General features: G+C 41.1%; 48 protein-coding genes and 3 pseudogenes (1 of these 51 running past the window's edge). 20 read left to right on the top strand and 31 right to left on the bottom strand.

The features are described 5' to 3' along the window. The 6 genes from ACGF5R_RS14520 to radC all read right to left on the bottom strand — a co-directional run. Positions 1-889: the 5' portion of a glycosyltransferase family 4 protein gene (locus ACGF5R_RS14520; RefSeq protein WP_387691404.1), read on the bottom strand. It extends 230 nt beyond the left edge of the window; 889 of the gene's 1,119 nt are visible here — the first part of the coding sequence; the start codon lies at positions 887-889; its stop codon lies off the left edge, out of view. Continuing rightward, a complete protein-coding gene (locus tag ACGF5R_RS14515) occupies positions 870-1,880 on the bottom strand; it encodes a glycosyltransferase family 9 protein (protein ID WP_387691402.1) in 1,011 nt (336 codons plus the stop codon). The genes ACGF5R_RS14520 and ACGF5R_RS14515 overlap by 20 nt, the downstream gene beginning before the upstream one ends. A 188-nt stretch (positions 1,881-2,068) precedes the next feature. Continuing rightward, positions 2,069-3,190 carry a glycosyltransferase family 4 protein gene (locus ACGF5R_RS14510; protein ID WP_112877828.1) on the bottom strand — a complete coding sequence of 374 codons (1,122 nt, stop codon included), beginning with the start codon at positions 3,188-3,190 and terminating at the stop codon, positions 2,069-2,071. 297 nt (positions 3,191-3,487) lie between these two features. Next, on the bottom strand, positions 3,488-3,655 hold the full coding sequence (gene rpmG / locus ACGF5R_RS14505) for a 50S ribosomal protein L33 (RefSeq protein ID WP_010847629.1): 168 nt from the start codon (positions 3,653-3,655) through the stop codon (positions 3,488-3,490). A gap of 11 nt (positions 3,656-3,666) precedes the next feature. Beyond that, the gene (gene rpmB, locus ACGF5R_RS14500) at positions 3,667-3,903 is read right to left on the bottom strand and encodes a 50S ribosomal protein L28 (RefSeq protein ID WP_011148921.1); all 237 of its coding nucleotides are present in this window, start codon (positions 3,901-3,903) and stop codon (positions 3,667-3,669) included. Between the two features lie 239 nt (positions 3,904-4,142). Then, complete coding sequence (gene radC / locus ACGF5R_RS14495) at positions 4,143-4,835, bottom strand: DNA repair protein RadC (RefSeq protein ID WP_112877829.1); 693 nt, start codon at positions 4,833-4,835, stop codon at positions 4,143-4,145. A gap of 196 nt (positions 4,836-5,031) precedes the next feature. Between radC and coaBC the strand changes: the two genes are divergently transcribed. The 3 genes from coaBC to slmA all read left to right on the top strand — a co-directional run bounded on the left by coaBC (position 5,032) and on the right by slmA (position 7,402). Beyond that, the gene (gene coaBC, locus ACGF5R_RS14490) at positions 5,032-6,249 is read left to right on the top strand and encodes a bifunctional phosphopantothenoylcysteine decarboxylase/phosphopantothenate--cysteine ligase CoaBC (RefSeq protein ID WP_387691399.1); all 1,218 of its coding nucleotides are present in this window, start codon (positions 5,032-5,034) and stop codon (positions 6,247-6,249) included. After that, a complete protein-coding gene (dut, locus tag ACGF5R_RS14485; protein WP_112877831.1) occupies positions 6,227-6,685 on the top strand; it encodes a dUTP diphosphatase in 459 nt (152 codons plus the stop codon). Before coaBC ends, dut begins: the two co-directional genes overlap by 23 nt. Positions 6,686-6,802: 117 nt before the next feature. Beyond that, a complete protein-coding gene (gene slmA, locus ACGF5R_RS14480; RefSeq protein ID WP_112877832.1) occupies positions 6,803-7,402 on the top strand; it encodes a nucleoid occlusion factor SlmA in 600 nt (199 codons plus the stop codon). Positions 7,403-7,461: 59 nt separating this feature from the next. On the opposite strand, the gene pyrE is transcribed toward slmA, so the two are convergent. Both pyrE and rph read right to left on the bottom strand, forming a co-directional pair. Then, a complete protein-coding gene (pyrE, locus tag ACGF5R_RS14475; RefSeq protein WP_112877833.1) occupies positions 7,462-8,103 on the bottom strand; it encodes an orotate phosphoribosyltransferase in 642 nt (213 codons plus the stop codon). A gap of 84 nt (positions 8,104-8,187) precedes the next feature. Next, entirely contained in the window at positions 8,188-8,901 is a 714-nt protein-coding gene (rph, locus tag ACGF5R_RS14470; protein ID WP_112877834.1) for a ribonuclease PH, read from the bottom strand. A 126-nt stretch (positions 8,902-9,027) separates the two neighbouring features. Between rph and ACGF5R_RS14465 the strand changes: the two genes are divergently transcribed. Next, the gene (locus tag ACGF5R_RS14465; RefSeq protein WP_112877835.1) at positions 9,028-9,891 is read left to right on the top strand and encodes a YicC/YloC family endoribonuclease; all 864 of its coding nucleotides are present in this window, start codon (positions 9,028-9,030) and stop codon (positions 9,889-9,891) included. A 435-nt stretch (positions 9,892-10,326) separates the two neighbouring features. On the opposite strand, the gene ACGF5R_RS14460 is transcribed toward ACGF5R_RS14465, so the two are convergent. The 5 genes from ACGF5R_RS14460 to ACGF5R_RS14440 form a co-directional block, all read right to left on the bottom strand. Next, entirely contained in the window at positions 10,327-11,067 is a 741-nt protein-coding gene (locus ACGF5R_RS14460) for a hypothetical protein (RefSeq protein WP_112877836.1), read from the bottom strand. Continuing rightward, on the bottom strand, positions 11,064-14,045 hold the full coding sequence (locus ACGF5R_RS14455; RefSeq protein ID WP_112877837.1) for an N-6 DNA methylase: 2,982 nt from the start codon (positions 14,043-14,045) through the stop codon (positions 11,064-11,066). The genes ACGF5R_RS14460 and ACGF5R_RS14455 overlap by 4 nt, the downstream gene beginning before the upstream one ends. A 465-nt stretch (positions 14,046-14,510) precedes the next feature. After that, the gene (fic, locus tag ACGF5R_RS14450; protein WP_112877838.1) at positions 14,511-15,623 is read right to left on the bottom strand and encodes a protein adenylyltransferase Fic; all 1,113 of its coding nucleotides are present in this window, start codon (positions 15,621-15,623) and stop codon (positions 14,511-14,513) included. Positions 15,624-15,833: 210 nt separating this feature from the next. Beyond that, a complete protein-coding gene (locus ACGF5R_RS14445; RefSeq protein ID WP_112877839.1) occupies positions 15,834-17,051 on the bottom strand; it encodes an MFS transporter in 1,218 nt (405 codons plus the stop codon). Between the two features lie 47 nt (positions 17,052-17,098). Continuing rightward, the gene (locus tag ACGF5R_RS14440) at positions 17,099-18,019 is read right to left on the bottom strand and encodes a carbohydrate kinase family protein (protein ID WP_387691397.1); all 921 of its coding nucleotides are present in this window, start codon (positions 18,017-18,019) and stop codon (positions 17,099-17,101) included. Between the two features lie 925 nt (positions 18,020-18,944). Here ACGF5R_RS14440 and ACGF5R_RS14435 point away from each other — a divergent pair. Next, entirely contained in the window at positions 18,945-19,712 is a 768-nt protein-coding gene (locus tag ACGF5R_RS14435) for a transferase (protein ID WP_387691395.1), read from the top strand. A gap of 107 nt (positions 19,713-19,819) precedes the next feature. On the opposite strand, the gene fdhD is transcribed toward ACGF5R_RS14435, so the two are convergent. Continuing rightward, positions 19,820-20,650, bottom strand: a complete 831-nt coding sequence (fdhD, locus tag ACGF5R_RS14430) for a formate dehydrogenase accessory sulfurtransferase FdhD (RefSeq protein ID WP_387691393.1) — start codon at positions 20,648-20,650, stop codon at positions 19,820-19,822. Between the two features lie 181 nt (positions 20,651-20,831). On the opposite strand from fdhD, the gene fdnG reads away from it, so the two are divergent. Genes fdnG through fdoI form a run of 3 tightly spaced genes read left to right on the top strand, consistent with a single transcriptional unit; the run spans position 20,832 to position 25,457 of the window. Further along, entirely contained in the window at positions 20,832-23,879 is a 3,048-nt protein-coding gene (fdnG, locus tag ACGF5R_RS14425) for a formate dehydrogenase-N subunit alpha (RefSeq protein WP_387691391.1), read from the top strand. A 10-nt stretch (positions 23,880-23,889) separates the two neighbouring features. Then, on the top strand, positions 23,890-24,819 hold the full coding sequence (fdxH, locus tag ACGF5R_RS14420) for a formate dehydrogenase subunit beta (RefSeq protein ID WP_387691388.1): 930 nt from the start codon (positions 23,890-23,892) through the stop codon (positions 24,817-24,819). Next, positions 24,816-25,457, top strand: a complete 642-nt coding sequence (gene fdoI / locus ACGF5R_RS14415) for a formate dehydrogenase cytochrome b556 subunit (RefSeq protein ID WP_112877846.1) — start codon at positions 24,816-24,818, stop codon at positions 25,455-25,457. The genes fdxH and fdoI overlap by 4 nt, the downstream gene beginning before the upstream one ends. 281 nt (positions 25,458-25,738) lie before the next feature. Here the strand turns inward: fdoI and ACGF5R_RS14410 are convergent, their stop codons facing one another. From ACGF5R_RS14410 to ACGF5R_RS14390, 5 genes are all read right to left on the bottom strand, one after another. Then, positions 25,739-26,695, bottom strand: coding sequence for a methyltransferase (locus ACGF5R_RS14410; protein ID WP_112877847.1), 957 nt, complete (start codon positions 26,693-26,695; stop codon positions 25,739-25,741). A 612-nt stretch (positions 26,696-27,307) separates the two neighbouring features. Further along, positions 27,308-28,261 (bottom strand): methyltransferase, encoded by a 954-nt coding sequence (locus ACGF5R_RS14405; protein WP_262980319.1) that lies wholly within the window; start codon positions 28,259-28,261, stop codon positions 27,308-27,310. 616 nt (positions 28,262-28,877) lie between these two features. After that, on the bottom strand, positions 28,878-29,831 hold the full coding sequence (locus ACGF5R_RS14400) for a methyltransferase (RefSeq protein WP_112877849.1): 954 nt from the start codon (positions 29,829-29,831) through the stop codon (positions 28,878-28,880). Positions 29,832-30,407: 576 nt separating this feature from the next. Next, complete coding sequence (locus ACGF5R_RS14395) at positions 30,408-31,361, bottom strand: methyltransferase (protein WP_262980320.1); 954 nt, start codon at positions 31,359-31,361, stop codon at positions 30,408-30,410. A gap of 618 nt (positions 31,362-31,979) precedes the next feature. Then, positions 31,980-32,933, bottom strand: a complete 954-nt coding sequence (locus ACGF5R_RS14390; protein ID WP_112879265.1) for a methyltransferase — start codon at positions 32,931-32,933, stop codon at positions 31,980-31,982. A gap of 644 nt (positions 32,934-33,577) precedes the next feature. Here ACGF5R_RS14390 and fdhE point away from each other — a divergent pair. The 4 genes from fdhE to ACGF5R_RS14370 all read left to right on the top strand — a co-directional run bounded on the left by fdhE (position 33,578) and on the right by ACGF5R_RS14370 (position 39,707). Next, positions 33,578-34,507 (top strand): formate dehydrogenase accessory protein FdhE, encoded by a 930-nt coding sequence (fdhE, locus tag ACGF5R_RS14385; RefSeq protein WP_387691386.1) that lies wholly within the window; start codon positions 33,578-33,580, stop codon positions 34,505-34,507. A 21-nt stretch (positions 34,508-34,528) separates the two neighbouring features. After that, a complete protein-coding gene (gene selA / locus ACGF5R_RS14380; RefSeq protein WP_387691385.1) occupies positions 34,529-35,920 on the top strand; it encodes an L-seryl-tRNA(Sec) selenium transferase in 1,392 nt (463 codons plus the stop codon). A gap of 33 nt (positions 35,921-35,953) precedes the next feature. Then, positions 35,954-37,813 carry a selenocysteine-specific translation elongation factor gene (selB, locus tag ACGF5R_RS14375; RefSeq protein WP_387691384.1) on the top strand — a complete coding sequence of 620 codons (1,860 nt, stop codon included), beginning with the start codon at positions 35,954-35,956 and terminating at the stop codon, positions 37,811-37,813. Between the two features lie 244 nt (positions 37,814-38,057). Further along, positions 38,058-39,707 (top strand): sulfatase-like hydrolase/transferase, encoded by a 1,650-nt coding sequence (locus ACGF5R_RS14370; protein WP_387691382.1) that lies wholly within the window; start codon positions 38,058-38,060, stop codon positions 39,705-39,707. Between the two features lie 71 nt (positions 39,708-39,778). Here the strand turns inward: ACGF5R_RS14370 and ACGF5R_RS14365 are convergent, their stop codons facing one another. From ACGF5R_RS14365 to ACGF5R_RS14355, 3 genes and pseudogenes are all read right to left on the bottom strand, one after another. After that, complete coding sequence (locus tag ACGF5R_RS14365) at positions 39,779-41,098, bottom strand: type II toxin-antitoxin system HipA family toxin (RefSeq protein ID WP_262980325.1); 1,320 nt, start codon at positions 41,096-41,098, stop codon at positions 39,779-39,781. Then, entirely contained in the window at positions 41,098-41,379 is a 282-nt protein-coding gene (locus tag ACGF5R_RS14360; RefSeq protein ID WP_112879271.1) for a helix-turn-helix domain-containing protein, read from the bottom strand. The genes ACGF5R_RS14365 and ACGF5R_RS14360 overlap by 1 nt, the downstream gene beginning before the upstream one ends. A 93-nt stretch (positions 41,380-41,472) precedes the next feature. Further along, positions 41,473-41,826: pseudogene (locus tag ACGF5R_RS14355) on the bottom strand (hypothetical protein); the annotation flags it as partial. A 35-nt stretch (positions 41,827-41,861) separates the two neighbouring features. On the opposite strand from ACGF5R_RS14355, the gene ACGF5R_RS14350 reads away from it, so the two are divergent. Continuing rightward, positions 41,862-42,026, top strand: coding sequence for a replication initiation protein (locus ACGF5R_RS14350; protein WP_240000863.1), 165 nt, complete (start codon positions 41,862-41,864; stop codon positions 42,024-42,026). 272 nt (positions 42,027-42,298) lie between these two features. Here the strand turns inward: ACGF5R_RS14350 and ACGF5R_RS14345 are convergent, their stop codons facing one another. The 3 genes from ACGF5R_RS14345 to ACGF5R_RS14335 all read right to left on the bottom strand — a co-directional run bounded on the left by ACGF5R_RS14345 (position 42,299) and on the right by ACGF5R_RS14335 (position 43,692). Continuing rightward, the gene (locus ACGF5R_RS14345; RefSeq protein ID WP_240000862.1) at positions 42,299-42,532 is read right to left on the bottom strand and encodes a DUF1240 domain-containing protein; all 234 of its coding nucleotides are present in this window, start codon (positions 42,530-42,532) and stop codon (positions 42,299-42,301) included. A gap of 151 nt (positions 42,533-42,683) precedes the next feature. Continuing rightward, positions 42,684-43,133 (bottom strand): hypothetical protein, encoded by a 450-nt coding sequence (locus ACGF5R_RS14340; RefSeq protein WP_387691379.1) that lies wholly within the window; start codon positions 43,131-43,133, stop codon positions 42,684-42,686. Between the two features lie 151 nt (positions 43,134-43,284). Further along, positions 43,285-43,692, bottom strand: a complete 408-nt coding sequence (locus ACGF5R_RS14335) for a hypothetical protein (protein WP_240000860.1) — start codon at positions 43,690-43,692, stop codon at positions 43,285-43,287. 474 nt (positions 43,693-44,166) lie between these two features. On the opposite strand from ACGF5R_RS14335, the pseudogene ACGF5R_RS14330 reads away from it, so the two are divergent. Both ACGF5R_RS14330 and ACGF5R_RS14325 read left to right on the top strand, forming a co-directional pair. Beyond that, a pseudogene (locus ACGF5R_RS14330) lies at positions 44,167-45,554 on the top strand (TrlF family ATPase); the annotation flags it as partial. Further along, positions 45,505-45,858 carry an ATP-binding protein gene (locus ACGF5R_RS14325; RefSeq protein WP_387691377.1) on the top strand — a complete coding sequence of 118 codons (354 nt, stop codon included), beginning with the start codon at positions 45,505-45,507 and terminating at the stop codon, positions 45,856-45,858. The pseudogene ACGF5R_RS14330 and the gene ACGF5R_RS14325, both read left to right, overlap by 50 nt. Positions 45,859-46,033: 175 nt before the next feature. On the opposite strand, the gene mnmE is transcribed toward ACGF5R_RS14325, so the two are convergent. From mnmE to rpmH, 5 genes are all read right to left on the bottom strand, one after another. Continuing rightward, a complete protein-coding gene (mnmE, locus tag ACGF5R_RS14320) occupies positions 46,034-47,398 on the bottom strand; it encodes a tRNA uridine-5-carboxymethylaminomethyl(34) synthesis GTPase MnmE (protein WP_112879273.1) in 1,365 nt (454 codons plus the stop codon). A gap of 241 nt (positions 47,399-47,639) precedes the next feature. Continuing rightward, positions 47,640-49,280, bottom strand: coding sequence for a membrane protein insertase YidC (gene yidC, locus ACGF5R_RS14315; protein WP_112879274.1), 1,641 nt, complete (start codon positions 49,278-49,280; stop codon positions 47,640-47,642). A gap of 2 nt (positions 49,281-49,282) precedes the next feature. After that, positions 49,283-49,543 (bottom strand): membrane protein insertion efficiency factor YidD, encoded by a 261-nt coding sequence (yidD, locus tag ACGF5R_RS14310; protein WP_112879275.1) that lies wholly within the window; start codon positions 49,541-49,543, stop codon positions 49,283-49,285. Further along, positions 49,507-49,866 (bottom strand): ribonuclease P protein component, encoded by a 360-nt coding sequence (gene rnpA, locus ACGF5R_RS14305; protein ID WP_112879276.1) that lies wholly within the window; start codon positions 49,864-49,866, stop codon positions 49,507-49,509. Before rnpA ends, yidD begins: the two co-directional genes overlap by 37 nt. 16 nt (positions 49,867-49,882) lie before the next feature. After that, complete coding sequence (gene rpmH, locus ACGF5R_RS14300; protein ID WP_004093983.1) at positions 49,883-50,023, bottom strand: 50S ribosomal protein L34; 141 nt, start codon at positions 50,021-50,023, stop codon at positions 49,883-49,885. 690 nt (positions 50,024-50,713) lie between these two features. On the opposite strand from rpmH, the gene dnaA reads away from it, so the two are divergent. The 5 genes from dnaA to ACGF5R_RS14275 all read left to right on the top strand — a co-directional run bounded on the left by dnaA (position 50,714) and on the right by ACGF5R_RS14275 (position 57,375). Continuing rightward, entirely contained in the window at positions 50,714-52,102 is a 1,389-nt protein-coding gene (gene dnaA, locus ACGF5R_RS14295; protein WP_112879277.1) for a chromosomal replication initiator protein DnaA, read from the top strand. A gap of 4 nt (positions 52,103-52,106) precedes the next feature. Further along, positions 52,107-53,207, top strand: coding sequence for a DNA polymerase III subunit beta (gene dnaN, locus ACGF5R_RS14290; RefSeq protein ID WP_112879278.1), 1,101 nt, complete (start codon positions 52,107-52,109; stop codon positions 53,205-53,207). A 21-nt stretch (positions 53,208-53,228) separates the two neighbouring features. Beyond that, positions 53,229-54,320 carry a DNA replication/repair protein RecF gene (gene recF / locus ACGF5R_RS14285; protein ID WP_112879279.1) on the top strand — a complete coding sequence of 364 codons (1,092 nt, stop codon included), beginning with the start codon at positions 53,229-53,231 and terminating at the stop codon, positions 54,318-54,320. Between the two features lie 19 nt (positions 54,321-54,339). Further along, positions 54,340-56,754: a DNA topoisomerase (ATP-hydrolyzing) subunit B gene (gyrB, locus tag ACGF5R_RS14280; protein WP_262980878.1), complete on the top strand. Its 2,415-nt coding sequence runs from the start codon at positions 54,340-54,342 to the stop codon at positions 56,752-56,754. Between the two features lie 141 nt (positions 56,755-56,895). Beyond that, complete coding sequence (locus ACGF5R_RS14275) at positions 56,896-57,375, top strand: Hcp family type VI secretion system effector (RefSeq protein WP_088372713.1); 480 nt, start codon at positions 56,896-56,898, stop codon at positions 57,373-57,375. A 16-nt stretch (positions 57,376-57,391) separates the two neighbouring features. Here ACGF5R_RS14275 and ACGF5R_RS14270 read toward each other — a convergent pair. Continuing rightward, positions 57,392-57,565: pseudogene (locus ACGF5R_RS14270) on the bottom strand (IS982 family transposase); the annotation flags it as partial. Positions 57,566-57,671: the final 106 nt, after the last annotated feature.

The following is a 57,671-nucleotide window of genomic DNA, read 5'->3' as shown; positions in this document are numbered from 1 at the left end:
AACTAGCAATCACCGGTCTGCCACACGCCATCGCTTCCGCAATTGTGATACCAAACGCTTCATCACCAATACTGGGGAAAATCCCGGCATCACCAGCAGCATAATATTCAGGCAACTGATCATGTCCTACCGGTGGATGGAAAATTATCTGTTTTTCCAGCCGTAATAGCGCAACCCGCTTTTCTAAGCGTTTCAGATCTTCACCTGACCCGATGATCAGCAATTTAACATCTTTATCCTGTAGCTGAGCCATTGCATCAATAGCAACATGCATGCCTTTCCAGCCAACCAACCTGCCGGCAAAGGTCAGCAAAAATGTTTTATCACTGATCCCAAGACGAGTTCTGACAGAAGAGTCTATCGGCCTGAATTTATTAATATCAACACCATTGTAAATCACCTTCGGGAATTGTTTAAAATGGTGCTGAATCTGCCAGGCATTAAAATGGCTGCATGCCACCCAAGCTGAAATTCGCTTACTCAGCTTTCTGTCACCCTTGAAAAAACTGGTGCCGCCGCTCATATAGCAAAATTTAGTACGGCTCTCTTTTGGCATCATTCGAGGCCAGAAAAAATCAAATGGCTTAGTCAGAATAACCCAGTCAAAATCCTCAGTAACAACTGTATCGCGAGCATGGCGAGCAAATGAGTAACGTTCAATAATACGTTGAAAACGTCGACCAATGTTAATGACTTTCTCCCTGGGAATAAATGGAAAAGTGTGAACCTGGATTGCTCTCCCATTGAGTTCTGGTTGAACATCACCCTTTCCACCAAAAATATGGATCTCATGACCGGCATCAGCCAACGCTTTCGCAAGTTCCCAGACTGCCGTCTGAATACCACCGTAAGACATAGTTACCGTGACATCAACCAAACCTATTTTCATCTTTTCTTCCTGACAACTTAGTTTCTAGTAACTTTTGCGTTGCCTGCCAGACTTGTTCAACAGATATTGCAGACATCGAGTCTTTGCGTGTGGCTTGCATATAGTGAACCGGATGTTCAATAACCACCAAATGCGAATGCTGTTGAGGTGCCAAAAAGCGGCCTGGGTGGAAACTATGATACATAGCAACCATCGCGCCGGCTAAGTGTGTCGGCCCTGTATCAACACCAATGTACAAATCAAGTTGACTCATTATTGCTGCATTCTGTCGCATTGTCAGTCTACCAACCAATGAAGTACACTTTTCAGCCCCTAACCTTTTTGCCAGTGACTGTGCAGCAATTTTACCGTCAACACTGCCTAATAACATAATATGTGACTGGGGATAACGGCTACAAATGTGTTGCGCTAATTGGTAAAAATGTTCAATCGGCCAATCACGATAAGCTTTTGCCGGGAAACTTTGTAACTGAAAACCAATCAGGAGCTTGTTCTCTAAATGATATTGCCGTATAAAACCATCAGCAAAGTGTAACTCCTTTTCACTCACACAATAATTCAACCGCCAGTCATTGACCTCAACATCTACCGCGCTAGCAAGCATGGCCCGTTCCTGTTGAGCTGGCATCAACACCTTTGGCTTTTCCACAGCCAGCCAATCAGATCGCAACGCGGACTTATCTGAAAATGAAACCGTTAAGCGTGATTTACGTTTCGCATACTGCAATAAAGGTTTATCGTCACTATATACTAAAGCCAGATCATAATGTTTACGGGTAAACCAACCACACCATTTTGCCTTACCTTTCGAAAAAGCAGTCAATTTATTGATATCACTTGTATTTTCAAGGATCTGTTTAGTCCTTTTATGAGCCATAACATCAATATTCGCACCAGGCCATTTCTGCTTTAAAGCACGGATCACCGGCGTTACCAGTAAGGTATCACCGAAACGTGCTATAACAATGACCAGAATATTCTTGATCTGCATAAGACAATTATCTAATTAATCTGCCATAAGATTCAACAAAATATACAAAAAAACCATTTTGTATACGATTGACCACAACAAGGTGATTTAACTAATAATCAACTTTAAAGTAATTTAATATCAATAAGTTGAACATTACCTAAAACCATAAGCCAAAGAATAAGGACCAGAATAAATCCTAAATAATGTTAACGTTTTTTACCTTTAATGCTGTGAAAAAAGATATTTTCCATTTTATCCAACATATTATCCATGCCAAATAAAGCCATTGCACGCTCTAATGAAGAATGACTGAATTGCAAACGCAATTCATTATTATGAATCAACAACTCTAAACTTTTCGTCAATAACTCTGTATTTCTGGGTTCCACGATATAACCCGTTTCACCATCAACTACCGCTTCGGTAATTGCACCAACGGAGGTTGATACAACAGGTATCCCACACGCCATTGCTTGCATAATGCCTTGTGGCACGCCTTCATTACCAAAAGAAGGTAATGCAAATAAATCCATCGCATTCAAACAATCAGGAACATCCTGACGGTTACCTAAAAAAATGACACTGTTTGACAAACCTTCTCGCTTTACTAAAGGTTCCAATGATTTACGTTGTGGACCATCACCAACAAACAACAGTTGCCAATCAGGATATTTCTGGTGCAGAACTTTCCAGCTTTCCAACAGATAGCGATGCCCTTTCCAGGTTCTCATGGTCGCAACAACACCTAATGTCGGTCTATCTTGAATCCCAATCCGTTGACGGCAAACTTTCTTATCTTCCGGTCGGAAACGATCTAAATCGATGCCGGTAGGCACTGATGTCATATGCTGTAATGGATAACGATTATTGGCATGCAGATGTTGGCGTAGTTTCTCACCTGTAGTCGCAATATGCCGGCACGCTTTCAGATACAACCAACGAGTTGATATTGAATTAGAAACATGAGTAGAAACATGCCTGGTTCTAACCATTGGCGGCATATGCCTTAACGTTGCACAAGCCACAGCAACCAACCATGCATCCGTCGAGCTATGTGTATTAATAACGTCAAATTGACGGCCTTCTTTTTTCAACCAACGACGCATAGCAAGAAAGCAGGACAGCCGCTTTTTTTCAATCGGCAGGGCTACGGCCGGCACACCATAAGATTTTGCTTCACGGTAGATATTAGAACTAGGACAACAGACAATAACCACCTTGTGTCCACGTTTTATCATTCCTTGGGATTCCGTCAGGATTCGGATCTCCTGACCACCCCAACCACAAGATGATTCTGTATGTAAAATATTTAATTTTTCTTTAGTCATTTCGGTTTCATATCCAGCCTACCGGAAGGCGTTAGTATAGCGAAACAGTATCTTACGTCTACGAATAACAGGATATATACCCGTCATCTTTCAAGTTGCCTCTTTGTTGGCTGCACTCGCTCACCCCGGTCACATAGTTACCTATGCTCCCGGGGATTCACTCCCTTGCCGTCGCGATGCATCTTGAAATCAATAGGGTATATATGAAATGTAGAGAAGAATCAGTGAATATCTGTTAAAACTCTTCAGACAACAAAAAACCCGGCCTAGGCCGGGTTTTTATCAAATCAACCAAAATTATTTAATCTTGGCTTCTTTATACATAACATGCTGACGAACAACTGGATCAAATTTTTTCATTTCCAGTTTCTCAGGCATAGTACGCTTGTTCTTCGTAGTGGTATAGAAGTGACCAGTACCAGCCGAAGAAACTAGCTTAATTTTATCGCGAATACCTTTAGCCATTTTTCAGCTCCTTAGTACTTCTCACCGCGGGTACGAAGCTCAGCCAAAACTGCATCGATACCCTTCTTATCAATCACACGCATACCTTTAACAGATACACGCAGAGTCACAAAACGCTTCTCGGACTCAACCCAGAAACGGTGGGAATGCAGGTTAGGCAGAAAACGACGCTTAGTCGCATTCAATGCATGAGAGCGGTTGTTACCACTCATCGGGCGTTTGCCAGTAACTTGGCAGACTCGGGACATGTCTATTCTCCAAAAATCAAATCAGCTCGAGCTTTGTATTGGGTATGGCCGCCTCGTCAGGCTTAGGAGCCCATCTCAGCAAATTCCACTGAAAAGACTCACATTTACTCAGAAAATGTGCTGAGATAGGCTCTTCTCGCCAAACCAAAGATCCTCAAAGGTGGCGTAGTATACGCCCTCAATCGCTGACGCTCAAGTCCCGCACAACCAAAGATCCATAAGGATCTTGAAAAAGTTAGCTAAATCCATCCTCGCTCAGCAAATGAAACACAACATTGCCGGCCAATAACCAGATGATCCAGCACTTTTACACCAACCAAATTACAGGCATCAATCACTTTATCTGTAACAATCTTATCTGCCAAACTTGGCTCCGCATGACCTGATGGATGATTATGGGCCAAAATAATGGATGAAGCATTCACCTTTATCGCCGATCGGACAATTTCACGAGGATGAACTTCAACTTTATTGATTGTGCCTTTAAACATTTCCTCATGACAGATGACTCTATTTTGATTATTGAGAAACAACACAACAAATATTTCCCTATCACGCCCTGATAATAGGTTTTGCAAATACTCTTGAGTCACACTTGGACTACTCATAATATCTTCATGTACGAACTGGCTGGAAAAAAAACGCTTTGCCAATTCTGCAATAGCCTGTAATTGTGCATATTTGGCTAATCCCATCCCTTTATGAGCACAAAAAGTGTCATAGTCAGCAGAGAGTAAATGGTACAGAGACCCAAATTCTTTTAGTAGAAATTCAGCCATTCGTAAAACAGGCAATCCTCTGGTTCCGGTACGTAAAAAAATAGCCAGTAACTCAGCATCTGTCAGAGAAACCGAGCCATAAGCCAACAATTTTTCTCTGGGAGCTAAATTTGAATATATTTCTCCTGTATTTTCAGCGATATCAACTTCCATATATTCATCTCCCTGCCCTATTTCACCTGATACAAACAGTATTCCATGCCTTAAACATCAGGGCGAATATCATATTCAGGAGCTGCGTAGCCGCTCGCAAATTTATCCTTTTTTACAATCAAAGTTCAGACTCTGCTCAACTCTGTAATCTCTTGTGATAAAATCTTGGCCCTTGCAACTTAATATTCGGACAATCATGATGGCAGGACTTTCCGGCAAACAGATTGTGCTCGGTATCAGCGGAGGAATAGCCGCTTACAAAACGCCCGAGCTAGTACGCCGCCTGCGTGATCGCGGCGCTCAAGTACGTGTAGTGATGACACCAGCAGCAGAAGCGTTTATTACACCAATGACGTTGCAGGCGGTTTCTGGTTATCCCGTTTCCGATGACTTGTTAGATCCGGCAGCAGAAGCTGCTATGGGGCATATTGAACTTGGTAAATGGGCTGATCTGATTATTCTCGCCCCTGCTACCGCTGATTTACTGGCGCGCCTAGTAGTCGGTATGGCAAATGATCTCGTAACAACGGTCTGTTTGGCCTCCCCAGCCCCAATTGCCGCCGTACCCGCAATGAATCAACAAATGTTTCTAGCTCAGGTAACACAACATAATCTCAAGCGCCTTGAAGAACGGGGCGTTCTCCTGTGGGGACCGGATAACGGCAGCCAAGCTTGTGGTGACGTTGGTCCCGGCAGGATGCTAAATCCTACGGAGATTGTCGAACTCGCTGAACAACATTTTCAAGCAAGCCAAGATTTAGTTCACCTAAAACTTGCTATTACCGCCGGACCAACCCGTGAAGCGCTGGATCCCGTCCGCTTTATCAGTAATCACAGCTCCGGCAAAATGGGGTTTGCTATCGCCCAAGCTGCGGCAACACGTGGTGCAGAAGTCACCCTGATCACTGGCCCCGTTAATTTACCGACACCCCCGGGAGTCAAACGAATCGACGTCACCAGCGCTCTGGAAATGAACGAACAAGTACAGGCAATAGCGGGTTCACAGAATATCTTCATTGGTTGTGCTGCGGTTGCAGACTATCGCGCTAAACAGATTGCCTCAGAAAAAATTAAAAAACAGGGTGATGAGATCACTTTTACCCTGATCAAAAACCCGGATATTGTTGCCAATGTAGCAGCAATACAAGAAAACCGCCCTTTTGTGGTTGGATTTGCGGCTGAAACCCAGAATGTGGAAGAATACGCACGAAAAAAACTGAACCAAAAACATTTGGATCTGATTTGTGCAAATGATGTATCCCTAACTGGCCACGGCTTTAACAGTGATACTAATGCATTACATTTATTCTGGCATGAGGGAGAAATCCGCTTACCTCATAGTAATAAGTTATTACTTAGCCACCATTTATTAGACGAGATAGTCAGACGCTATGATGAAAAAAATCGACGTTAAAATTCTTGACCCACGTATCGGGAAGGAATTTCCTTTGCCAACTTACGCCACGCCAGGCTCCGCAGGTTTAGATTTACGCGCTTGCCTTGACAACGCGATAGAACTAGCTCCAGGCCAAACAGAACTGCTTCCAACCGGGCTTGCTATTCATATTGGTGATGAACAACTGGCAGCCGTTATTCTGCCCCGTTCAGGCCTTGGACATAAACATGGTGTCGTTCTGGGTAATCTGGTGGGTTTGATCGATTCTGATTACCAAGGTCAGCTAATGGTTTCCGTCTGGAATCGTGGTGATAAAGCTTTCACTATCCAACCAGGCGAACGTATCGCTCAGATGGTTTTTGTACCCGTCGTTCAGGCTCAATTTAATCTGGTAGAAGATTTTGAAGCCAGCGAAAGAGGCGGCGGTGGTTTTGGTCATTCCGGTCGCCAATAAATCTCTGTAAAACCTAATACCATTTAACCCATTATCATATTCTTTGCTCAAAATGCCATTGAGCAAAGAATTACTGATTTATTTGTTTTGCTGTTCTTAACAAAGGTCTTGTCTGACATGGCAGAAAACGAAAATACAAAGAAAAGAAACAGACGCGAGGAGATCTTGCAGGCGCTGGCGCATATGTTGCAATCCAGTGATGGTAGCCATCGAATCACTACCGCTAAACTAGCCGCCAACGTAGGCGTTTCCGAAGCTGCCCTATACCGGCATTTTCCTAGTAAAACCCGGATGTTTGACAGCTTGATAGAGTTCATTGAAGATTCATTAATTTCACGGATTAACCTGATTCTGCAAGATGAAAAAGATACCATAACTCGTATTCGCCTGATATTGATCCTGATTTTGGGTTTTTCAGAAAAAAACCCAGGTCTGACCCGCATCATGACAGGTCATGCCCTGATGTTTGAACAAAACCGGCTGCAAGGGCGCATAAATCAATTATTTGAACGAATTGAAGTACAGATCCGTCAAGTTTTAAAAGAGAAAAAATTACGTGATGGACAAGGTTTCAGTTATGATGAGTCGTTATTAGCTTCTCAGTTACTCGCATTTTGTGAAGGGATGCTTTCACGTTTTGTACGCTCTGAGTTCCACTATCGTCCAACCCAAGAATTTGAAGCACGCTGGCCATTATTACTGGCTCAGCTACAATAAGTTATTCTACTACTCACCCCGCCCGTTATTGGGCGAGGGCTTTTTTTGAAGCTTATCTATCAGATACCGTACTGCACACGATAGGCTTTTACTGCATCCAGATGAGCTTTCATCTCTGGCTGACCACTCAAATAATTAATCAAATCATTCAAGGTAATAATAGAAGACACTTTGCAACCATAATCCCTTTCAACTTCCTGAATTGCCGAGATTTCACCGTTCCCACGTTCCTGACGATCAAGACAAATCATCACTCCGGCAAGCGTCGCACTATGTTGCTTGATAATCTCCATCGATTCACGGATAGCTGTACCTGCGGTAATAACATCATCAACCAGAACAACATTGCCTTTAAGTGGGCTACCAACCAAAGTACCGCCTTCGCCATGATCTTTAGCTTCCTTACGGTTAAAACAATATGGCATATCAATATTATGATGATCTGCCAGTGCCACCGCCGTTGTCGTTGCAATTGGAATACCCTTGTAAGCAGGTCCGAATAACAAATCGCACTGAATACCGCTATCCAACAATGCTGCTGCATAAAAACGCCCGATTAACGCCAAATCACGCCCAGTATTAAACAGCCCGGCATTAAAAAAATACGGGCTTTTACGTCCTGATTTCAGGGTAAATTCCCCAAATTTCAGTACCTGTTTTTTTAGCGCAAGCTCGATAAATTCGCGCTGATAGGCTTTCATTGGTGTCTCTCCTCTTTTTGAGTCATAGTTATCGCCATACAACAGGCATAAAAAAGGCGACTATCACGTCGCCTGATCAATTTATTATTTTAATGCATTTCTCTGCGCGTCAAAAATATCCTCTAATCCTCCCTTGGCAAGGGCCAATAAGGATAACAACTCATCATGACTAAATGGTTCGCCTTCCGCAGTGCCTTGCACTTCAATCATCCGGCCATCTTCCATCATCACGACGTTCATATCAGTTTCAGCGGCGGAATCTTCCACATATTCCAGATCACAACGACCTTCACCATCCACAATGCCAACAGAGACCGCGGCAACCATTGATTTCAGAGGACTCTCTTTCAGCTTGCCTGCTTCAACCATTTTATTCAACGCATCAGCTAGCGCGACACAAGCACCAGTAATAGAAGCTGTACGGGTACCGCCATCAGCCTGAATAACATCACAATCCAGTGTAATGGTGTATTCACCCAGTTTTTTCAGATCAACAGCGGCGCGTAGCGAACGGGCAATTAAACGCTGGATTTCCATCGTACGGCCGCCCTGTTTGCCTTTAGCTGCTTCACGGGCATTTCGGGTATGAGTAGAACGCGGTAACATGCCATATTCAGCCGTCACCCAGCCCTGCCCCTGACCTTTCAAGAAACGAGGAACTCCTTCTTCAACGGAGGCATTACATAACACTTTAGTATCCCCAAACTCTACTAGAACCGAACCTTCCGCGTGCTTAGTATAATGACGGGTTATAGTGATAGGACGCACTTGTTCTGCCGCTCTTCCTGTTGGGCGCATAGTGTTATCTCCGTTGTTAAATCATTATTGGGGGCGCATTATACGGCCTAACAGGGCTAATTCCTATCCTGCATCTACAACGAGCGTTATAATCTCTTAATCTTTTGTTTAAATTGGGAACGAATCATGATCCGTAGTATGACTGCTTTTGCACGGCGAGATATCAAAAGTGAATGGGGAAATGCGGCTTGGGAACTGCGCTCCGTTAATCAGCGTTATTTAGAAACTTATATCCGCCTACCAGAACAATTCAGAAGCTTGGAACCGGTGATCCGTGAACGAATTCGTTCCCGTCTGACTCGCGGAAAAGTTGAGTGTAACTTACGTTTTGAACTGGACTCACGCTCTCAAGGCGAACTTATCCTGAATGAAACCTTAGCAAAACAGCTAGTCAATGCGGCGAACTGGGTCAAACAACAGAGCAACGAAGGTGAAATCGATCCTGTTGATATTCTGCGTTGGCCTGGCGTTATGGCAGCAGAAGAGCAAGACTTAGATGCTATCAGCACTCAATTGTTGCAAGAACTGGATACAGCACTGGATGCCTTTATTCAAAGCCGTGAAGCCGAAGGCAATGCACTCAAAATTATGATTGAACAACGTTTGGACGTGGTGACCGAAGAAGTCAGTAAAGTTCGCCAACAAATGCCTGAAATCATGCAATGGCAGCGGGAACGCCTGCAAACCAAATTAGAAGAAGCACAAGTACAGCTCGAAAATAACCGTCTTGAGCAAGAGTTAGTTTTACTGGCCCAACGTCTTGATGTGGCAGAAGAGTTGGATCGCCTCGATGCCCACGTCAAAGAAACCCGTAATATTCTAAAGAAAAAAGAAGCGGTCGGCCGCCGCCTGGATTTTATGATGCAGGAATTCAACCGCGAATCTAATACACTTGCCTCCAAATCTATCAACACCGATATCACTAACTCCGCCATTGAATTGAAGGTGCTAATCGAGCAGATGAGGGAGCAGATTCAGAATATTGAGTGATATTTCAGACGATCTCACATTGTCTCACCATTAGTAGAACCCTCTCAAACAGCCCGTAAAATCGGGCTGTTCTTTTATCATAATGTCTCATCACGTATCACTAAAGCGCATGTTTTCTAACATAGGAACATGTCTACCCTGATGGGAGTGTAGTTCAAGCAAAACCATATCCAATACTTTAACGAGGTATGGCTATCTTCTCATGCAGCACGATACTTTGAGCAACGAGATCAACAAGCATTGCAGTTTGTAAAAACACTTCTTCTACCAACTCCGTAATAATAAAAATTGCAGTGACTCCTAAAAAGTAATCACTGCAATTTTTACATATTAACCGACGGGTTAATACTGGAATAATATAAAGGACTCTTTAACGAAACTATGGATAAATAACCGCAATAATGGCTTGAATGCTTTTTAAATTCAGCAAAATACTTATGGCATTTTTGGTACGATTAAGTCCCACATATGCCAAATACTGATTTCACCGGGATCACCGCCATTTAAATATTTCCATTGCCGTTTATGTGTGCTCACAGCTGTTATTGGCGTAAATATATTAGACGTCTTTAAATACTTTCCATTAGACTCATTACTTTGAAGTTCTTTTTCTTTAGCTAATTGTGTTTCAAGTGATGATATTTCGCGAAACTTCGGCTTTTGGTAAGCCAACATAATTCCGGCCTGCATAGTCCATCCGTAGTCACCACCAACAAAACGCGACATCCCCTCAGTTGTATACAGATACATTGGTTTTGCCATACATACAACCTTACTCTCGATATAAATTCCAACGAGCCTACGGGTTATCGAAAGAGGATTATTGGAAAGACGTATAATGAGATCTGGCTGCTTATTAAGAAGCTTTCCATTGTAATTAGGAACATTTTCTCCCCGACAAACGGTTTCGAAAGTATCACCAGAGAAACCAGGAACTATCGGTATTTCCATTTCTAACATCTGCAATAGCAGATTACAAATGGCATCAGTATAAACATCCTCTTCAGGAGCTCCCGGACTTATACTGACAAGATGCTTTGCAGGGTTTGCATTAATTTCCGCCCAAACATACTTTATAGCTTGTGCAACTACACGAATAATATTCGGTGGGACTTGCACGGGAAAACCATTTTGTGTAGTCACGTATGGTAAAGGATTTCCGACGAGCCCTGTCATTTGTATCCCCTATTCAACACTGGATGACCACGTTTAATCAAATCAAGAGCTAATGTTCTTGCTGATGTACTTGACCAATATCGCCGTTGATTGAGAATTCCTAAATATAACGAGTCTTTAAACGGAATTTCAACTAATGAAGCATCCAAGAAATCTCCCATTCCTATTGTAGTCATTAGGTGTTCAGAACTTGGGATTTCACTCTTTTCTTGTTCGCCAAGTCGTATAAAAACCCATGGAGAAAAAACACCAACGTCCAATATTTCAATACATAATGGTGTATCGCTCATATCAAATGGCAGCAGTGTCGTTTGTAAAATCTGCTTGAATCGCTCAATAATCTTTTTATCCACAGCTTTTACGGCATTAGTGCGAATAGCTTTATATGGCAGGCCTAAAGAAAGCCTATCGTTAATAAGGTTAACATCTCCAACTCTTAGGTGATATAGTTTTCGAATAAAAGTTTCTACTAAATTCTCAACATCATCACTGCTTGTAAGGAACGCTTCCTTAATTAAAACTAATTGATTTTTAAGTTCTTCACTCAATTCATTCAACGGGCAAAATGGAAACATTTCTGCCTCAACCTTCTGTAGAGTGCTTCTCTCACAACCCATTTTACTACTCGTCATTAATGTGAAATACAAAAACAATCGACTATTAAACAAAGTAGATAAATATACTGCTAGTAATTCTGGCTCAGGTGATTTCTTACAACTATATCCGATATAAGAACGATTATAAGCTACATTTTGAAATGTAAGGATTGCCATTGGGCAATTATCTTTAGAACTAGGCGACTCTCTCAATAATACTAAAGGAGCATCATAGTTTTCTTGCTCGCGCAATCTATGAACACGTTGAAATTGAAAATCTGAAAAAGTATCAACTGGGGCGATATACCAATTGGCATCCTGCGGCTTCGGCATATTTTTCATACCATAAAGAAAAGCAGAATCAACTCCGGGGACGTCAACTTGTTTGGTTTGATAACCATGAGTAGCAGGTATATTTAGATCTTTTAGATAATCTGCAATACTTTTTGGATATAGATTTTCAATTCGTTCTATTAACTCAATATCTAAAGCATTTCCCTTAGCCAAGGTCTTAAATAAATGACTAGTCTTCTCAATCATCGCCACATCTGATGTCCATGCATCTTTGCTGTCAACACGAATACGGCCAACTCGATTCAGTGCAGGATCTTCAACAGGTGTGACAGCATGAAATTGGCTCCCTTTATGTGCGCGTTTATTACGAGCAACCAGCAAACAGAAATGTGCCGACATATTCGGCCATACAAAAGTATTACGCAGTTCCATTCCATTCAGGATATAGTTCACTTCTATCCCTTGAAAAAGGCTAACACGAGCCGCATGACCAATTGAAGAAATTTTCGTAAGGAGACGGCCATGAAGTGCGAATGCAAGAATTCCATTAGGTTTTGCTAACCGAGTAGATGCCCAAACAAATGGAAGATCAGGTACACCATCAGGGTTGGGTACCGCTTCCAGTCCACGTTCAGTCATATGCGTAGCAACTATCGAATTAAGAACATCACGACGTATTGAATTTTTAGTTGCAGTCCAAGGTGGATTTCCTATAACTAAATCAAATTTTCCCTCATAAGATTCAAGTGATTCTGGTGAAAGGCTACCAAGATTTAATTCAGGATGATATTTGTCCCATTTTTCGGCGGCTATAAGAACCGCATCCTGTAAAGGAGTAAAAACTAAATCTTTTAATTTTTCGGCTTCAGGATCAAGTTCTAATGCAGTTAAATATATCGCTAATGCTGTTAGTTGTCTTGCAGCAGGGTTAATATCAAAACCAACTAATTGATTATTGAGAATATTGCGAATAACACGCGTATTAGGTTGTACCCCCGTAGCTTGCCAATTCTCCTTAACTAAGCGTCTAAACGCTGATAAAAGGAAAACTCCCCCCCCGGAAGCTGGATCAAGAACGCGCGACTTATACGCATCAGTTCCAAGCGACTTAAAAGCATGATTTATTAAGTTTTCAGCAATGTAGTGTGGTGTATAATAGACACTATCTCTCTTTGCGGCACGTTTATCGAAACGGTGAGAAAATACCTCATATACTTGACTTAATAACCCCACGGGCAAATAAGAAAAATGTAAGTCCCCCCAAGAAAACTGAGTTTGATAAACTCCCTTACCAAGTGGCCGATCCCCATGCATAATGGCGGTCAGATCATTAAGAACCGCAGTACGAGAGTCTAAACACTGGAAATACTCGATAGAGCCTTTATCTGGGAGTTCTAAAAGATCACCATTGAAAGTTTTGTCTAACCAACGACAAGCCGCAAATGCAGATTTTGCTGTACTGAAACAGTCCTGAATCTTATCTACATCTGGTAATGGACTAACTTCAGGAATAATTCCTCGATCCCCTAGGAACCGCATAAATAGCGCCCGACCAACAAGAGCCAAAACCTCGCTTGGGTCTATGCCTTTGGCGTGAACAAGATGGTCTGTAACTGAGTTGAGCAATTCGAGCATGAGTTCATGTGCGCCGAAGTTAACTCCACTTTTAGAGTTAACTAGAACATCACCTGTCATCAATCGAGCAAGGATACCAGGTTCTAGCTGGTTAACCTCAAATAACGGCGGCTGATCATTGCGTATGTTAGACAAAGCATAGACTTGAACAATACCGGGTCTAACAACAGCTGCATAAGGAGCGTCAGCCCGAAGGCCCAGAAAACGTATAGAATCTTGCAATTCTCTTTCAGACACGCTGCTCGTCTTTTGATCATCAATGATATAAATGAATGGCTGCTCATCGTGCAAAACGACTGCGTTAGGCACAAATTTATGTTGCTCACCAGCGCGCACTAAGCCAATAAAATCCAAATGCTCTGGAGATAATAAAGTTGGTCTAAGCTCTAATACCTTATCCTCAGGTACACTCAAGGCAGCAGCAACATTTATTGCAGTGATTGATGCTCCCATAAATGTCTGACGCTCCGATTCAAATTTAACCTTGACAATGTATAGCTTTATCCTAAACCATTGGATTCTAGAACGACAGGTTTATTTAGTGAAAATTACGCTTAGGGTCAAAAGAACGCTACAGGGTCTCTCTTAAGCTCGTGAATGTAAACACTTAGAAAAGGCTCTACCTTACTTTGCCGTGTACTTATACGCGTACATAACAGAATACAAAAAACAATAAAATCAATATATACCCTATGGATTTCAAGATGCATCGCGACGGCAAGGGAGTGAATCCCCGGGAGCATAGCTAACGATGTGACCGGGGTGAGCGCATGCAGCCAACTAAAGAGGCAACTTGAAAGATAACGGGTATATAAACATCATATTCAACATTCAGATTCATCAGGCGATCTCTGATCGTCTCACCCAGATAAAGCCATTGTAAATAATGGCTTCAGACCGCTGACAAACCCTCCTCTATCAGCCACTTACATAATGCGTAAAACCATTGTTGTCTTGTGTCATCAAACGTATCAACTTTGGATGGATAAATAATTTCTCTTTACCAACAACTTTCTCTTGTAATACCCCAATGTCGACCAACTGTTTTAAATAGACCGAAGCAGTTTGACGTTTAGCAATATCACACTCAACCAAATTACTAATACGGCAGTAAGGTTGTTCAAATATCACCTGTACCAGCTCATGACTGTAAATTTTAGGCAGACTTTGCTTTATATACTCACTGGTATGTTCAATTAGTTCTCTTACCGCTACAATTTTATCCGTAGTCCATTTAGCCGTTTGCTCTACTGCGGTTAACATATAGATAATCCACTCTTCCCATTTGCCAACAGCGGTAACTTGGGAAAGTAGCCGATAATAATCACTCTTATGTTGTACAATGTAGCGACTTAAATAAAGAATTGGCAATGTCAAAAGCTGCTGTTCAATAAGATAAAGAATATTAATGATACGGCCGGTACGTCCATTGCCATCAGTAAATGGATGAATAGCCTCAAACTGGTAGTGAGCAATAGCCATCTTGATTAATGGGTCGATTCCATCTTCTGCATGAAGAAATTGCTCCCAATTGCTGAGTAAATCACGTATCTGAGATTCTCCTTCTGGCGGCGTATAAATAATCTCACCCGTTGCCTGATTACTCAGCGTTGTACCAGAAACTTTGCGAATATTCATATCAACAGCTTTTAGTCGACTACAAACTTCAATAACTGTATTCGTGCATAGTGGCCGCCGAGTTAATTGTATGAACCCTTCATAAAGTGCAGTACGGTAGCGTAGTGCTTCTTTCGTTGCAGGATCAGCCAGACTGTCTTCTTGTGCATATTGGAACAGTTTGTCTGAAGTAGTAACAATATTTTCGATTTCTGAGCTGTCTTTTGCTTCCAGCAGTGGCAACAAGTTAATGAGTAAGCCCTGATTAGGCAACAATTCACCAGCTTGCTTAAGCTCTGCCAGTGCAGCTCTGGCAGGTATACAGGCTTTTAATACTGCAATGGACTCCATCACCTTTATGGTTGGTGGCAATAAGGGAATAGCATTAAAAGGCGCATCGGGCTGCCATGTCATGTTTATATTTCCTATTTTTTTCGACACGTTGCGAGTATATGTTGACGACATCGACACGTAAAGGATTCATGTTGATAAAATCGAAAAATTTCGACATGTAAAGGCTTCATGTCGATAGAATCGACATACGGAAATCATAGCGAATAACACAGCATGAATGGAGCAACCAGTCTACAAGAACGAGTCGAACGACTGGTTGCTTAAGCCTGATTAAACTGCGCTGCTACTTTCTCGGCTGCCTTCTCCGTTAAACATAAAAAACAGCGCACCCGTCAGTAATATCAATCCACCAGATATCATTAAAAGAGATTGAATACTAATATAGTCAGCAATTGGGCCAAACAGCACCATACCTAATGGCAGAGAGCAAGACAAAGCGATCTGAACTAAACTAAATACCCTGCCCATCATCTCAGGTTCGACTCTTTCCTGAAAAACCGCTGTTATCGGTGCGTTAAAACAAGGTGTTACCACACCTAAAAAGACATTCAGTACTAAATAAAGTGGGAACCAATAGGCATTACCAAGAGCGATCATAAATATGCCAAAAAACGCGCAAGCTATCGCCGTTATACGCATTTTATTTTTATATTCACTCCAGAAAGAAATCAGTAATCCACCTAAAACCGCGCCAGCACTAAATGTCATTTCATTAATGGCTAAACGCCACGGCTCTTCCCCAAATGTCCTATTAACTAATAAAGGTGTCAAAAATGCAGCCGGACTAATCAAAAAGCAGACACAAATCAAAAAAATCAAAAGATTTCTGATTAATTTATTCTCTTGCAGATAACGGAAACCCGCTAAGATTGCCTGAAATTTATTATCCGGTATGGAATCAGAAGCAATTTTAGGAATAGGAATAAACGCAACAATGCTGATGCCGATAATAGCAGTCGTTACGTCTACTAAAAAAATATTTTCCATTGAAGTTTGAGAATATAAAAAGCCACTGATAGCAGGAGATGCCAACATCATCAGTGAAGTCAAAGAAGTATGAATACCATTGACCCGCAGCAATTTCTCTTTCGGCACAAGTTGCGGAATAATAGCATTAACAGCCGGCATCTGGATGCCCGTCCCGAACGAGCGGACAATCAGTGCGACAAATAACAACTCAATGCTCTTAAATCCGAACATAAAAGAGATTGCCAAACCAAGCGTTACTAATGCAATTAACGCATCAGAGGCAATACTGAGCAGCTTACGGCTATAAGTATCCGCCCAAACACCGGCAAATAAAGAGATCAACACCTGAGGAAGAAATGCACAGAGTACCGAAATAGCCAGCATTTCTCCCGATGAAGTACTCAGGGTGATATACCAAACGATAGAGAACTGGACAATGGAAGAACCTAGCAAAGAAATTGTTTGAGCTGATAAAAATAAAGCCGTTTTGCGTTTCCAACCTGGAAGTAATGCACTCATTTTAACTACGCCCCTTAAAACCTAAGAGGCGCAGAGTCTGAAAATAATTATTCAAACACAAACTCCTCTAGTTCTTTTATTGTTGGTGCACCAGCAGCACCAGAACGGTTGACGACAATAGCAGCAACACGATTGCCAAGTTCAACAGCATCTCTCAGCAACATTCCCTGAGATAATCCCGCAAGCATACCACTACTATGGGCATCACCAGCGCCAATGGTATCTACCACTTTCACTTTATAAGCAGCAACATATTCTGGGTCACTATCAGGCAGACATATCCATGTGCCCTGCGAACCTAACCGGCAGATAATAGTGATTTTTCTTTCGCTGGAATAACGGCTAACTTGGGCGACAGGATCACCTTCTCCGCACAATATAGCAACTTCATCACGATTAAGTGTCAGAATGGTCCGGTCAGCAGGTAATGCATTAAGAAAAGCGGAATCTATTTCTGGTAACCGTGGGCCAAAATCCAGTAATAACGTTTGCCCGGATGGTGACGCCAGTAACCAATTACACAAAATCGCCGTCGATTTACTCGCCATAACATAACCACTAGAGTAGATATATCCCCTTTCCGGCAAAACAATAGAAGAGAGCATTGCCGTACTCCAGTCCACTTCACAACCACTCACGGAGACAAAACTTCTTTCACCGTCCGGTTCAACCATTGCCAAACACCAACCATTATCAAGAGATGAATGGGTCAATGTGACCTCAAGCCCAAGGTCTTGCATCTCTTTGGTGATCTGCTCCCCCCAGCATCCGTTACCAACCGGTATACCATTAATCACAGGGATTTGTAGGCGAACCAAAGCCCGAGCAACATTAAAACCAGAACCACCAATCTGCCGATCAATTTCTTTAGCTTCCTGATCTGCTCCACTACGGGGAAGCCTCGGTAAACTAAGAATAATATCTCCCGCCGCCGCACCAATTACAGTAATCGGTAGTAAACCCGCCATCAGGCTCTCCTCTTACCGGCCTAAATATCAGCCATAGTCATATCAAAATTGAAAAAGAAACAGATAAATCGCTTAGGAATGAAAACTTGCAGCAATGATTGCCGAATTTACATATATAAGAAACACTTATACTTTAACATTAATCGGGTTCAATAAAAGTTAACCTGTATCAATTATGTGATACCAACGTGATTGATCTCCAATTTATCGGTCATAGAGCAATAACAATCCCTGTGTGAAATAGTGACACATAACCATTATTATCAAGATATATGAAAATTCATGGAAAAAATTGATTAATTCATAAAATTTACCTCATGATGAGAGCCAAAATGAATGAAAAAGTAAAGCGTCCCAATAATTATAAGAAGTTATTTAATCGATGAAAGTATTAGCACTTTTCCAGCCGGCCGTATTTAAATACGAAATGCGTTCAAAAGTAACATTTTTATCTGATTACTGCCCAAGCACACTTTTATGATAAACAACGGTAAATAAAATAGCCCTATTGGGACAAACAGTGAATCGATTTTATTGTATTTTCAACGGCATGTTATCAGTGTAAGATAAAAATTTATAATTTTATATTCTTAATCCATAAATCAAGTTTATCATAACAAATAAAAATTTAAGTTAAGAAATTAATCATAAATATAAAATTTATTTAATTGGTTATTAATGACGATTACTTAAACATAATATTTATACCCTATGGATTTCAAGATGCATCGCGACGGCAAGGGAGTGAATCCCCGGGAGCATAGCAAACTATGTGACTGGGGTGAGCGAGTGCAGCCAACAAAGAGGCAACTTGAAAGATAACGGGTATATATCCATAGATATTATTACTGTTCTATATAACTGTAATTATTAATTAATGAAGCATTTATCAATCTTACAAATTACCTTTACAGGAAATCCTACTTTGAAAAAACACATCATTATTCAATCGGCAAAACAACGGCCTGATTTGAAAGGTGCAGCTGATGCGCTTCTTTACAATAACTGGCCTTTATTTATGCTGAATTCTTCAGCGGATGATGGATACTGGGATGAATTATTCGAGCCAGATTTCAGCCAATTCCAACAATTTGCTATTTTGCAACAAGGGAAAGAGCAAAAATTAATTGGTACTGCTAATTCGATGCCTTTCCCTTGGGAAGGCGATTCATTAAAGCAATTGCCGGATAATGCTTGGGATGAAGTTTTTCGCAGAGGTATGATTGCTCGAGGAAAAGCAGTAACAAAAATGTTGTCAGCACTGTCGGTAACGATATCTCCTGAATTTCGCGGCAAGAATTTACCGGCATTACTTATTGGTAGCTTAAAGCTGGCGGCTATTGATGCGGGGCTGGAAGGGCTAGTTGTTCCTGTCAGGCCGACGTTGAAACAAAATTACCCATTGCAGGATTTTGTACAATACTGTGGATGGAAGAATGACAACAATGAACCTTTTGATCCTTGGATTCGGACACACTGGCGCCTAGGAGCAAAGATTATTCGACCGGCTATGCACTCAATGTATATAAATGCCACGCTCGATAAATGGCAAGAATGGACAGGAATGAAATTTCCGCAAAGTGGGCAGTATATTATTCCTGGAGGTTTAGTACCGCTAGAAGTGGATATACAACAACAAATGGGTTATTACATTGAACCCAACCTATGGATGTTTCACAACTTGCATGCGTGATTTAGTATTATTGAGGCAATCGCTGTTGATTTAAGATGAAAATAAACTTTTCATCTTAATCACAGGGGGAATATGGGAACTCTTGATACTACATATTTCTGGCTCATTTAACTTATTAATCTCTCAGCATGGGTATAAATCGTCGCTTTTCCGGGTTTACAAAAACCAACCAAGGTTAAATGACATCGGTCAGCGATTTCTACCGCCAATGAAGTTGCTGCTGAAACAGCCAATAAAATCTCAACACCACAGATGGCTGACTTTTGTACCATCTCATAACTGGCACGGCTGGATACCAAAACAGCGCCTTGCTGCCAGCCTGTTTTTGCCTTCATGCCTAGCATCTTGTCCAGTGCAACGTGCCGACCTATATCCTCACATCCGCCCAATAATTTGCCTTCCGAATTGATCCAACTTGCTGCATGAGTGCAACCTGTCAATGCACCGATATCTTGGACACTAGTCAGTTGAGAGAGAGCATGATCAAGCTGGCTCAATGAAAAGGTTTGAGTGAAAGGCAACGGGGTGATCGGGCGAAAAATATCAGAAAGTTGTTCTGTTCCGCAGATGCCGCAACCTGTTCGTCCCGCCAGATTACGTCTGCGCTCTTTCAAACCCGTAAAACGGCGGCTAGAAAGTTCTATTTGCAACTCAATTCCACCGCTACAATGAGCGATAATATCAATACCACGAATCTCGTGTTGAGATTCAATGATGCCTTCGGAAAGTGAAAACCCAATAGCAAAATATTCGAGATCTTTGGGACTTGCCATCATCACAACATGCGAAATACCGTTATAAACTAAAGCAACAGGAACTTCTTCTGCAATCCAATCAGCTTTTAATATGTCAGGACAGTGTTTTTGTTGCACGTTCGTTCTTTTTGCGCCCTCAATCACACCAAATGGTAACAACTTCCCTGGTTTTACGTTATACATTAGATGAATTCCTAATAGTGTTACGGCACAATAATTGTACGGAAAAAAGAGTCTATACTATTTGTCAGGCAATAAATCTGATCCCGCTACGGAAAGTGGTTTTAATAAGAAAGAACACATTTGAAATTTTTCCCATGATGGAATGGGTATTGTTTAAAACAATGTGAGTGAGGAGATTTCCATGCAAGTCAGCAGAAGGCAGTTCTTTAAGATCTGCGCTGGCAGTATGGCAGGTACGACGGTAGCAGCATTGGGCTTTTCACCAACCGCAGCCCTTGCACAAACACGTAATTATAAATTGTTGCGTGCACGTGAAACCCGAAATACCTGTACATACTGTTCTGTCGGCTGTGGGCTGTTGATGTACAGCCTTGGCGATGGCGCAAAAAATGCGAAAGCAACTATTTTCCATATTGAAGGTGATCCTGATCACCCGGTAAACCGTGGTGCACTCTGTCCTAAAGGGGCTGGCTTGGTTGATTTTATTCATAGCGAAAGCCGTCTGAAATACCCAGAATATCGTGCAGCAGGTTCTGACAAATGGCAACGTATTACTTGGGATGAGGCATTTGATCGCATCGCTAAGTTAATGAAAGCAGACCGTGACGCCAATTTCATTAAAACCAATCAAGAGGGTGTGACAGTCAATCGTTGGCTGACGACCGGCATGCTGTGTGCATCTGCTTCCAGTAACGAAACAGGTTATCTGTCGCAAAAATTTAGTCGCGCTCTCGGCATGCTCGCCGTAGACAACCAAGCACGTGTCTGACACGGACCAACGGTAGCAAGTCTTGCTCCAACATTTGGTCGCGGTGCGATGACCAACCACTGGGTTGATATTAAGAACGCGAATCTGATCGTCGTTATGGGTGGTAACGCTGCCGAAGCGCATCCCGTGGGATTCCGTTGGGCAATGGAAGCCAAAATCCATAATAACGCTAAGTTAATTGTGATTGATCCGCGTTTTACCCGTACAGCATCTGTAGCGGATTTCTATACTCCAATCCGTTCTGGTACTGATATTGCTTTCTTGTCAGGTGTCATTTTATACCTACTGACCAACGATAAGATTAATCATGAATATGTTGAGGAGTATACCAACGCCAGTCTGATCGTGCGTGAAGATTACTCGTTCGATGATGGTCTGTTCAGTGGTTACGATGCAGAAAAACGTCAATACGACAAAACCAGTTGGAACTATGCACTGGATGAAAACGGCTTTGCTCAACGTGATATCTCACTTAAACATCCACGTTGTGTATGGAATTTATTAAAAGAGCATGTTAGTCGTTACACGCCCGATGTCGTCAGTAATATTTGCGGTACGCCAAAAGAGGATTTCCTGAAAGTCTGTGAATATATTGCAGAAACTTGTGTTAAGGATAAGACCGCTTCTTTCCTGTACGCACTGGGTTGGACTCAACACTCAGTGGGTGCACAGAACATCCGGACTATGGCAATAATCCAGCTACTGTTGGGCAATATGGGGATGGCAGGTGGCGGGGTTAATGCATTGCGTGGTCACTCGAATATTCAGGGATTAACTGATTTGGGGTTATTGTCGCAAAGCTTGCCGGGATATCTGACGCTCCCCTCAGAGAAGCAGGCTGATTTACAAACTTATCTCCAAGCAAATACGCCAAAACCAATGCGGCCGGGTCAAGTTAACTATTGGGGTAACTACCCAAAATTCTTTATCAGTCTGATGAAGAGTTTCTACGGAGATAATGCCCGTAAAGATAACGACTGGGGTTTTAACTGGCTGCCGAAGTGGGACAAAGGTTATGATGTTCTGCAATTTTTTGACATGATGTCGAAAGGTGAAGTGAATGGCTATATTTGTCAGGGCTTTAACCCGGTAGCTTCTTTCCCGAATAAAAATAAAGTCGTTGATGCACTGTCGAAACTGAAATTCCTGATCACTATCGATCCACTTAATACTGAAACTTCAACTTTCTGGCAGAACCACGGTGAATTTAACGAAGTCGATTCATCCAAAATTCAGACCGAAGTTTTCCGCCTGCCGTGTTGCTGTTTTGCAGAGGAAAACGGTTCAATTGTTAACTCTGGTCGCTGGTTGCAGTGGCACTGGAAAGGGGCTGATGCGCCGGGAGAAGCCATCGGTGATGGCGAGATCCTTTCCGGAATCTTCAAACGTATGCGGGATATGTACCGCGCTGAAGGTGGTGCATCACCAGAGCCGGTGCTGAACATGACTTGGGATTATTTCAACCCGCACAGCCCCACATCAGAAGAGGTGGCTCAAGAGAGTAATGGCCGGGCACTAGTTGATCTGATTGATATTGATGGCAACGTCATCGTGAAACAAGGTCAGCAATTAACCTCTTTTGCGCAGCTACGTGATGATGGCACGACCGCCAGTGGTTGTTGGATCTTTGCTGGAAGCTGGACGCCGGAAGGTAACCAAATGGCCCGTCGTGATAACGCTGATCCATCAGGATTGGGTAATACACTAGGTTGGGCATGGGCATGGCCGTTAAACCGTCGTATTTTGTACAATCGCGCATCGGCTGATCCGCAGGGTAAACCGTGGGACCCGAAACGTCAGTTACTGACGTGGGATGGTATTAAGTGGGGTGGTGTCGATACTGCTGACTACAGCGTGGCTGCGCCGGAAACGGATGTTGGTCCCTTTATCATGCAACCGGAAGGTATGGCGCGTCTGTTTGCTATTGATAAGATGGCTGAAGGACCATTCCCTGAACACTATGAACCTTTTGAAACACCATTGGGGACCAATCCGTTGCATCCGAATGTGGTATCCAACCCGGCAGCCCGAGTGTTCAAAAGCGACTTTGAAGCAATGGGTAAGGCAGATAAATTCCCTTATGTAGGAACGACTTACCGCTTGACAGAGCATTTCCACTATTGGACAAAACATGCATTGTTGAACTCGATTATCCAACCTGAACAGTTTGTGGAAATCGGTGAAAAACTGGCGGAAAAGAAAGGCATCAAACACGGTGATACCGTCAAGGTTAGCTCTAATCGTGGTTACATCAAAGCGAAAGCGGTTGTCACCAAACGTATTCGTACCCTGAATGTACACGGTCGTGAAGTAGATACTATCGGTATTCCGATTCATTGGGGCTTTGAAGGGGCTGCGAAGAAAGGCTTTATTGCCAATACGTTGACACCATTTGTTGGTGATGCGAACACACAAACGCCTGAGTTCAAAGCGTTCCTGGTTAATATAGAAAAGGTGTAAGGGAGAAATCATGTCATTGCAAACTCAAGACATCATTCGTCGATCTGCCACAAATTCTTTTACTCCTGCACCACGGGTGCGGGATGACCAAGAGGGCGTTGCAAAACTGATTGATGTGACAACCTGTATCGGTTGTAAAGCTTGTCAGGTGGCCTGTTCTGAGTGGAACGATATCCGTGACGAGATCGGTTATAACGTTGGTGTTTATGATAACCCGGCGGATTTAACCGCTAAATCATGGACCGTGATGCGCTTCTCAGAAGTTGAAGAGAACGGCAAACTGGAATGGCTGATTCGTAAAGATGGTTGTATGCACTGTGCTGATCCGGGTTGCTTGAAAGCTTGTCCAGCCGAAGGGGCGATTATCCAGTATGCAAATGGGATTGTTGATTTTCAGTCAGAACACTGTATCGGCTGTGGCTACTGTATCGCGGGTTGTCCGTTCAATGTGCCACGGATCAACAAAGAAGATAACCGGGTATATAAGTGCACTCTGTGTGTTGACCGCGTTAACGTTGGTCAAGAGCCTGCCTGCGTGAAAACCTGTCCGACCGGCGCAATCCATTTTGGCAGTAAAAAAGCCATGAAGGATTTGGCGGCTGAACGGGTGAGTGAGTTGAAAGGCCGCGGTTATGAGAATGCAGGTCTGTACGATCCTGATGGTGTTGGGGGTACCCATGTGATGTATGTACTGCACCATGCTAACAAGCCACAGCTATATCATGGCCTACCGGACAATCCCGCTATTAGCCCGACCGTCACCTTCTGGAAAGGTATCTGGAAACCGCTGGCCGCGGTGGGATTTGCTGCCACATTCGCTGCCAGCCTCTTCCATTATGTGGGAATTGGTCCGAACCGGGTAACGGAAGAAGACGAGGAAAATGCGCGTCGTGATACCGAGCTTTCACAGAAATCAGCCAATGGGGAGGAGCAGCGATGAAAGGCAGGAAAGATATTATTATCCGCCACTCACCGGTTGAGCGAGTAAACCACTGGGCGGTGGTGCTCTGTTTTCTATTTACCGCCATTAGTGGATTAGGATTCTTTTTCCCCTCTTTTAACTGGCTGATGAATATCTTCGGTACGCCGCAATTGTCACGGATTTTGCATCCATTTGTCGGTTCAGCGATGTTTATTTTATTTATCTTTATGTTTTTCAGGTATTTTAAACATAACTTTATCGACAAAGATGACATTATATGGCTAAAAAACATCCACAAGATTGTAAAAAATGAGGAAGCAGGTGATATTGGTCAGTATAACTTAGGTCAAAAAGGGATTTATTGGTCTATCAGTATTTTCCTGATATTACTCGCTGTCAGTGGTGTTATTATTTGGCGCCCCTATTTTGCTGATCTCTTCTCTATTCCGATAATTCGAATTGCGCTTCTAATTCATTCAATGTCAGCTATTGGTTTAATCTTGACGATTATGATTCACGCTTATGCGGCATTCTGGGTGAAAGGAACTCTTCGGGCAATGATTGAAGGTTGGGTAACCCGTGGATGGGCGAAGAAACATCACCCACGTTGGTATCGTGAAGTAATGAAACAGGAACAACAAGAAGAGAAACGTTAATGCGTTTCGAATATAATCATCAAAGCAGGATAATCATATCCTGCTTATTGTTGATTAAGTACGAATAATGCAAAAAATGATTAAATATTAGGTTTAATATTTTTATTTAATTTATTATTTTATCATCAATCTTTAAATTAAATTCACTTTCTATTTTAATCTATATATCTCTTTAATCTAAAAAAGCATCAAAAAAATTTGATGCTTTATTTTATATATCCACTCCTCAAAAACACAATATGATATAATCATCTTTGGGAATAATCTGTAGTTCCTACAATTTATTTTATCCGTAGTTTGATAAATGAATATGGTGAATATGATTGATCTATAACTTTAGTCTCTTGAACGATAAGTCCAGCTTGGTTAGCCAGATATTCGAATTCAGCAAAACTACGTTCTTTCCCTAAAAATAACATATCCATTAATATATCGAAAGATCTAGAAAATTCTGGCTCTTTCACCATATTTATCAATAATAGAGATGAATTTTTATCCATTGCTTTGCGGAAATTCTCCAAAATAAGTATTGAATCACTATCGGACCAATTATGGAGAATATTTTTTAAAATATACAAATCATAACCCGATGGAATTGAATCTAGAAAATTTCCATTGATAAAATCTATATTATCAGAAACTGGAAGTTCATTATATCTATCCAATACAGCGTAATGTTTTCCTTTTACCTTTTCACTTATTCTTGCTAAAAGCTTCCCTTCTCCCCCTCCAACATCTAATATTCTATTGTGCTGATTAAAATCATAAATACCAAGTAACTTCTCAACGATTAAATTTGAGAGTCTTGTCATTAAAGCATCAAAATTTGATTTGAGAAACTTGTTACCATCCAAATATTCAAAGAATGGCTTGCCATGTGCCATTTCAAATGCCGATTTGCCATCATCTTCAAATAGGGATTTTCCATACATTAACCAAGCGTTACTGTAATATGAGCAAATTTCAAGCTTTATCATGAATGACTCAAAACTTTCAGGATCGGCAAAAACATGACACTCATCAGAAAGCCTGAATTTATTATCGTTACTAACCAATACTCCCATTTCAACTAAGAAATCACATAATCGACTAAACCGAGCATAATTAACACCAGATTTACGGGAAAGCTCGCTTATATCGACATAAACTCCATCTTTAAAGTGAGTAGATAATCCGGTATCAACAAAAGCATGAATTGCAGCTGATCTTCTATTTGATGCAATCAGTTCAGTTAGCATTGAGCCATCCTTTATATCTGTATATTATGAAAAAATTAAGTATTTTATCCAAAATCCAAGAAATAGCATGATGATAGATTGGATATCGCAACAACCTATTTAAAACAAAATGTAATTATTAACTTTGTTACCTTTTCATGTAAAGATACAATTCACTTTGCTTCCGTATTGTTAAAAGCAAGCTACCAGATTATATTAAATTGGATAAAAAGAAATGACAAAGATCACAATTATCTCTTCTCAGAATTATTGATAATTAAATATAAAAAAATCACGTAGTATATATATTACTATTTACATTCATTTATAGAAGAAGTAATTATAAAACCTGAAAAACTATAAGGTATTTTTTAAACGTACTATTTCAGCAACAGGAAAAAAACGTCAATGAGTTCCTCTTCAAAGATCATCAATGAAAGGTAGTCATATCCTACCCATTGTTAATTAACAGCCTATCCCAATAGTCCTATTGGGATAGGCACTAAGTTTAATTCAATAATATAAGCTAGAAATATGGCATCAGATATTTTGATGCCATACTTGTTATACCTGTTTTCAGAGACACAATATCCATATAACTATTTTTTGTGAAGTTCCATAATTATCTGTAATTTATTTTACACCTAACTCTATAATTGAATATTTTTCATTTATATCTTTGATATCTTTAACGACAAACCCTGCTTGGTGAGCCAAATCTTCTAATTCATTCAAATAACGCTCTTTTCCTAATAATAGTACATCCATTAATATATCCGTAGAGTCAATTATTTCTAATTTTAATTTTTTCACCGTGCCTATCAACAAAACAGTTGCATTATCATCCATAGCTTTTCGGCAATTCTCTAAAATTAGTATTGCGTTATTATCAGACCAATTATGGATAATATTCTTTAAAATATATAAATCATAACCAGATGGAATTGATTTAAAAAAATCTCCGTTTATAAATTCAATATCTTCTAAAACAGGAATTTCATTATATCTGTCCAATACAGCGTAATGTTTTCCTTTTATTTTTTCATTTATTCTTACCAAAAGCTTTCCTTCTCCTCCTCCAACATCTAATATTCTGTTATGTTGACTAAAATCATAAATATCAAGTATTTTCTCTATTATTTTGTCCGAGTTTTTTGACATAAAAGAATCAAAATTTGATCTGAACAATTCATGATTATCCAAATATTCAAAGAATGGTTTTCCATGCGCTATTTCAAATGCCGTTTCGTTATTATTCTCATATAAGGATTTTGAATACATTGACCAAGCGTTCCAGTATTCTGGGCTAACTTCGCACTTTATCATCAATGATTCCATACTTTCAGGATCGGCAAGTGCACTGCATTCCTCAGAAAGTGCAACTCCCTCATTGCGGCTAACCAATACCCCTATTTTGATTAAATATTCACATAACCGGCTAAAGCGAGAATGATCAAGACCATATTGACGGGAAAGTTCGCTGATATTTACGCAGGCTCCATCTTTAAAGTGAACAGACAAACCCATATCAACAAAAGCATAAATTGCGTTTGATTTTCTACATGATGTAATAAGATCGATTAGCATAGCGTTATCCTTTATACCCGTTATCTTTCAAGTTGCCTCTTTGTTGGCTGCACTCGCTCACCCCGGTCACATCGTTACCTATGCTCCCAGGGATTCACTCCCTTGCCGTCGCGATGCATCTTGAAATCCATTGGGTATATCTAATAAAGAAATGAAGTGTTTTATATAAAACTCGGGAAATACCATGACGATTAACTAGGTATTTCAACAACATATTTTCACCAAATTGTGATTATTATTTTTGTTATCTTTTTCCTATGAGATAATAAATATTTTATTCCCCTTACTTTCCAATCAATTAACTTGCTTTAATTATCCATTTTTAGAAACAAATTATTATACTATACTAAATTTGATAAAAATAAATGATGAAGATCACAATTAAATATTTTCAGAATAATTTAAAATCAAATAAGGAAATATAATTTAATTTTGATATTTTAGCTATTAAACTACCCTTGTTATCAACATTTAAATCCAAATTCTATTTCAATATCTTATTGATATAGAATAAAAATATGGCATTAAATATTTTAATGCCATACTTGTTATAGAGTTATCAGACATACAATATCCATATCATTATATTTGGTGAAGCTCCACTATTATCTATAATTTATTTTACACCTAGTTGGATAATTGAATATGATTCGTCGATATCTTTAACATCTTGAATGACCAGCCCTGCTTGGTTAGCCAAATATTCGAATTCCGTTAAGTTACGCTCTTTCCCTAAAGATGATACATCCATTAATATATCAAAATATTTAATTATTTTAGACTGTGGTTTTTTCATTAAGGTTATTAATAAAATAGTTGCATTATTACCCATTGCCTTTCGGCAATTTTCTAAAATGAGTATTGCGTCATTATCAGGCCAATCATGAATAACATTCTTTAGAATATATAAATCGTAACCTGCCGGAATTGATTTAAAAAAATCTCCATCTATAAAATCTATATTGTCGTAATCAGGAAGTGCATTATATCTGTCCAATACAGCGTAATGTTTTTCTTTTACCTTTTCACTCATTCTTATCAGAAGATTCCCTTCTCCTCCTCCAACATCTAATATTTTATCGTGTTGACTAAAATCATAAATATAAAATAATTTTTCAATCATTTTATCTGAATCTTTTGACATTAAGGAATCAAATTTTGACTTGAGCAATTTATTACTATCCAAATGCTCAAAGAATGGTTTTCCATTCGCTATTTCAAATGCCGATTTACCATTATTTTCAAGTAAGGATTTTGGGTACATTAACCAAGCATTCCAAAGATCTGAGTTAAATTCCCACTTTGCAATTAATGATTCCATACTCTCAGGATCGGCGAGCACACTACATTCCTCAGAAAGTGCAACTCTATCATTGCTGCTAACCAATACCCCGATTTCAATTAAGAAATCACATAATCGATTAAGTCGAGAATAATCAATACCATATTGGCTGGCAAGTTCGTTGATATCCATATAAGTGCCATTTTTAAAGTGAACAGACAAACCTGTATCCACAAAAGTATAGATGGCAATTGATTTTCTATATGATGTAATAAGTTCGGCTAGCATTAGTTATCCTTTATATCTTTATCTTATATACCCGTTATCTTTCAAGTTGCCTCTTTGTTGGCTGCACTCGTTCACCCCAGTCACATAGTTAGCTATGCTCCCGGGGATTCACTCCCTTGCCGTCGCGATGCATCTTGAAATCCATAGGGTATAAAAAGATGAATTGTTTTATCTAAAATTCAGAAAATACCTGATGATTTATTAGGTATTCTGATAACCAGAATGAAATCATTAACTTTACTATCTTTTCTTGGTAATATGAAGATATCATTCTCCTTATTTTCCAATTGGTTAACTTACTTTGGTTATGTATTTTTAGGGTTGAAATTGTTAATTATCAGACGATATTAAACATGATAAAAAGAAATGATGAAGATTACAATTAACTCTTTTAAGGGGTTTTAAAAATCAAATAAAATGATTTAATATTGTTATTTATGCTATTTAAATTATTTTTATTTACACTTTAATATTCATATATTTTACTGATATAAAAAAGTATGTCATCAAATATTTACACGACATACTTATTATATATATTTTCAGAGAAACAATATCCATATAATTATATTTAAATTATTTTACCCCTAGCTGAATAATTGAAGATAATTCATCGATATCTTTAACATCTTTAATAACCAATCCTGCCTGGTTAACCAAATGCTCTAATTCCGTCAAATAACGCTCTTTTCCTGAAAATATTACATCCATTAACATATCTAAATATATCAACACCTTAGATTGTGGTTTCTTCGTATAACTTATCAATAAAACAGTTGAACCATTATCCATTGCCTTACGGCAATTTTCTAAAATTAATATTGCATTTTTATCAGACCAATCGTGAATAATATTCTTTAAAATATATAAATTATAACCAGATGGAATTGATTTTAAAAAATCCCCATCGATAAAATCTATATTTTCCAAAACAGGAATCTTATCATATCTATCTAATACAGCGTAATGTTTTCCTTTTATCTTTTCGCCCATTTTAACCAAAAGATTTCCTTCTCCTCCTCCAACATCTAATATTCTGTCGTACTGGCTAAAATCATAAATATCAAGTATCTTTTCAATGATTTTATCTGAGATTTTTGACATTGAAGAATCAAAATTTACTTTGAGTAATTTATTACTAGCTAAATATTCAAAGAATGATTTTCCATGCTCTATTTCAAATGCCGGCTTTCCATCATTTTCAAGTAAAGATCTTGAATACATTGACCAAGCGTTCCAGCAATCTGGACTCAGTTCCCATTTTACAATTAATGACTCCATACTTTCAGGATCGGCAAGTGCACTGCATTCATCAGAAAGGGTGACTTTATGACCGTGGTTAACCAATACCCCAATTTCAATTAAGAAATCACATAATCGATCAAGTCGCGAATAATCAATACCACATTGACGGGAAAGTTCGTCTATATCTACATAAGCTCCATTTCTGAAGTGAATAGATAAGCCGGTATCAACAAAAGCGTAGATTGCGGCTGATTTTCTATATGATGTAATAAGTTCGGCTAGCATTGAGTTATCCTTTATGTCTTTATCTTATAAATAGAGTAAGTGTTTTATCTAAAGTACATTAAATACCATAATGAATAATTGGATATTTCGATAACTAATATGTGATTATTAGCTTTGTTACCTTTTCATAGTGAGATAATAAAAATTCCACTCTCCTTATTTTCCCATTGTTCAACTTACTTTAATAACGCATTTTTAAACAGAATTGTTAACTATCAGACTATATTAAATTCGACAAAAATAAATGACAAAGATCACAATTAACTCTTCTCAGAAATTTCCAAGATAAAATAGAATCGTTTAATATAGTTATTAATCGTTTTTATTATCAGAGAGTAAGTTTGCTTTCTATTTTAATACTTATATACCCGTCATCTTTCAAATTGCCTCTTTGTTGGCTGCACTCGCTCATCCCGGTCACATAGTTTGCTATGCTCCCGGGGATTCGCTCCCTTGCCGTCTCGATGCATCTTGAAATCCATAGGGTATACATTTAATTATTAACATAAAATAAAATGTGGCATCAAATATTTTGATGCCACATTTTATATATATATTTCCCAACGATCAATTATAAATATAATCATCTTTTGGAAATGTTCCTAAATCCCTAATAATTTATTTTACCCCTAATTCTATAAGTGAAAATATTTCATCTAAATCTTTATAAGATCGAATAACAAGTCCTGCGTGGCTAGCTATATCTTCGAATTCAGACAAATAACGTTGTTTCGCTAAAAATAGCATATCCATTAATATATCCACAGATTTAACTACCAAGGATTGTGGTTTTTTCATTAAGGTTATTATCAGAAGGGTTGTGTTATTATCCATCGCTTCTCGGCAGTTCTTCAAAATGGATATAGCATCATTATCAGGCCAATTATGGAGAACATTTTTTAAAATATATAAATCATAACCTGTCGGAATTGGCTTAAAAAAATCTCCACTTATGAAATTTACACCTTCTGAAATAGGCATTTCATTATATCTGTCCAATACAGCGTAATCTTTTCCTTTGACCTGTTTACTGATTCTGATCAAAAGCTCTCCGTCTCCACCCCCCAGATCTAATATTCTGTTATGTTTATTAAAATCATAAATAACAAGCAATTCTTTAATTATTTTATTTGTGTATTTTGACATTAAAGCATCAAAATCTGATTTTAATCCCTTATTACTATCCAAATGCTCAAAGAATGATTTTCCATGCACCATTTCAAATGCCGATTTGCCATTGTTTTCCAGCAAGGATTTTGGATACATTAACCAAGAATCCCAATGTTCTGAATTGATTTCATATTTTACTGTTAAGAATTCTACGCTATTAGGATCAGCAAGTGCACTGCATTCCTCAGAAAGTGCAACCCCGTGGTTGCTGCTAACCAATACTCCTATTTCAATTAAGAAATCACATAGTCGATTAAGTCTTGAATAATCAATACCATATTGACTGGCAAGTTTGTTAATATCTACATAGTCTCCATTTTTAAAGTGAATAGATAAACCAGCATCAACAAAAGTATAGATTGCAGCGGTTTTTCTATATGACGTAATGAGATCGATTAGCATTGAATTACCCTTTCTGTATTTTTAAATGAGGTTATTATATATACCCTATAGATTTCAAGATGCATCGCGGCGGCAAGGGAGCGAATCCCCGGGAACATAGATAACTATGTGACCGGGGTGAGTGAGTGCAGCCAACAAAGAGGCAACTTGAAAGATGACGGGTATAGAACATAGTACCACTATAACTAACCATATATAGTTGAAACACTTTCAGCCCAAAATGTAATTATTAACTTTGCTATCTTTTCCTTATGAGATAATGAAAATTTGATTCATCTTTGACCATTGCTTACTCACTTTAATTATATTTTTTTAGCCGTAAGTAATTAACTATCAGACTATATAAAATATGATAGAAAGAAATGTTAAAAATCACAATTAACTCTTTTTAGGGGTTTTTAAGATTAAATTAAAAGATATGCCTTAACAATATTTTTATTTCAGCAAATTCACACTAAGAATGAATGATTATAAAAATATTGACAACCATTTCATGAATATATTGATTATTACCGACCACATAATTTCAAGTATTATCTCTGTAGCCCAGAAACCACTTTTGATCTATGCTGAACGCTAAAAACAAGCTTAAGATTATTATTAATCTGAAAGCCCCAAAGCAGATAGCAGGAAGATAGAACTTAATGAGTATTCACATCGTTCCTCAAGAACAACTGAGCAAAGATCGCACCAATGAAAAAACAGCAGATTATATCCCGCCATTGCTTTTTGCTAATCTGAAAAATCTTTATCAGCGTCGAGCAGAACGCCTGCAACAATTGGCAAAAGAGAGCCCATTCGTTGATTATCTTAACTTTTCAGCACAAGTTGCCCAAGCTCAGCAAAAAGCGTTGCATGATAATCCATTAAAAATGGAGATAGCAGATATCTTAGAAAAATCTGTCATTGAAGGTAAACCGCCTCTGGATTGCAAAACCTTCCAACGTACTGAACACTGGCAAAAATTACTTCACTCTCTGATAGCAGAATTACTGCCAGATGCGTCGGAACATGTTAATGCCGCTCTGGATAATCTAGAAAAAGCGCCAGAACAGGAGCTGGAACAGATGGCCGATGCTCTGCTGAAAAATGAATTCAGTAAAGTCAGCCCTGAAAAAGCACTTTTTATCTGGGCGGCACTTTCCCTCTATTGGGCACAAATGGCAAATCAAATCCCAGGAAAAGCGAGGGCAGAATATGGTGAACATCGTCAGTTTTGCCCGGTTTGCAACAGTATGCCGGTCTCTAGTGTCGTTCATATTGGCACAACCAACGGGTTGCGTTATCTGCATTGTAGTTTGTGTGAAAGTGAATGGCATGTGGTACGGGTAAAATGCAGTAACTGCGAACAGACACGCGATCTTAATTATTGGTCACTAGATAGTGAGCACACCGCTGTGAAAGCGGAAAGTTGCGGCGATTGTGGTAGTTATTTGAAAATTCTCTATCAGGAGAAAGATCCGAAAGTTGAAGCTGTTGCTGATGATCTAGCTTCACTGATCCTCGATGCCAAAATGGAAGAGGAAGGTTTTGTCCGCAGTAGCATCAACCCGTTTTTGTTCCCAAATGAGTAATAGTGAGTTGACGGAATTGCCATGACACATAAACCATACCCGTTGTACAGCCTGCTCCCCGCCATTGATCGTCTATTGCATGAGCCACAGATAGCCCCATTCGTGGAACAATATGGACAGACGTTGGTCACTGCCACATTAAGAGGAATGCAGGAGCAGGCCAGAATCAATATCAAGCAGTATCAGGTACTGCCTGATTGGTGTGATAACTGGGCCTTGGCACTTGGTCAGCAACTGGAACAGAAACAAGTTTTGGCTTTAAAGCCGGTGTTTAATCTTAGTGGTACGGTGATTCATACCAATCTTGGCCGAGCATTAATGGCAGAATCAGCGATTGAAGCGGTAACACAAGTGATGCGTTCACCTGTAACGTTGGAATATTCCCTCAATAACGCCGGACGTGGACACCGTGACCATGCTTTGGCGGATTTACTGTGTGAATTAACCGGGGCGGAAGATGCCTGTATTGTTAATAACAATGCAGCGGCGGTGTTGTTATTGCTGGCAACCATAGCATCCGGTAAGCAAGTTGTGGTTTCTCGTGGCGAATTAGTGGAAATTGGTGGCGCATTCCGTATTCCTGATGTAATGGTTCAGGCAGGATGCCGATTAGTTGAAGTCGGCACAACGAACCGCACTCATCTGAAAGATTATCGGCAAGCGATTAATGAAGAGACCGCTCTCCTTATGAAAGTGCATGCCAGTAACTACAATATTGAAGGTTTTACCGCGGAAGTGTCTGGCCGTGAATTGGCCACTCTGGGAATAACCTCACAAATTCCTACTGCAATTGATCTGGGTAGCGGTTCCATGATCAATATGGCGCAATATGGATTGCCAGCCGAACCTATGCCTCAAGATTACCTGAATCAGGGCATCGATCTGGTCACTTTCTCTGGTGATAAATTACTGGGGGGACCACAAGCTGGCATTATTCTAGGCAAGAAACACTGGATAGAAGCAATCCAGCGTCATCCTCTAAAACGCGCTTTGCGGGCAGATAAGATGACGCTGGCCGCTTTAGAAGCTACATTGCGGTTATATCAGCGCCCCGAACAGCTTTGCCAACAATTGCCAACGTTACGTTTGTTAACCCGTTCACAACAACAAATGCATGATATGGCACAACAGCTATTACCTCAGCTTCAAGCACATTACGGTGACCAATTTATTGTTCGTGATGAACCATGTTATTCACAGATTGGCAGTGGTTCGCTGCCGGTTGATCGTCTGCCAAGTTGGGCTTTGACTTTCGCTGCCGTTGATGGTCAGGGGAACTCGTTAGAGCGGTTGGCCCGGTGCTGGCGTGGATTAGCGAAACCCGTTCTTGGTCGTATCTCTGGCGGACGTTTATGGCTGGATTTACGCTGTCTTGAAGATGAAAAAGCGCTATTGCAGGCACTATTGCTGTAATTTTCTGAAATACAATAATTTTCTAAAACTATTATGATTTTTGCCACCGCGGGCCATGTTGATCATGGTAAAACCACACTTATTCAAGCGATTACCGGCGTTAATACAGCTCATTTGCCGGAAGAGAAAAAGCGCGGGATGACCATCGATTTAGGTTATGCCTATTGGCCGCAACCGGATGGCTCTTCGGTTGGTTTTATCGATGTGCCCGGACATGAGAAATTCCTCGCTAATATGTTGGCAGGGATCGGAGGTATTGATCATGTTTTATTAGTGGTTGCCTGTGACGATGGGGTAATGGCTCAAACGAGAGAACATTTAGCTATTCTGCGTTTGATTGGCCGCCCGGCCATGACAGTTGCGCTCACTAAAGCAGATCGAGTGGAATCGCAACGAATAGTTGAAATCCGCCAACAAATTGAACATCAACTGGCAATGCAGGGTTGGAGCGAGTTCCCTCTGTTTGTAACGGCTGCGGCGGATGAAGAAAGTATTGTCCCTTTGAGGCAGCATCTGTTGCAGTTACATCAGCAAAATAAGCAGCATGAAAAATTACATCAGCGTTTTCGTCTGGCGATAGATCGCGCTTTCAGTGTAAAAGGAGCGGGTCTGGTAGTCACGGGAACGGCATTGGCCGGCCGGGTCAGAGTGGGAGATACCCTTTGGCTAACCGGCCGGGATCAGCAAGTCAGAGTACGTGGCTTGCATGCTCAGAATCAACAGACCGATACGGCTCAAGCCGGGCAACGTATTGCACTGAATATTACTGGTGATGTGAGTAAAGAACAGGTATCCCGTGGTGATTGGCTACTTTCCCACAAACCCTTTGAGCATGTAGAAAAGGTATTGGTGGAAGTAGAAACTGATGAACCTTTGCGAAACTGGCAACCAATTCATATTCATCATGCTGCCAGCCATATAACGGGGCGAATTTCATTACTAAATCAACTTTCTGATAAGCCTCTGCTGGCTGAATTGGCGCTTGATAGCCCATTGTGGTTGGTTGAGAATGACCGGCTGATATTGCGAGATATCAGTGCCAGAAAAACATTGGCTGGCGCGCGAGTGATAAATCTAAATTCCCCCCGTCGTGGTAAGCGCCAGCCAGAATTTTTGCATTGGCTCACGCGGCTTGCCAGAACATCAGATCATGCAGCTAATTTAGCGCTCCATTTGCCACGAGGCGCACTTTCTCTCAACCACTTTTCTTGGGCGCGTCAGTTAACGGAAGCAACTCTCCACCAGCTAATCGTTGATGAGGATGTGATTATTGCCGATGGTATGGTGTTATCACAGAACAATGCCAAGTTAGCAAAGCAGAAGTTACTACACGTTTTGGCTGAATATCACCAGCAACATGTCGATCAACTGGGTTTAGGCAGGGCACGTCTGAAACGGATGGCGCTGCCAACGCTGGATGAAGCGCTAGTTTACACTTTGATAGATGCATTGCTCAGTGATGGACAGCTAAAGCAATTACGAGGTTGGTTATATCTTCCTGAACACGGTTTGTCTTTTAGTGATGAACAGGCAAAATTGTGGCAACGAATAGCCCCCTATTTCACAGATGATCCGTGGTGGGTACGCGACCTGGCTGCGGATTTAAAAGAAGAAGAGGCAACAGTCCGCAATTTGTTGAAAAAATCCGCTCAATTGGGGCATATTATCGCGATTGTTCCTGATCGTTATTATTGTAGCCAACGAATTCAACAATTCGCGGAGCTAATTCGCCGATTTAATCAAGATTATGGTGCAATTACCGCTGCGGATTTTCGTGATCAACTCGGTATCGGTCGTAAATTGGCTATTCAAATATTGGAATTTTTTGATCGCAGTGGTTTTACTCGTCGTCAGGCTGAGTCGCATATTCTCAGAGATAATGGGCTATTCTGATGATTTTTTATTTAAAATATATACCCTATGGATTTCAAGATGCATCGCGACGGCAAGGGAGCGAATCCCCGGGAGCATAGATAACGATGTGACCGGGGTGAGTGAGTGCCGCCAACAAAGAGGCAACTTGAAAGATAACGGGTATAGATGATTTCAGCAAAATCACCGTCTTGCTTCATCGATTTAACTGATCTGTGCTATTTTTGCCAACCGTTAGCTTTCTATTAACTGGATTGAATACGCTATGAAAAAGAAGATAACATCGGGCGTTTATCTGGGATTATTGTTTATTGCAACTTTAATTCTGGTTTTTGAAAAAAGTGAAGATATTTATCCGGCACTGATTGCTGTCGGTGTGTTTGGTGTGATATTTGGCTTGATGTTTTTTATATCAGCCAGGTTACTGTTTTCCGCTGCCTTTACCGGAACACTATTTATTATCTTTAAATTCCTCAATCAGATAAAAGTTCATTACTACAAAGAGCAGTTGATGTTCTCCGATCTGAACTTGATGTTTGATCCTGCCAATCAGGAAACATTACACCACTATTGGCTGGCCGGTTTAGGCGTTGTCGCAATGTTTATCTGGTTGATTTTTAACATGACGCTGAGCTGGAAAAAATCATCTCCCCTCCGTGGTTTCAAATGGCGTACTGTCGGCTTGGTTCTGGCGGCGTTCTGTACATGGGAAGTGAGCGCTACCGCTAATGCATTCAGAGAGCAGTGGGAATCTTCACTACCAAAAGGACGTGGTACCGTCACCAATATGGTGATGTCGGCTAAAGATGCCAAATATCATGCGCCTCAATTTGGACAATCATCCGATTATTTTCTGCAACAGGCTAAGAATGTCGTGCTACCTGTGTCGCAGTCAGTAATTAAACCTGACGTGGTGATGTTATTACAGGAATCCACCGTGACTCCGCATATCTATCAACTGCCTGATGATGCCCGCTTACCTAATCTTTATATGTTCCAGCGGGATTCTGGCGTCAGCGCACAAAGCCCAATGCGGGTGCAAACTTTCGGTGGTGGTACCTGGTTATCTGAATTTTCTGCTCTGACTGGCTTAAATACGGATGATTTTGGCTCACGTAAGAATGCGGTTTTTTATTTTATTGTTGATCATCTGAAATACAGCTTGTTCCGTGAAATGAAACAGAATGGCTATTACACGGTTGTTTTGACGCCATTTAATAAATCTTCTTATCATTCCGGTCATGCCTATCAGACTCTCGGCGTTGATCGCATTATTCAGCCACAGGAATTGGGATATCCCGCCAGTCCCGATAAAAATTTGTGGACTATTTCTACGCAAGAGATGTTGGGTTATGTGAAAGACATTTTGGCACAGGAAACAGATAAGCCACTCTTTATTTTCTCACTGACCATGTATGAACATGGCCCATATGATGAAGATCACACTGATGATTACGGGCTTACCGGACATGTGAAAAATTCACAGGCAGTGGGTAAGTTCAGTCACTATATGGAGAAAATCAAAGCTTCTGATCCGGCAATTAAAGATTTCAGTGAGTTTGTTGCTAAACGGGAAAAGCCCACTATTTTCCTTTACTTTGGTGATCATCAACCCAATATCAGCCTAAATCAGTACAATGGCGTATTTTCAAACCCCGCTCATATCACCCAATTTACTATGCGGGATAACTTGCAACAGGGAGAATCTATTCAGACTGATGAACTGACGGATATTTCATTCCTTGGCAGCATGATTATGGAGAGAGCTAAACTGGATGCTTCACCTTTCTACCGAGCAAATATGACAATGCGTCATCTCTGCCGGGGAGCATTGGATGATTGTCAGGATAAAGCGCTGGTGGAAAGTTATAAACATTATATTTATCAGCAACTAGATGTTGCAGGTAAAAAATAAGTTATAAAATCATCATGTGAGTGGGTGCCATATTTATATGGCACTTGCTGTAGATAATGTTGATGAGAATGTTAATCCCACCCAATTTTCAGGCGCTTTGCTCTGGCTTGTAACCCTCCCAATATCGAGTTACTGATATGAACAGGGAAATCTATAGGCAACTGGCCTCTGACATTCATGACAACTGTATCAACCGTCTCAGCATATTCAGTAAGAATTCTTGCCATCGAATCCTTATCAAATCCAGCGGCATTGGCTGTTTGAAAAAAGTGTCTTGGGAATATCTGCTCTATATTGTACTTCCTACCTCTCGTCCCAGTTAGCCCCATCGCCAATTTGGCATCTCGGGGATGAAGCCCTCTGCCTCCGAATACAGGGTACATGGAAAGAATGTCATAAAAAGGCGTTAGCCGATAATGCCCTTCAGCCTCAATAAACAGTGAAAAGTTTTTTGCATGGCCGTCTGTGGCAGCCAACAGCCAAAACAATACCTGGATCTTCATAAATTCATAACGGTCAGTCTCGGCTTTAACCGAACCCAAGAGGTAGGACATGATCTCGGGAATCCCAGGACCACCATGACTCTCATACTTTTTCGCCGAAGGCACGCTCAAGGTTTGGCAGAAATCCTCCTGAGGCAGCCGCATTATCCAACTGTTGTCAGATGAATACTTGCGATCAAATCGTTCTACTGCTAATGCTTTTATTTCTCCCACTTTCATTATTAAGCAGTGAGGAACAGACAGTCCAAACATCCTTGCAATCAACATACACAGATATTCATTTTCCACACTTTCAGACATATCAATAGAGTGTGAATGACTCTCAATTTTACCGATGGGAAGTTTGATGATATGTGTTGTCGGCGTGGCATTTAATGGCAAGCACCAATTTCCATCAATATTTAAAAGCGCTGTCTTTTCCTGTGCGCCAGCGATGGATATACGAAAATCTTCCTCTTCTTCGATCATCCCCAATGGCGCGCCAGCTTGGTAGCCAGTTAGCACTTTATCTAGTTCCATCTCAGATAAGGGCTTATATTCAATCCTCTTGATATCATTAGCGGATGTACCTTGCGGTACCAGTTGCAAAGCTCCTACACTATCTTGACCCACTTTAGCCAGCAGATCAAAAGGTTGCGTTGACTCAGCATTGTGCCTGGCGACGATTCTTCTTCTGACTTCCGGATTATCCGGCAGTAGATTATCGAAAAAGTTATATACCTCGTCACCCTGATAAGCTTGATGGCGCAGAGGCATAGACAGTGAAATGGGGCGACTACCCGATAACCTAAGCCAAGACTCATCATATTTGAAATGGTGGGAGCCAGTATTGGCTTTGGTAAATACTCCAACTCGATAACCGTTCATGTAGACATCCAGTGCTGCCATTACCACTCCTCTTTCCACACCGAGTCCGATGTTGTGCAATCATCTTCCACTAACGAATCTATCTTAGTAACGTTTCTTGGCTGGATATCGAGTTCCAAATTCAATGCTGACATAATCTTAAAGAAGGTCTCCAGCTTGGTAGAATCTGGGTGCTGCTCAAAGCTTGATACCGTATCCTGCCTAATACCTACTTTGCTTGCTACTTTACCCTGAGAAAGTTTTTGAGTAAGCCTGATATCTTTTAAATATGCGCTGAGTTGTTTCGAGTTAGTCACTTTCATATTTGAGGTCAACCAATTTGAACAGTTAACCTCATTGTTACACGCTATAACCGGTAAATCAATTTTTACACGCTATAGCCGGTAAATATAATTTTACCTGTTATAACCGGTAAAAAAATTCCACTTCTGCCTTTTACCCACTGACCTCCCAATACAAAAACTCGAAAAAATCCTTCCTGGCAGATCATCGGAAGTAAATTCACCCGAGATCTCACTCAATGCCTGCTGCGCCAGACGCAGCTCTTCTGCCAGCAATTCACCCGAACGGGCAACCACCAATTATTCATGGCCCTATTGTAAATGTTCCGCTGCGGTATTTAATGCTTGTAAATAACGACGACGAGCCAAGAAACCACCTTCGGTATTACTGCTAAAACCCATCGTTTCTTTCAGATGATCGCGCAATAAATCGATGCCTTCACCGCTACTGGCAGAAAGTCGAAATAGGGGACGGACTTGTTAGCTTTAGTGGCTTTAGAACCATGTTCGGAATTGAAGATAAATATTTACAATTTAGAGATTCGAATAAGTTTATTTTAAAACCAGCCATTAAAGAATTAAACCAAAAAAGTAACCTTATTGTATCTGTTAATACAGTTAAAGATGGTCGTAATGTTGTCTCGTTGTCTCTTTACATTTCAAATTAAAAGAAGACAGCCAAATAAAAAAGGTGATTTAAATCACCTTTTTTACATTCAAATTTAATACAAGTAACAAACAACATTTTAGATTTCTATTTCTTGATTTATATTACTATTGTAATTTTTACTTATATGTTAGGGTATATGCTTAAATTATTAGATTTATTAAACAGCCGGCACATCTGCTTACAGAATATGGGAAGATAGAAATTATTAACATTAGTTGTGTCGAATAGCCTTCAGGCTATTCGACACAACTAAGCATAAAGAGCATATTCTTAGTGACAAAGTGAAATGTCCTTAACATACTTATTTTTAGCCATCCATGATGATTTACTACATGTTACATACCCCTCCAACTTTAATTCATCATCAACATAAAAAGATACAAATAAAGTAAGAATAAACCCCACTATTGATACACATGAAATATAATCCCCAATTTTACCATTGAGATTTTTTGTTCTATTTTTAGCAATCCTTAAAAAAGCATAAGAAATATGAATAAGCAAAGGAGTAAACCAAATAAATCCCGCACTCTTCCATGAAAATGGAATAACACTATCACGCCTAAAAAACCTATATAATCATTTAATGAGAAAAACACAAATAACGCCGCCATAAAAAAATAGCGAACCTAAGTATATTTTTATTTTATTTATATTATCCACGGCTATATCTACCTAACATATTAAAAAATTTATCTGCTGTAGGTGTTACCACAAGAACATTTCTTTTTCTATTTTTTATATTTTTAATTATTCTTTCACTAATTTTAAAATAATCATCCAACCAATATAAAGCAAACGAAACTCCAACCCCAAGAGCAAAAACGCCAAGAGCTACAAGCATAAGACTTCCCCCTACAGCTAAGAGTGGAGAAACTATTAGAGTATTAGCAGCCGTAGCAATACCTATTGAAATAGCTAATTTTGCACCATCTATTGTTAAGTTCACAAACAAATCAGCTAATCCATAATCATCTTTAAGTATTAACTCAACGGCTCTATATGCTGCTGAGAATACTATACCGAATCTAGCACCTTTAACAATCCCATCATGAATACCTAGAGTACCTACTCCAAAAGAGACTATATACCCGCTATCTTTCAAGTTGCCTCTTTGTTGGCTGCACTCGCTCACCCCGGTCACATAGTTTGCTATGCTCCCGGGGATTCTCTCCCTTGCCGTTGCGATGCATCTTGAAATCCATTGGGTATACGTGGATTATTAGCAAGATATCTTGTAGAATTTAAATAGTCTCTCACACTAGGGTAGGGTAACCTGTCAATTTTATATATTTTTTACCATCTTTCCCGGCATACTCCGTTGCCTTAACACCGAAACCTCTTAAATCATTTACTATTTTAGCCACGCCATAAGAGTCTTTTATATTACCAGCAAATGATGAAACTGGATCAGCATAAGAATAAAAGGTTTTAACATTATTTTTCCATTTATTATAGAAGTTATGATCTAGTGTTTTTATATAATTTATTGCCTCATCTTCTGTTAATAAAGCAATAACTTCTTGGTTTAGTTTAAATTGATGCTCCAATTCCAATAGCATACGGTTATATTTTTGATCTTCTATTTGTTTTTTAAAATCAAAATGATCTTCTAATCTGTAATCATTATCAACAAATGTTTTTAACCGTAGGTCATACTTCATTTTATAACTCCATCTATATTATATAGTTTATTGAAGTTTTATTTCATATTTTATCGGACTTAGCTATTTTTTCTTTAATTTTTCTGAATTATTGGGAACTGGATCAAGTTTCCCTGTTGAGGATTGACACTCTGTTTTAATCTGTTCGATAAGATTAAGCCTGACATCTTTTAAATATGTACTGAGTTGTTTCGAATTAGTCACTTTCATATTGAGGTCAACCAATTTGAGCAGTTAACCTCATTGTTACACGGTATAACAGGTAAATCAATTTTTACACGCTAAAACCGTTAAATGTAATTTAACCTGTTATAGCCGGTAAAAAAATTCCACATCCTCCTTCTACAAATTCACTTACCAATACAAAATGTGAAAAATATTATTAAAACAATTTGTTATGTGCATTCTGGAGTAAGTATGGATCAAAGTATTTACTCCCTAATTAATACTATGCTTAGTAAAACTTTGTTCTGAAAGGATAATCGTAAAACCATTACTCGTGCGCTTAGCCAAAAAGCAGATGTTGAGGCAGAAGTTGAGCGCTTACCCAAGTTATTGGATCAGGCTAAACAATTCCAAGCGCTGGGTATTGATGAAAAGTTGAAAGTGATTCCAAAGCTGGAAAAGGAAAAACAACTGAGTGGGAGAGTTAATGAAGAAATTGCTCGAGTAAAAGAAGCTATCAACATCTTAAAAGACAGTTTGCCAGATACGGTATTTTTAAGCGATGCCAGCTTAGAAGGATTGCCACACTTAGATCTTTTAAAACAAAAGCGTCAAGTTTTAGAAATGTTAAAGAGCTCTTTAACTCAATGTTTAATCCAGGTTGAGGAGCTCTCCAGTAAAGCCTCGAGTGATTTACTTCCTCTACAGCAACAACTGTCGGAAAGGTTACAAGCGGAAGAAGAACAACTTGAAAATGCGTTTAAAGACATACCTACAAGTCAGGGTAAAACGGGTCGGCAGATTGACGCTGAATATCAAACCTTACTCAAACAAATTGAACAGATTCGCCCAAAAGAAACTGCCTTGCAAAACCGACAAACCCAACTCAACGAGCTCTATAGTCAGCGCAAGAAACTATTGCTTGAGTTAGATCAGCAGACCAGCGCACGTGCTAGCGCCATGCAGAAGTCGGTTAAACGGCTCACTCGCAAGTTGGATCGGAAGGTACTCCTTAGCCTGAATTCTGAAGGTAACCGCCAAGAATTAGTGAATTTCCTGAGTGATTGCAATTTGGAAGGTGTTGGGCAAGAAAGACTAGCGTGGGTTTTAGAGGGTGAGTTCACACCAGCTAATCTTGCTGCCACTATTCGCCAAGGTGAGGCTGAATTAACCTCTAATTTCGGTATATCTAATTCCGTTGTACGAGCGTTAAGCCGTTTGCCTGAGCGTAAACTGCTTGAGCTAGAAGAGTTGCAGCTTCCCGATACAATGGCGATTGAGCTGAATATAACTCACGGTGAACGGGAAGCCGTTTTCCGCCCAATTGGGGAACCATCGACCGGCCAACAATGTACGGCGATTTTGCACCTGTTGCTATTGAACAACCAAGATCCACTTATCCTTGATCAGCCGGAGGATAACCTTGATAACGCCTTTATTGCTGAGCGTATAGTTGCTGAGCTGCGCAGAGCCAAGCTAAGCCGACAGTTCTTGTTCGCAACCCACAACGCCAATATTCCGGTATTTGGTGACGCGGAATGGATTGGCGTGCTGAGTGTGGAAGATAGCAAAGGGTTGATCCTGCCAGAACAGCAGGGTGCGATCGATATGCCAGAAGTGCAAAAACTAGCGGCAGAATATTGGAAGGTGGTAAGAGTGCGTTTAATCAACGCCGTGAAAAGTACGGCTTTAACTGAATGCTTTACTTCCTTGGGAGAGAACGATGTTAAAAACAGAATTGAGGTATCTAGTTATTCCGACCGGCTTGAAGTAATTAGCCCAGGTTCTTTACCAAACTCCATGACGGTAGAAAAAATGAAAGCAGGACAGCGTTCACCCAGAAATACCATTGTTATGGAAGTATTACGTGATTATGGCTATGTCGATTACCGAGGAATGGGTGTGAGGACTAAAATTATGCCACTAACGAAAGCGTTAACAGGTAAAGATCCTGAGTTTGATTTGGCAGACGATCATTTAAAAACAATCTTGTTTCGGTAACAGATGTTGTGGCTGTTGGAACAGCGTATACCGCACTGTATTTGGCGCTTTTAAAACAGCGCCATTTTTTAAAAGCAATCGGAAAACGACTTTGCAATGCGCGATGGAATTCCGGTAAAACGGATCAAAGCGAAGTAAATGGGTTTTGAAGCGTTACACTTTAAAAATGACCACTTCACTTACCAATACAAAAACTCGAAAAAATCCTTCCTAGCAGATCATCGGAAGTAAATTCACCCGTGATCTCACTCAATGCCTGCTGCGCCAGACGCAGCTCTTCTGCCAGCAATTCACCTGAACGAGCAACCACCAATTGTTCATGGCCCTGTTGTAAATGCTCCGCCGCGGTATTTAATGCTTGTAAATGACGACGACGAGCCAAGAAACCACCTTCGGTATTACTGCTAAAACCCATCGTTTCTTTCAGATGATCGCGCAATAAATCGATACCTTCACCACTACGGGCAGAAAGTCTAACCAGCGAGTAACCACTTACTTCGGCAATACTTGTCTCTTCATCAGTCATATCTGTCTTATTACGAACGACTGTGATAGGGAGCGATTTAGGCAGACGAGCCATAAATTCAGGCCAGATTTCCACAGGTTCAACCGCGTTCGTTGTCGTGCTATCTACCATAAACAGTACACGATCAGCCTGCTCAATTTCCTGCCAAGCACGCTCAATACCAATACGCTCAACTTCGTCACTGGCTTCACGCAAACCTGCGGTATCAATAATATGCAACGGCATACCGTCAATATGGATATGTTCACGCAACACATCACGGGTTGTGCCTGCAATATCCGTCACAATCGCCGCTTCACGGCCTGCTAATGCATTAAGCAGGCTGGACTTCCCTGCATTAGGGCGACCAGCGATAACAACTTTCATCCCTTCACGTAAAAGGCTACCCTGACGAGCCTGAGCACGTACACGCCCAAGCTCAGCCATCACTTCATCCAATTTGGCCTCGATTTTCCCATCAGAAAGGAAATCAATCTCTTCATCTGGAAAATCAATAGCCGCTTCTACATAGATTCGTAAGTGAGTAAGTGCTTCCACCATCTGGTGAACTTGAGTCGAAAAAGCGCCCTGTAAGGAATTCATCGCTGAACGGGCAGCCTGCTCCGAACTGGCATCGATCAGGTCAGCAATGGCTTCCGCCTGAGCTAAATCCAGTTTGTCATTAAGAAAAGCGCGTTCAGAAAACTCACCAGGATTAGCGATTCGCACACCTGGCAGAGTCAGAATACGTTTAAGTAGCAAATCGAGAATAACCGGCCCACCATGCCCTTGAAGCTCCAGTACATCTTCTCCGGTAAATGAATTGGGTCCCGGAAAGTAAATAGCAATTCCCTGATCAAGTACCTGACCATCTACATCACGAAATGGCAGATAATCTGCATAACGGGGTTTGGGTAATTTACCTAATACCACCTCAGCGACCTGTGCAGCTTTCGGGCCGGAAACACGCAAAATGCCAACCCCTCCTCGCCCTGGTGGGGTAGCCTGAGCAACAATCGTATCCGTGGTATTCATGGTTATCTCTCTATTGACTTTTTCGCTCAAATTGCTTTTAACTCAAATAGTTAAGGCGGTCAATGACCGCCTTTCCCGTTACAACGGCCAGCATGTATTCTGGCTGAAGCTATACCCGCCATCTTTCAAGTTGCCTCTTTGTTGGCTGCACTCACTCACCCCGGTCACATAGTTATCTATGCTCCCGGGGATTCGCTCCCTTGCCGCCGCGATGCATCTTGAAATCCATAGGGTATATGTTTTATTTCGCTGGCTTTTTCTCGCGACTATGCAAACCGCGTTTTTCCAGCCCACGATAAATCAATTGCTGCTGAATAATTGTCACCAAATTACTGACGATATAGTACAAAACCAGACCTGATGGGAACCATAAGAAGAATATGGTAAATATGACTGGCATATAGGTCATAATCTTCTGTTGCATCGGATCAGTAATTGTTGTCGGAGACATTTTCTGGATGATGAACATGGTCACACCCATCAGCAACGGCAGGATGTAATAAGGATCTTGCGCAGACAGATCATTAATCCAGCCAGCAAATGGCGCATGACGCAATTCAACAGAACCCATCAACATGTAATATAAAGCAAGGAAGATTGGCATTTGAATCAACAGAGGCAAACAGCCACCCAGTGGGTTCACTTTCTCTGCTTTGTACAATGCCATCATTTCCTGGCTCATACGCTGTTTATCATCACCAATCCGCTCGCGCATAGCCGCCAATTTAGGCTGTAACAGACGCATTTTCGCCATTGAAGTGTATTGTGCTTTGGTCAGCGGATACATGATACCACGCACAATAAAGGTGATAACAATGATGGAGAAGCCCCAGTTACCAATAAAACCATGCAGGAACTTCAACAGTTTAAATAATGGCTGAGAGATAAACCACAACCAACCATAGTCTACAGACAGATCCAGATGAGGTGCTACAGCGGCCATTTCATCTTGAATTTCCGGACCAATCCACAGTGTAGAAGAGACCGTTTTTTCACTGTTAGCGGCAACAGAGATTGGTGCACTCTTATAGCCAATCGCCGCCATCTCTTTACCTAATGCGGCAGTGTAGAAGGTACTGGTTTCATTCACCGCGGGAACCCAAGCGGTAGCAAAATATTGCTGCAACATGGCAATCCAGCCACCTTTGGTGGTCACGGATAAAGATTCACCTTCAATATCGCTAAAGCTGTATTTTTTGTATTTGGTATCATCTGAAGAATAGGCGGCGCCACGATAAGTATGCAGGGCAAAGTTACTGCTGCCTGTATCACGATGCTTGGGTAGTTCAACACTTTGTTTCAACTGACCAAAGAAGGTCATCTGTAACGGTTTTTCTGTCGTGTTATGAATATGGTAATCCACACTAATCGCGTATTCACCACGTTTCAGGACAAATGTTTTGACGTAAACAATGCCATTTTTAGTGACGAAATTCATCGGGATACGCAATTCATCCTGTCCATCAGCCAATACATAGCTATCCTGTGCTGCGGTATACAGCGGGCGCTCACTATTCAGCGGATTATCTGGACCATCTTTCCCCGTCAATCCGCTTTGCGCTTGATAAATGAAAGCAGGTGTTGTTTCCAACAATTTGAATGGCTGGTTTGAACCCAAGGTATCAGGATAGGCTAACAGGTCAGCCTCTTCGATATCACCGCCACGAGTATTGATGGTCAAAGAGAGCACATCAGTTTTAACCGTGATAAGTTTACCTTTTCCACTGCCTGGTACAGCTTGATTCTCACTGCTCGGCATATCCGTTTGTTGCGTGGCCTGTACTGTCGTTGGCTGCGGATTTTTATCTGCTTCCCATGCTTGCCAGACCAAGAAAGAAACGAACAGCAAAGCGATGAGAAGAAGATTACGTTGCGAATCCATCGTTAGTGTTCTCTGTTATCGTTGTTTTTTACCGGTGGGACAGGATCATCACCACCTTCATGTAAAGGGTGGCATTTTAATACGCGTTTCACCGTTAACCAACAGCCTTTTATCACTCCAAATCGACATAATGCCTCAATGCCATATTGAGAGCATGTAGGATTAAAGCGACAACGAGGCCCCAACAGCGGGCTTATTACCAACTGATATCCCCGGATTAATGCGATCAGGAAACGCGAGCCAAACGACAGTGACGACGCCATAATTTACCCAACGCCTCCGTTAACGCACGGTTATCAAGCTCAGCAACGCCTTTCCTAACCAATACCACAAAATCCATAGGAGGCAAGTTATGTTGGTTTAAACGGAAGCTTTCACGGGCTAACCGCTTAATCCGGTTACGCTCATGAGCACGTTTAACATTTTTCTTGGCTATAGTAAGACCGATACGGGGATGCCCCAGCTCGTTCGGGCGACCAAGGATAGTAATCTCTGGCGAACTTGCCCGTTGGGGTTGCTGGAAAACATAAGTGAAATACTTGGGAGTTAACAAGCGTAACTCCCTCGGAAAAGCGAGCTTAACCACTAGATGGTTAGCTTTATTACTTAGAAACGGTCAGACGAGTACGGCCTTTTGCACGACGGCGAGCCAGAACCTGACGACCATTTTTGGTAGCCATACGAGCGCGGAAACCATGAGAACGGTTACGCTTCAGTACGGATGGTTGGAAAGTGCGTTTCATAGCGATTTCTACCTAACTTAAGATTATTACTGATTCAGTAAATGCGTTGGCAGCCAGTGAGAAATAGACACCGATGCCTCAATCGCAACATCAATATAAAAGAAGCGGGATTGTAATAAAATGTACAGCCCTGAGTCAATTTACATAACACAAAGTCGGCCGGCTTTTCTACTGAGTTGGATGTTTACCAACACTCTGGCCCATGCGTACACCAGACCCTTCACCAAACATTATCGGTAAAAACTCTGGTATCGCACATAGGGTGCAATATTATACGGACTACTGAACAAAGCGCAACGATCACTGGCAGATCTTCGTTTTTTGTTATGATCCTTGGCCCGATTTTATTTCGAATATCGGCTTATCCTCGATCTGCATTTGGCATCCTCCATAATTCCACTACAACCCCTTTACAGCCCTTTATTTCACACACAATTTTATCCTGTGGATAAAAAGCGCTTAAACTGTGTAAAAGAATGAAGATCTATATCGTCTTTTGCGCTATGATCCCAAGCCATGATTTGGATCTTATCCTCGGATCATGGGGGAGCGATGACATTAAAAATCGCCATACACATAACAATTGATCCTTCCTCGCCTTAGAGGAGTCGTTGTTTTGTACCCAATATAATGAGCTAACCACTCCGATTTCTTTAATTGTTAATTGGCCTTGTTTTAGGGGAGTCCACCGTGTCACTTTCGCTTTGGCAGCAATGTCTTGCCCGATTGCAGGATGAATTACCTGCCACAGAATTCAGTATGTGGATACGCCCCCTTCAGGCAGAGCTAAGTGGTAACACTCTGGCACTTTATGCCCCAAATCGGTTCGTTCTGGACTGGGTAAGAGAGAAGTATATCAACAATATCAATGGATTGTTGAATGACTTCTGTGGAGCAGAAGTACCATTATTACGTTTCGAAGTTGGCAATAAACCCGTTTCCCAAAACGATAGCCCACCACAAAGGGTTGTTGCTCATACGCCAGTTACACCTGCACCACAGAGCACATCAGTACGCCCCAGTTGGGATAACACTACGGTGCAACCAGAGCTCTCTTATCGCTCTAATGTTAACCAAAAACATACTTTTGATAACTTTGTTGAAGGTAAATCCAACCAACTTGCTCGTGCTGCTGCAAGACAGGTAGCTGATAATCCCGGCGGTGCCTATAACCCACTATTTCTTTATGGTGGTACGGGTTTGGGTAAAACCCACCTATTACATGCCGTAGGTAACAGTATTATGGCACGTAAGGCAAATGCCAAGGTGGTCTATATGCATTCTGAACGTTTTGTTCAGGATATGGTCAAGGCATTACAAAATAATGCAATAGAAGAGTTCAAACGCTATTACCGCTCTGTCGACGCATTACTGATCGATGATATTCAGTTTTTTGCCAATAAAGAACGCTCTCAAGAAGAGTTCTTCCACACATTCAATGCATTACTGGAAGGTAATCAACAGATTATTCTGACATCAGATCGCTACCCAAAAGAGATCAATGGGGTAGAAGATCGGTTAAAATCCCGTTTTGGCTGGGGGCTAACCGTTGCAATTGAACCACCGGAACTCGAAACCCGTGTCGCTATTTTGATGAAAAAGGCAGACGAAAACGAAATCCAGTTACCAGGCGAAGTTGCTTTCTTTATAGCCAAACGTCTGCGTTCTAATGTCCGTGAGCTTGAAGGGGCATTGAACAGGGTAATAGCAAATGCCAATTTTACTGGCCGAGCGATTACTATTGATTTTGTACGTGAAGCATTACGTGATCTGTTAGCACTGCAAGAAAAACTGGTTACCATTGATAATATTCAGAAAACAGTCGCTGAGTATTATAAAATCAAGGTGGCCGATTTACTTTCCAAACGGCGCTCCCGTTCCGTTGCCCGTCCAAGGCAAATGGCAATGGCGCTGGCAAAAGAGTTAACCAACCACAGCTTGCCTGAAATCGGGGATGCCTTTGGTGGACGTGACCACACAACTGTGCTGCATGCTTGTCGTAAAATCGAGCAACTGCGTGAAGAAAGTCACGACATCAAAGAGGATTTTTCTAACTTAATCAGAACATTGTCTTCCTAGTGCTATGAAATTTATCATTGAACGTGAGCAATTGTTAAAACCACTGCAACAGGTCAGTAGCCCGCTGAGTGGGCGTCCTACTCTGCCTATTCTTGGTAATTTATTACTACAGGTTACAGAAGGTTCCCTGTTGCTGACCGGCACAGATTTAGAAATGGAAATGATGGCAAGAGTCACGCTTTCATTGCCACACGAAGAAGGTGCAACCACGGTACCGGCACGTAAATTCTTTGATATCTGGCGAGGTTTGCCAGATGGGGCCGAGATCAGTGTAGAACTGGATGGCGACCGCCTATTGGTGCGTTCTGGTCGCAGCCGTTTCTCACTTTCCACACTGCCCGCTTCTGATTTTCCAAATCTTGATGACTGGCAAAGTGAGGTGGAGTTTTCACTGCCACAAGCCACACTGAAGCGCCTTATTGAATCAACTCAGTTCTCAATGGCTCACCAGGATGTCCGCTATTACCTCAACGGTATGTTGTTTGAAACCGAAGGAGAAGAGCTGCGTACAGTTGCAACAGATGGTCACCGTCTGGCAGTCTGTTCTATGGGAATTGGTCAAAAGCTGCCTTCCCATTCGGTCATCGTGCCACGTAAAGGCGTTATTGAACTAATGAGATTGCTGGATGGTGGCGATACTCCGCTACAGTTACAAATCGGCAGTAACAATATTCGTGCCCACGTTGGCGACTTTATTTTCACCTCTAAATTGGTGGATGGACGTTTTCCTGATTATCGTCGCGTATTACCAAAGAACCCGGATAAAACTCTGGAAGCTAATTGCGATATGCTGAAACAGGCTTTTTCACGCGCAGCTATTCTCTCTAATGAGAAATTTCGCGGAGTTCGCCTTTATTTCAGTGAAAACCAGCTAAAAATCACAGCAAATAACCCTGAACAGGAAGAAGCCGAAGAGATTGTAGATGTCAGCTACCAAGGTGCTGAAATGGAAATAGGCTTTAATGTCAGTTACGTGCTAGATGTTCTCAATACACTAAGATGTGAAGAGGTCCGTTTACTACTGACTGATGCTATTTCCAGTGTTCAGATAGAAGACTGTGCAAACCACAATGCGGCTTATGTCGTGATGCCAATGCGCCTGTAACCGGATTTTTATTTCAGGTATATGACTCTCACGCGTTTACTTATCCGCGGTTTTCGTAATATCGCCGCCGCTGATTTGCCTCTAGCTACCGGATTTAACTTTCTGGTTGGATCTAATGGCAGCGGCAAAACCAGCGTACTGGAAGCGATTTATACGCTGGGTCACGGGCGCTCTTTTCGTAGTATTCAAGCAGGACGGGTAATCCGTCATGACTGCGATGAGTTCGTTCTGCATGGGCGGTTAGGACAACAGGAGAATGAGCGGGAACGGTCTATCGGTCTGAGTAAAAACCGTAATGGCGACAGTAAAGTCAGAATTGATGGTAGTGATGGCTGTAAAATTGCAGAACTGGCCAAGATGTTACCTATGCAGCTTATTACTCCAGAAGGGTTTACCCTGTTAAATGGCGGGCCAAAGTATCGACGGGCTTTTATTGACTGGGGGTGCTTTCACAATGAGCCACGCTTTTTTTCTGCATGGGTAAACTTAAAACGGCTACTCAAACAACGCAATGCAGCACTACGACAAGTTACCCGCTACAGCCAGATACGGCCTTGGGATCAGGAATTGGTACCACTCGCTAACCAAATAAATCAGTGGCGTGGTGAATATGTTACAAACATCACTCAGGATATCACGAATACCTGTAAGCAGTTCTTACCCGAATTTACATTGAGTTTCTCTTTTCAACAGGGATGGGACAAAGAGAGTGATTATGCTGAATTACTGGAGCGCCAATTTGAGCGTGACAGAACGTTAACCTATACAGCTTCCGGCCCACACAAGGCAGATCTGCGCATTCGTGCAGAAGGAACACCAGTAGAAGATATGCTATCCCGCGGTCAATTAAAGTTACTGATGTGCGCACTGCGGCTAGCACAGGGTGAATATTTCACCCGACAGAGCGGACAACAATGTCTGTATCTGCTTGATGATTTTGCCTCCGAACTGGATGCCGGCCGCCGTCAGTTGCTGGCCGCTCGTCTAAAATCCACGCAAGCTCAGGTATTTGTCAGTGCGATAAATCCTGACCAAATAACAGACATGCTTGATGGAAATAGCAAGATGTTTCGCGTGGAAAATGGCAAAATAGAGGTTCAACCACAGGATTAAAAATGAGCGAGAAACGTTGATGTCGAATACATATGACTCCTCAAGTATCAAGGTATTAAAAGGGCTGGATGCGGTTCGTAAACGTCCGGGCATGTATATCGGTGATACAGACGATGGTACCGGCTTACACCACATGGTCTTCGAGGTTGTCGACAACGCTATCGACGAAGCCCTCGCAGGCCACTGTAGTGAAGTTATCGTCACTATCCATGCTGATAACTCAGTCTCCGTACAGGATGATGGCCGCGGTATTCCTACCGGTATACACGAAGAAGAAGGTGTTTCAGCAGCCGAAGTTATTATGACGGTGCTGCATGCGGGGGGTAAATTCGATGATAACTCTTATAAGGTCTCCGGCGGTTTGCACGGCGTAGGGGTTTCTGTTGTTAACGCCTTGTCTGAAAAGCTGGAATTGGTTATCCGCCGTGACGGTAAAGTTCATGAACAGACTTATCACCTTGGTGTGCCACAAAGCCCACTGAAAGTCGTTGGAGAAACTGAACAAACAGGTACCCGTGTCCGCTTCTGGCCGAGCATGGATACTTTCCGTAATAACACAGAATTCCAGCACGACATTCTGGCTAAACGCCTGCGTGAACTATCCTTCCTGAATTCCGGTGTATCCATCCGTCTTATTGATAAGCGCACTAATATAGAAGACCACTTCCATTATGAAGGTGGAATTAAAGCGTTTGTTGAGTTCCTAAATAAAAACAAAACACCCATTCATCCAAATGTTTTCTATTTTTCTACAGAAAAAGATGGCATCGGCGTTGAAATTTCAATGCAATGGAATGATGGTTTCCAGGAAAATATTTACTGCTTTACCAATAATATCCCACAACGCGATGGGGGAACTCACTTAGTTGGCTTCCGCACTGCGATGACACGTACCCTTAATAGTTACATGGATAAAGAAGGGTACAACAAGAAATCTAAAGTCAGCGCCACCGGCGATGATGCACGTGAAGGTTTGGTCGCAGTTATTTCTGTTAAAGTACCTGATCCAAAATTCTCTTCTCAGACCAAAGATAAACTGGTTTCTTCCGAGGTGAAAACGGCGGTTGAAACACTGATGAACGAGAAGCTGGTGGAATACCTGCTGGAAAACCCAAATGACGCTAAAACCGTCGTTGGTAAAATTATCGACGCTGCCCGTGCCCGTGAAGCAGCCCGTAAAGCACGTGAAATGACACGTCGTAAAGGTGCTCTTGATCTGGCTGGACTGCCAGGCAAACTGGCTGATTGTCAGGAACGTGATCCCGCACTTTCTGAACTCTACTTAGTGGAAGGGGACTCTGCGGGCGGTTCGGCAAAACAGGGCCGTAACCGCAAAAATCAGGCAATTTTGCCGCTAAAAGGCAAAATCCTGAATGTCGAAAAAGCACGTTTCGATAAAATGCTCTCTTCTCAAGAAGTCGCGACCCTGATCACTGCATTGGGCTGTGGAATTGGCCGTGACGAATATAACCCAGATAAGCTGCGTTACCACAGCATTATCATCATGACGGATGCGGACGTCGATGGTTCTCATATTCGTACCCTATTGCTGACTTTCTTCTATCGTCAAATGCCAGAAATCATTGAACGTGGTCATGTATTTATTGCTCAACCACCGTTGTATAAAGTCAAAAAAGGCAAACAAGAACAATATATTAAAGATGATGAAGCAATGGATGAATACCAACTATCCATTGCACTAGATGGCGCTTCACTTTACACCAATGAGCACACGCCAGCCCTGAGAGGCGAACCGCTGGAAAAATTGGTGACCGAATTTAATGGTGTTCAAAAAATCATTAAACGCATGGAACGTCTGTATCCGCTAAGTTTATTAAATAGCCTAATTTATCATCCGAAACTGACCGAAGAAGTATTGTCTGATAAGACGAAAGTTGAAGAATGGATTGAAATGCTGGTCACCCGTCTGAATGACAGTGAACAAAACGGCAGCAGCTACAGTTATCGCCTCCATGAAAATCGTGAGCGCCAAATGTACGAACCGATTCTGTGTGTTCGTACACATGGTGTTGATACTGATTATCTGTTGGACTTCGATTTTGTCCACGGTGGCGAATATCACCGTATCACTCAGCTAGGCGATAAACTTCGTAACTTGATCGAAGAAAGCGCTTATATCGAACGTGGTGAACGACGCCAATCGGTTAGCAGCTTTGAACAAGCGCTAAACTGGTTGACTAAAGAGTCTCGCCGTGGATTGTCTATACAGCGTTATAAAGGCTTGGGAGAAATGAACCCTGAACAGTTATGGGAAACTACCATGAACCCAGAAACCCGCCGCATGATGCGTGTAACAGTAAAAGATGCCATTGCAACTGACCAACTGTTTACAACTCTGATGGGTGATGCTGTTGAACCTCGTCGAGCATTTATTGAAGAGAATGCCCTGAAAGCAGCCAATATTGATATCTAATTGATATTATTATCAACTGAAATAAGCGCTCATATTGATTCTCTATGGGCGCTTTTTTTATCTGTTATTTCCAATAGATAAAGTGTAATTTATTTAATGTCTCTGTAAAACATCACTTAAATATAATCTAAGGATATAAATATGGCTGACATGATTTACATGACAATAAAGGGGAAAAAACAGGGATTAATATCGGCTGGATGTTCTTCTGTTGATTCTATTGGTAATAAATATCAAGCAAACCATCTTGATCAGATATTAGTTTATAGCTTAAGCCATGCGATAACACGGGCTCAAAATGTCGATCATCAACCCATTATTATCCAAAAACCTATCGACAAATCATCACCATTACTCGGTGTGGCTATTTCTGATAATGAGTCTCTTGAATGCTCTATTGATTTTTACCGAACTAACTCAAATGGTGCTCAAGAACGTTATTACAATATAAAGATCACTGGCGCCACAATCACTGAAATAAGTGTCTTACATCCACATTCATTGAATCATAATGAGCTTCCACCACAGGAAAGTATTTCGTTAAAATATACAAACATTACCTGGAATCACCTTATCGCAGGTACTGGCGGTTATAGTATTTGGGATGACAGGATTTATTAAATAACCTGAGTTCTGGTTAAGCCGTCACTAATATGTCCATTTCTGAGCGGGAGATATTCAGTGACGGTTTGTTCTCTTTGAAACAATAAGCGATTAGCCCTCCTAACACATTCAACATGAATCCCTGTAGACTACGGTGTCGTGAGTGCTCTATCTGAGAAATATTCTTTAACTGATCATGGATGGGTTGAGTAGGCCACAGGAACTACCCCCGCAGCCTCTCGCAGAACGGTACGTGAGCCTCTCGACTCATACCGCTCCCATCAGGCAAACACGCCTGTCATTCCTACCCGCCA

The organism is Photorhabdus sp. RM71S (assembly GCF_042879355.1).
In the GTDB taxonomy this organism is placed as follows: Bacteria; Pseudomonadota; Gammaproteobacteria; order Enterobacterales; family Enterobacteriaceae; genus Photorhabdus; species Photorhabdus kayaii.
Note: the sequence above shows the minus strand (reverse complement) of the source record. Positions and strands in the feature narration are given on the sequence as shown.

What these genes read in the sequence shown, in the direction of transcription:
- ACGF5R_RS14515 (WP_387691402.1), bottom strand. Translation starts at nt 1,880, where the DNA reads ATGCAGATCAAGAATATTCTGGTCATTGTTATAGCACGTTTCGGTGAT.
- ACGF5R_RS14510 (WP_112877828.1), bottom strand. Translation starts at nt 3,190, where the DNA reads ATGACTAAAGAAAAATTAAATATTTTACATACAGAATCATCTTGTGGT.
- rpmG (WP_010847629.1), bottom strand. Translation starts at nt 3,655, where the DNA reads ATGGCTAAAGGTATTCGCGATAAAATTAAGCTAGTTTCTTCGGCTGGT.
- rpmB (WP_011148921.1), bottom strand. Translation starts at nt 3,903, where the DNA reads ATGTCCCGAGTCTGCCAAGTTACTGGCAAACGCCCGATGAGTGGTAAC.
- radC (WP_112877829.1), bottom strand. Translation starts at nt 4,835, where the DNA reads ATGGAAGTTGATATCGCTGAAAATACAGGAGAAATATATTCAAATTTA.
- coaBC (WP_387691399.1), top strand. Translation starts at nt 5,032, where the DNA reads ATGATGGCAGGACTTTCCGGCAAACAGATTGTGCTCGGTATCAGCGGA.
- dut (WP_112877831.1), top strand. Translation starts at nt 6,227, where the DNA reads ATGATGAAAAAAATCGACGTTAAAATTCTTGACCCACGTATCGGGAAG.
- slmA (WP_112877832.1), top strand. Translation starts at nt 6,803, where the DNA reads ATGGCAGAAAACGAAAATACAAAGAAAAGAAACAGACGCGAGGAGATC.
- pyrE (WP_112877833.1), bottom strand. Translation starts at nt 8,103, where the DNA reads ATGAAAGCCTATCAGCGCGAATTTATCGAGCTTGCGCTAAAAAAACAG.
- rph (WP_112877834.1), bottom strand. Translation starts at nt 8,901, where the DNA reads ATGCGCCCAACAGGAAGAGCGGCAGAACAAGTGCGTCCTATCACTATA.
- ACGF5R_RS14465 (WP_112877835.1), top strand. Translation starts at nt 9,028, where the DNA reads ATGATCCGTAGTATGACTGCTTTTGCACGGCGAGATATCAAAAGTGAA.
- ACGF5R_RS14460 (WP_112877836.1), bottom strand. Translation starts at nt 11,067, where the DNA reads ATGACAGGGCTCGTCGGAAATCCTTTACCATACGTGACTACACAAAAT.
- ACGF5R_RS14455 (WP_112877837.1), bottom strand. Translation starts at nt 14,045, where the DNA reads ATGGGAGCATCAATCACTGCAATAAATGTTGCTGCTGCCTTGAGTGTA.
- fic (WP_112877838.1), bottom strand. Translation starts at nt 15,623, where the DNA reads ATGACATGGCAGCCCGATGCGCCTTTTAATGCTATTCCCTTATTGCCA.
- ACGF5R_RS14445 (WP_112877839.1), bottom strand. Translation starts at nt 17,051, where the DNA reads ATGAGTGCATTACTTCCAGGTTGGAAACGCAAAACGGCTTTATTTTTA.
- ACGF5R_RS14440 (WP_387691397.1), bottom strand. Translation starts at nt 18,019, where the DNA reads ATGGCGGGTTTACTACCGATTACTGTAATTGGTGCGGCGGCGGGAGAT.
- fdhD (WP_387691393.1), bottom strand. Translation starts at nt 20,650, where the DNA reads ATGTATAACGTAAAACCAGGGAAGTTGTTACCATTTGGTGTGATTGAG.
- fdxH (WP_387691388.1), top strand. Translation starts at nt 23,890, where the DNA reads ATGTCATTGCAAACTCAAGACATCATTCGTCGATCTGCCACAAATTCT.
- fdoI (WP_112877846.1), top strand. Translation starts at nt 24,816, where the DNA reads ATGAAAGGCAGGAAAGATATTATTATCCGCCACTCACCGGTTGAGCGA.
- ACGF5R_RS14410 (WP_112877847.1), bottom strand. Translation starts at nt 26,695, where the DNA reads ATGCTAACTGAACTGATTGCATCAAATAGAAGATCAGCTGCAATTCAT.
- ACGF5R_RS14405 (WP_262980319.1), bottom strand. Translation starts at nt 28,261, where the DNA reads ATGCTAATCGATCTTATTACATCATGTAGAAAATCAAACGCAATTTAT.
- ACGF5R_RS14400 (WP_112877849.1), bottom strand. Translation starts at nt 29,831, where the DNA reads ATGCTAGCCGAACTTATTACATCATATAGAAAATCAATTGCCATCTAT.
- ACGF5R_RS14395 (WP_262980320.1), bottom strand. Translation starts at nt 31,361, where the DNA reads ATGCTAGCCGAACTTATTACATCATATAGAAAATCAGCCGCAATCTAC.
- ACGF5R_RS14390 (WP_112879265.1), bottom strand. Translation starts at nt 32,933, where the DNA reads ATGCTAATCGATCTCATTACGTCATATAGAAAAACCGCTGCAATCTAT.
- fdhE (WP_387691386.1), top strand. Translation starts at nt 33,578, where the DNA reads ATGAGTATTCACATCGTTCCTCAAGAACAACTGAGCAAAGATCGCACC.
- selA (WP_387691385.1), top strand. Translation starts at nt 34,529, where the DNA reads ATGACACATAAACCATACCCGTTGTACAGCCTGCTCCCCGCCATTGAT.
- selB (WP_387691384.1), top strand. Translation starts at nt 35,954, where the DNA reads ATGATTTTTGCCACCGCGGGCCATGTTGATCATGGTAAAACCACACTT.
- ACGF5R_RS14370 (WP_387691382.1), top strand. Translation starts at nt 38,058, where the DNA reads ATGAAAAAGAAGATAACATCGGGCGTTTATCTGGGATTATTGTTTATT.
- ACGF5R_RS14365 (WP_262980325.1), bottom strand. Translation starts at nt 41,098, where the DNA reads ATGGCAGCACTGGATGTCTACATGAACGGTTATCGAGTTGGAGTATTT.
- ACGF5R_RS14360 (WP_112879271.1), bottom strand. Translation starts at nt 41,379, where the DNA reads ATGAAAGTGACTAACTCGAAACAACTCAGCGCATATTTAAAAGATATC.
- ACGF5R_RS14350 (WP_240000863.1), top strand. Translation starts at nt 41,862, where the DNA reads ATGTTCGGAATTGAAGATAAATATTTACAATTTAGAGATTCGAATAAG.
- ACGF5R_RS14335 (WP_240000860.1), bottom strand. Translation starts at nt 43,692, where the DNA reads ATGAAGTATGACCTACGGTTAAAAACATTTGTTGATAATGATTACAGA.
- mnmE (WP_112879273.1), bottom strand. Translation starts at nt 47,398, where the DNA reads ATGAATACCACGGATACGATTGTTGCTCAGGCTACCCCACCAGGGCGA.
- yidC (WP_112879274.1), bottom strand. Translation starts at nt 49,280, where the DNA reads ATGGATTCGCAACGTAATCTTCTTCTCATCGCTTTGCTGTTCGTTTCT.
- yidD (WP_112879275.1), bottom strand. Translation starts at nt 49,543, where the DNA reads ATGGCGTCGTCACTGTCGTTTGGCTCGCGTTTCCTGATCGCATTAATC.
- rpmH (WP_004093983.1), bottom strand. Translation starts at nt 50,023, where the DNA reads ATGAAACGCACTTTCCAACCATCCGTACTGAAGCGTAACCGTTCTCAT.
- dnaN (WP_112879278.1), top strand. Translation starts at nt 52,107, where the DNA reads ATGAAATTTATCATTGAACGTGAGCAATTGTTAAAACCACTGCAACAG.
- recF (WP_112879279.1), top strand. Translation starts at nt 53,229, where the DNA reads ATGACTCTCACGCGTTTACTTATCCGCGGTTTTCGTAATATCGCCGCC.
- gyrB (WP_262980878.1), top strand. Translation starts at nt 54,340, where the DNA reads ATGTCGAATACATATGACTCCTCAAGTATCAAGGTATTAAAAGGGCTG.
- ACGF5R_RS14275 (WP_088372713.1), top strand. Translation starts at nt 56,896, where the DNA reads ATGGCTGACATGATTTACATGACAATAAAGGGGAAAAAACAGGGATTA.